Origin of the sequence: Kitasatospora sp. MBT66, from assembly GCF_000710405.2 — a bacterium.
GTDB classification, from domain to species: Bacteria; Actinomycetota; Actinomycetes; order Streptomycetales; family Streptomycetaceae; genus Kitasatospora; species Kitasatospora purpeofusca.
The window spans coordinates 220,391-275,253 of record NZ_JAIY01000011.1 but is presented as its reverse complement, the minus strand read 5'-3'; the positions used below and the strand labels follow the sequence as shown (position 1 = coordinate 275,253).

Here is a 54,863-nt window from a genome sequence, read left to right as displayed (position 1 = left end):
GCGGTAGCCGTCGGATGCCCGGTTCACCAGCCGGCCGGGGATGTACAGGACCTCCTGGCCTTGCGCGACGAGCAGGCTCAGCAGCAGGGCCGGCTCCCCACCGGTCATGTCGATCGCCCAGGTCACCCGATCGCCGCCGGCCAGGGCGAGAACATCGCCGATCAGCTGCAGCAGCTCGGGCTCGTCGTTGGCGACCCGCCGCGACAGCAGGGTCTTGCCCTCGGTGTCCAGGGCCAGGCCGTGGTGGTGGCCCTTGCCGCTGTCGATCCCCGCCCATATCCGGCTCATCATGCTCCTGACGTGCGTGTTCGTGCTGTTCGTACCACGGACGACCTCGCCGGCATTGCTCTACTCAGCGACTTGCTCGCACTTCCTAATCGGCGGCCGAGTCGTCGTGGGGCACCGGGCGGCAAAGCGACGCAAGCCACGAAACGGCAGCCGCCTGATAGCCACACCCAGCACCCCTGGGCGACCCAACCTTACGAATGGCTCGATCAACCCGGCTCAGAAGGTAGAGCCGCCTGACCGGGCACGCCCGCACCCCCGTCGGAGCGCCCGGCCGGTCCGCACCGGCCGGGTGCCGCCCGGCGGATCCTGGCAGGTCACGCCGCAGTACGCTGGGGCGATGCTGCTCCCCACCGCCCCGCGCGTCCGCCTGCGGTCCGCCGTCGAACCGTACATCGACACGCCGTTCGGCCCGCTGGCCTTCGCCACGACGATCGGGAGCACCGTCCTTCCGCAGCTGCCCGACGAACTGTTCGAGCTGCCGGGCGACCGCACGCTGGCCCGCTGGGTGACACCCGGGGCCACCGTCGAGCTGCTGACGACCCCGTACGATCCCGAGCTCGACCCCGACACCTGGGGACCGCTGACCGGCTGCCGCGCGGCGGTGTGGCGGATCGACGCGACCGCGCCGCTCGGGCGGGTGCGGTTCGCGGCGGAGCTTCCGGCGCGGCTTCCGGAGGGTGTCGAAGCGGGGTGGGACGGCGGGCAGGCGCTGGCCGCTGTCACGTTGGAGGACGACACGACCCGGCTCACCGTGGGAGGCAACGACGAGGAGGCGATCTGCGGGGCCGCCCTCGTGGGAGAGGCGCCCCGGCGATGGGCGGCGTTGAGCGACGAGGTGTACGACCGTTCGTTCAGCACCTGGGGTGTGGACTTCGGCCACCACCACGGCATGACCTGGACGCTGCCGCCACTGGAGGCCGGCGACCACTGCGAACTTCCCGTCGTGGCGGCCTGGGCCCCGGCCGCCGACGAGAGCGAGAACACCTGGTACGCCGTCATGCCGTCGCCGACGGTGCTGCTGCGTCGGGTCACGGCCGAGCTGGGGACGCGGGCCGACGCTTCGAACGCGGGCCGACCGGCCGTGGCGGCTTCGTCGAACCACCCGTGACAGAGTGGGCGGATGACCATGGACCGCGAGCACCCGGCCGATCTCCGCCCGGAACCCTGGCCGGGCACCGCCCCGGTCCACGAAGATCTCGTCGCGGCGAAGGCGCTCGTCTACGACCGCTGCGGATTCGCCTGCTCGCAGCCGGTCCCCGAGGCCGAGAGCGCCGAGTACGCCGCCCACGGGTTCACCCTCGACGGCCTCGCCGTCCGGTTCCGCGCCGCCAGGACGACCCCCACCAAGGCCGGCCAGTTCGTCACCGTCTGGAAGAGGTCCCCGGCCGGGCCCATCCAGCCCTTCGACGTGACGGACCCCGTCGATCTCTTTGTCATCAGCACCCGTGACGGCGACAACTTCGGTCAGTTCGTCTTTCCCAAGGACGCGCTCCGCCGGCACGGCGTCGTATCGGAGAACGGTTCGGGTGGGAAGCGGGCCTTTCGCATCTACCCGCCCTGGGTGGCCCCTACCAGCCGCCAGGCCGGCAGCACGCAAGCGTGGCAGCTGGGCTTCTTCCTGCACCTGAACCAGGACGGACCCGTCGACCTGGCCCGCGCCCAGGAGCTCTACCACCCGTAGGGACGGTGCCGGCATCGGCCGGCCGTCGCTCCACCCCCTGAGCGCCTACGACTGCTGATCGTTCGGAATGACTCGTCCGAAAGGGGGATCAAAGAGCGTTTCAACCTGGCAGATGCGTTGCGGCCACGCCGCCCGGCTCCACAGCCCCGCCGGGAGCGGCGGCGGCCACGTGCTCGATCCGACCGCGGCCCGCCGCGCCGCCCCGGCCGGGACCCACGGCGAGGGGTCGGCGGCGGGTGCTCAGTACAGCTTCTTCACCGCGGTGTTCAGGGTGTTCTTCCACGGGATCACCGGCGGATCGCCCCAGTAGCTCTGCCACAGGACCAGCGTCACCGTGTCGCCGTCGCGGCCCACGCCCCACAGGTAGTTGTAGTCGGGGCGCTCGGTGGCGTTGGAGTCGAAGGTGTGCATCCCCTGAAGGGTGGCGCCCTCCTCGACGTTGATCACCCCGTGGTCGAGGTAGGTCGCGGTCACGCCGGGCCGCTGCGGGGCGTGCGCGCAGGCGATGTAGTCCTGCCGGGCCTTGTCCGCGAAGGCGACGGCTTCGGCCTCCGTGTCGAAGACCGCCACCTTCTGCTGGGCGAACGCGGTCTCCGCGGTGGTGAAGTCCCGGTGCCACACATTGACTTCGGCCGGCTCGGCGGGCCAGCCCACCGGACAGTCGAAATCGGTGCCCCACCCCCGGGCGGTCGGGCTGGCGCGCCACGACTCGGTCTTCGGCAGGTCGGAGATGTACAGGGTCCCCGGCTGCGGCCGCCACTGGTCGGCAGCCGCCGCCCGGCCCGGAGCCGCCCCGGCCCCCAGGGCCCCGATCGCCAGTACCGCGGCCCCCATCGCGACCGCGCCCCCGCGCAGCCGTGCACGTACCCCCATGGCTTCCCTTCCTTCGTGCGCTTCGATCACCCCGTTCCGCCCCGGAGCGGGGCAGATTCCCTTCCACGGTAGGGTGCCAGCCCCCGTGCGGCATGGCCTTTCGGTCGGAATGACCGAGAAGTCCACCGCTGTTGACCGAGAACACGGCCAGTGGTAGGCCGCGACTTGTCGAGGATCTCGTCGGCGCTCTTCGTCCGGACAAACGGTCCGGGGTGCTCGTTCCAGTCGGTGAGCGGGCCGAGCCTCACGAGGAACCCCTTGAACTCCGCCGCCCGGTGGCGGCGGTGCAGGGAGCCGGTCGCCGGTGGCGACCTCGAGGGCGGCGAAGAGAGTGGTCGTGCCGGCCCGGACGTAGTCGTGGCTGTGGCGTTCGGGAACACCGGGCACCGGGTCGTCACACAGGCCGTCCGGACCCCGCTCGACGAACCGGCGCCGCCGGGTGCGGACCGTGTCCGGAGCGACCCGCAGCCGGCGGGACACCTCCATGGTCGAGTGGCCCTCGGCGCACTCCAGCACGATCCGCGACCGCTGGACCAGAGCCTGAGCTGTCGTGCGGCGACGCAACCAGCCCTGCAATACAGCCCGCTGGGCATCAGTGACCGACAACGGCGGAATCCTCGGCGGAACCCTCGGACCCGCGCGACTCGTGCCCGACTGACGATGAATCTCCGACTCAGGTCACTAGCGGTCGGGGGCGGCGTCCTCGATGGCGGCGAGCAGGAGTGCGTGGACGGTGGCGGCCGCCTCCTGGGTGGCCGGGTCGGGGTCCGTGAGCTGGGGGGTGATCAGTTCGGCGGCCGCGGCGAGGAGGGGGACCGGCACGGTGGCCTCGCGCAGGTGGAGGAGCTGGGAGGCGGCGCGCTCGCCGGGGGTGGCGCGGGTGCGGGCGTCCGGGATCAGGGAGGTGAGGCCCCGGGGGAGGGGCGGGGTGCTGGTCACGCGGTCCATTCTTCCGCGTCCGGGGCGCCGGCGATCACCACGACCGGTCGGCGGGTCCCCCTCCTCGTGCTTCCCCCGGGGCGCGGATCAGGCCGGATCGGTGGACGGCTCCTTCCGTACGGGGTTCGGCGGGTCGGCCGGGGTCGGCCGGCCGAGGGCGAGCATCGCCTCGGCGACCGCGTCCGCCGCGTCGTCGGGGATCCCGATGGCGGCGTGTTCGAGCACGAGGAGCCGTGCGCCGGGGATCTCGCGGGCCAGGGCTTCGCCGTTGCCGAGGGGGAAGAGCGGGTCGTGGCGGCCGTGGACGACGAGTGCGGGGAGGTCGACCGTGGGCAGGCGTTCGCGCCAGCGGGGTCGGCAGTCGAGCCGGGCGAACACGGTGCCCAGCTGGTTGGCCAGCTGGACCGGGGGCGCGGTGCCGGGGGTGCGGTCCCAGATGCGCGCGGCCCGCTCGCGCGCGGTGGCGGGGTCGTCGCCGCGGATGCTCGCGCCGGTGGCGGCGTACTCCGCGACCGCCTCACGGTCGGTCCAGTCCGGCATTGGTCTGGCGAACAACAGCCCCATGGTCGCCTGCTCGTGGTCGGGGAGGTCCTTGTCGGGCGGGCCGGGGGCGACGGGGCGGGTGCCGGCCAGGGTGAGGGCGGAGAACGCGTCGGCGTGGTCGAGAGCCGCGACCTGGGCGACCATCCCGCCGACGCCGGTACCCGCGAGGTGTGCGGGCGCACCGCCCAGTACGCGGGCCAGGGCGGCGGCGTCGGCGGCGAGGTCGCGCAGGGTGTAGGCGGGCGCCTGCGGGTCCACCGTCGCCGACTCCCCGCTGTCGCGCAGGTCGTAGCGCACCACCCGGCGCCCGCCGGCGGCGAGGCGTTCGCAGAGCGCGTCGGGCCAGGAGAGCATGGTCGGCCCGCCCGCGAGCAGGACGAGCGGTGCGTCGTGGTCGCCGAAGGACTCGATGCCCAGGACGGTGCCGCGGACGGCGACGGTGGCCATCTCGGCTCACCGGCCGCCGCTGCCGCTGCCGCCGCTGCCGTTGCCGCTGCCGCTGCCGTCGGCACTGTCGCGGCCGAGGCCGCGGTCCGGCGCACTCATGTCGCCGGTCGCGGGGGTGCCGTCGGTGCGGGCGTAGCGCAGGTACACGGTGCCCTCCGGACCGGCGGTCGGCGGTTCGAGGAGGGCGAGGTTCGTGGGCACGGCGCCGCCGTCGAAGACCTTCTTCCCGACGCCGAGCACGATCGGGTGCACCCACAGGTCGAGGCGGTCGAAGAGCCTCTCCCGCAGCAGCGTCTGCACCAGGTCCAGGCTGCCGACGACCTTCACGTTCTCGTGCCGGTCGCGGATCTCGCGGACGGCGGCGGCCAGGTCCGGCCCGAGCTGCGTGGAGCCGTCCCAGGGGAGCTCCGGCTTGCCGCGCGAGGCCACGTACTTCGGGACGCGGTTGAACAGCTCGGCGATCTCGCCGTCCTTCTGGTGGGGCCAGTACGCGGCGAAGATGTCGTACGTCCGCCGGCCGAGCAGCAGGGCGTCCGTGCCCTCGTACGCGGCGAGGATCTGCGCCCCGGTGACCTCGTTCAGCAGGGGCGCCTGCCAGCCCCCGAACGGGAACCCCGCCGGGTCCTCGTCCGGTCCGCCGGGTGCCTGCGCGACGAGGTCGAGGGTGGCGAACAGTTCGATCTGGACGATTCCCATGTCTCTACTCCCGGGGTGCGTGGTTGTCCCTTCGAGATGTAGACCGGCCGGGGCCGGAAAACTCATCGCCACGCCGGTACCCGTTTTTCCGGACCCGCCGGCCGGGGGCCGTGCGCGGTGGCCCCCGGCGCGCGGTCGCGGTGTCAGGCCGCGACCGGTGCGGCGTCGAACCGGCGGGCCAGGTAGTCGAACCAGGTCCGGTGGAAGGCGGTGGCCAGCCGCGATTCGGGGGCGATGAGGTCGAACGCGTGGTAGGCGCCGGGGTAGAGGTGGAGCTCGACCGGGACGCCCTGGGCGCGCAGCCGGGTCGCGTAGTCGAGGTCCTCGTCCCGGAAGCAGTCGAGGTCGCCGACGGTGATGAACGTGGGCGGCAGGTCTGCGAGGTCGGCGGCGCGGGCGGGGGCCGCGTACGGGCAGACGTCCTCGGTGCCTGCGCGGTCGCCCAGGATCGCCTGCCAGGCCAGCAGGTTGGTCGAGCGGTCCCAGATCCCGATGTCGGTGATCTCGTGACTCGACGCGGTCCGGTTGCGGTCGTCGAGCATGGGATACGTCAGGGACTGGAACAGCGGTGCCACGCCGCCGCGGTCGCGGACCAGCAGGGCCGTGGCCGCCGCGATCCCGCCGCCGCCGCTCTGGCCGGCGATGCCGATGCGGGTGCCGTCCAGCCCCAGGGCGTCCGCCTCCCGGCAGAGCCACTGGTAGGCGGTGAAGCCGTCCTCGGCGGCGCCGGGGGCGGGCGTCTCCGGGGCGAGCCGGTAGTCGACCGCGGCGACGGCGCAGCCGAGGCTCGCCGCCAGCCTGGTGAGCCACGGCTCGTCCTGGGCGGCGAAGCCGAGCACCTGGCCGCCGCCGTGGAACCAGAGCAGTACCGGCAGCGGTCCGGTCGCGGTGGTGGGGCGCAGCAGGCGGACCGGCACCTGCACCTCGTGGTCGTCCGGGCCGTCTACCTGGCTCCGTCCGTCCGCTCGGCTCGCGAGGTGCTCCTCGACGGTGACCGACGGGTCGGCGGGCGAGCTGTCGGCGGCGGATTCGGCCTGGGCGCGGAAGGCCGCGCGCGTGGTGGCCAGGTCGGTGAGGTCGAACGCGCCGTTCGGGGTCATGGGGACCGCGTCGAGGGCCACGCTCAGCTCCCGGTCCATCAGCCGACGGGAATCGGGCTTGCAAGTACCGGGTGTGCGGCTGTCGGGCGTGCGGGCGTCAGGGATACGGGAATCAGCGATGCGCGAATCGGCCATGGTCGTGCCTGCTTTCGGGGAGGGGGTACTTCGGGGGAGACGGATCAGGCGCGGAACGAGTCGATGACGACGACACCGGTGGGCCCGTACGTCTCCAGGGACTCCAGGACCTCGCTCGCCTCGTGGAGGCCGACGGTGCGCGAGACGATCCGGCCGGGGCTGAGCCGGCCGGCGGCGATCATGTTCAACATGGTGCCGAAGCGCTGGCCCTGCATGCCGAAGGCGCTCTGGAACTCCAGCTCCTTGACCATCATGACGTCGATCGGCAGGGCGACGTCGCCCTGCTCCGCGGCGGTGGTGTGCCCGAGCTGGAGGTGGCGGCCGCGGGTGCGCAGGGACAGCACCGAGTTGCGGCAGGCGGCGGCGATGCCCACGGCGTCGACCGACACATGGGCGCCGCCGCCGGTCAGGGTCTTCACGGCCTCGACGGGGTCGGTGGCGGCGGCGTTCACGGTGTGGACCGCGCCGAGCGCGCGGGCGGCGTCCAGCTTGTCGTCCGTGATGTCGATCGCGATGACGTTGGCGCCCGTCGCCGCGGCGATCTCCACCGTCGACAGACCCGTGCCGCCTCCGGCGCCGTAGACCGCGACCCACTCGCCGCCGCGGACCCGCGCCTGGTCGACGACCCCGTGGAAGGCCGTCATGTACCGGCAGGCCAGCGCGGCGACGTCGGTGAAGCCCACGCCCTCGGGCACCTCGACCAGGTTGACGTCGGCGAAGCGGACCATGACGTACTCGGCGAAGGCGCCCCAGTAGGAGACCCCGGGCACCAGGGAGTCCACGTGCTCGCAGACGTGCTGGTTGCCGCTGCGGCAGAACTCGCAGGAGCCCTCGCCGGGGTTCATCGGGAAGATGACGCGGGCGCCCTCCTTCCACCCCCGAACGTCGCGGCCGACCTCCACCACGGTGCCGGCGAACTCGTGTCCGAGCACGAACGGGGCCTCGACCCGCGGTCCGCCGGTCCAGAACTGCCCGGCCCACAGGGCCCAGTCGGTCCGGCAGATGCCGTTCGCCCCGACCCGCACGATCGCCCCGTCCGGCGGGCAGACGGGGTCGGGCACGTCCTGGAGGACGAGCGGGCGGTGGAGTTCCTCGATGACTGCGGCGCGCATGGCGCGGCCTCCTCGTGCTGCGGGGTGAAGACGCGTGGAGCAGGGAGCCGTCACGCGAAGTCCACCGGTTCAAGTGGTGGACCTGGAAGCTAGCCGCTTGTTCGGAACGATGTCAACCGCATAGAGTGGTGGACATGAAGGGTGACCTGAAGGACGAAGCACCGGTCGGCGCGGACGGTGCGGACACGGGCAGTACCGGCGGTACGGGAGGTACGGGCGGCACGGGCATTGCGGACGGAACCCGGGAGGGACGTCAGCGCGCCAAGGCCGACTTCCGCTTCGACGACGCGCGGCTGTGCTTCGCCTTCGCCGGCACCCTGGCCGACCGCGGCACCGGCACGCCCTTCGAACGGCTGGCCCGGCCCGAGGACTTGAGCCGCTGGGCGGTGGAGAGCGGCTGCACCGCGGCCGCACCGTCCTGCACCGCGGCCGACCTGGAGCGGGCCCGACACCTCCGCGAGGCGATCCACCGCACCGGCCGGGCTCTGGCGGACGCCGTCCCGCCCGCCCCGGAGGACATCGCGCTGGTCAACCGCGCCGCCGCCGAGCCGCCCTCGACACCCGAACTGGCCCCCGACGCCACCACCGTGCGCTGGCGCGGCGAGGGGATCGCAGCGGTACTGTCCATGGTCGCCCGGGACTTGATCGCGCTCTGCGCCTCGGAGCACCGCGCCCACGTCCGCCTCTGCGGGAACCCCGACTGCGGAGTCCCCTTCGTCGACACCTCCCGCGCGAGCGCCCGCCGCTGGTGCTCGATGAAGACCTGCGGCGCCCTCGCCAAGAAGCGCGCCTACCGCGCGAGGAAGCAGACACCGGAGCGTTGAGGCGGTCCCGGCGCCCCGGTGGTCACCGGGCGCCGGCGCGGCTCTGCCCGATGTGGTACTCGACGGAACCGCACAGGCCCAGCGCGTCCTGCGGATCGTCGGCCCGGTGCCCGAACCGGCGGATCAGCACCACCGAGTCGAGGGTGATCTCTGCGCGGGCCAGCACGAACAGCAGGGTGAGCAGGGCGGCGCGGGCGTTGCCGTCGTCGAACGGGTGGAAGAAGCAGACGTCGAGATGGGCCCGGGCCGCCCTCGCGGCCAGGGAGAGCCGGCCGTCGGCCGCCTGCGCCAGGCAGGCGTCGAGCCGGGCGCGGGTGTCGGGGCCGATGCCGTAGCGCTCGTCGCCGCCCTTGGCGAAGGCGGGGAGGGTGCGCAGCGGCGGCGGCCCGGGAGTGCCCAGGACGTGCTGCTGCCAGCCGCGCAGCAGCTCGACGTCGAGGACCGCTCCGCGTGCCGCGTCGGCCCGCACCAGCTCCAGTGCGGCGAGCAGGCCGGCGCCGCGAGCGGGGTCCACGACGGCGTCGAAGGAGCGGAAGTCCTCCGCGGCCCCGTCGCGGGCGGGAGTCACCGGTCCACCGTCGTCACTGCCGTCGTTCTCCGGCCACGGCACGCTGTTGCGCACGGCGATCCAGCGCTCCAGGTGGTCCGGGAGCGGGCCGGGGTCCGGCGGCGACCAGCGGGTGTCCTGCGGGCGCAGCGGGCCGACCAGTTTCTCGGCGATGTCCTCCGCCAGGACGGTGTCCGGCGAGGTCCAGCTCTCGAACCGGCCGCCGACCGCCTGCCGCACCATGCGCGCGGCCGGCTCGGGCGCGACGCCCCAGTAGCCGAGGAACCAGCCCAGGACCTGCAGGCAGTGCCGGTACCAGCCGCTCTCGGCGCCCGTGCGGTCGGCCACCCGCAGGATCAGGTTCCGGGCGGCGCGCTCCCACAGGATCCGGTCCGCCACCAGGGTCTCCGGATCCAGCGGGTAGGCCTCGAACCGCTCGGCGAGGTCCTCCAGCCACTCGCGCCACTCGCACAGTGCCGCGACGACCCGGTCGACGGTCTCCTCCGGCGTGGTGATCGAGTGCGAGCCGCAGCACCAGCCTCCGACCGGCCCCCCGTCGACGTCCCCCTCGCCGAGCGACCAGCGCCACCCCGCCGCCCACCGGCCGTAGTGCTGCACCAGCACGTGCGTCATGGCATCGGACCACGGCTTGGCCACGTCCCAGGCCCAGTTGACCCGGGTCGGATCGAAATCGGGGTCCAGTCGGGAGGGCACCTGCCGCGCCGGGCCGAGGGAGCGGACCACCCACGCCACCGAGGCGGGATCGAAGGGACGGTCGGCCGGGTCGACCTCGTCCCAGGTGAGCTCTGCGGGGTGGAATGTCTTCGACACCCGGTCAGCGTGCCACGCGGACCGGGTGTACGCGCAACGGCGTTTCCGCTCGGGGCCGTCCGGCTCGGGGCGGGTTCCTGGTGCGGCGCGGGCCGTCCTGGGCGGGGGTCAGTAGAGGATCCGACCCTGCAGCTCCGTCGGGTTGAAGGGGCCGCCGTGGCGGTAGAGGAACGAACCGGTGGGGGTGCGGTCGTACTCGTAGTAGATATACGGGTTCCAGCCGGTGGACACGATCTCTCCCGGGGTGGGCGAGGACGCGGGGAGGGCCTGCACGGTGAGCGTCACCGACCGGCTGTCGCCGGGGGCGATGGGGACGCGGGGGTGGAACTTGGCGGTCAGTCCCGAGACGGTGCAGTCGGCGACGTCGCCGCCGCAACCGGTGACCGTGATCCTGTTGGTGGTCGTGTTGAGGGGCCACAGGGGTTCGACGTACTCGTAGACGAACGAGATGTCCGTGGTCTCGGAGTTGGTCAGGGTCATCGTGATGGTGAAGGTCTCACCGGGTCGGATCGTGCTCCGGTCGGCGGAGTAGGTGTCCCAGCGTTCGGCGGCGGACGCCGGGGAGGTCGTCATGGCGGACCCAACTCCGAGGAGGAGGGCGATGGTTGTCGTGATTCTCTTCAGCCGCAAGGTCACCATGGTGGAGAGGGTACGAGTACCCGGGCTCTTTGTCTGCATGGCCACGACATCCGGCCGGGTGCAAACGTTCCCCCTCCGCCCGGAGGTCGGTCGGCCCGGCGCTGCGACAGGTGCCGGACGGGCAGTTCCGGGGCGCGGGACGGGCAGAACGGCGGGGCGGACGGGGCAGAGCGGTAGGTCGGACGGTGCCGGGAGACTCCGTCCGGCTGCGTCGCGGGGAGGCGTTCTCGCAGGTCGGGCAGGGTGGCGTCGGCTCCGGCGGGCCGGATCGCGAGTGCAGGTTGGTTTGGCGGGGCGGGGAAGCGGGCCGCAGTACTGTCCGGCGGGGTTCCGACGGCGCTGCCGGGCGACCCCGCTCATCCGTATTCCGTCCTCGGGGGATCTGCCATGTCGGCTCGCCGTACTCTGCTCGTTCCGGCCGCGCTCGTCGGCGTCCTCCTCGCCGTGAGCGGCTGCGGACCCGACGACCCCAGCGGCCCGGGACCGGCGCAGGCCGCGACCGGAACACCGGCGGCCGCCCCGACCGGCGGCCCGGCGAGTGCCCCGGTGAGTGCCCCGGCCACTGCTCCGAGCGGCGCCGCTACCGCCGCGACCACCGCGCCCGGTGCGGCCGCGCCGAAGGCCACGGCGCCCGCGGCGCCCACCGCGGCCGCGCCCGGAGGCGGAGGTGCCGACGATGCCTACGCCTACACCCACCCCTGTGACCCCAAGGACCTCACGCTGCGGGTGACCGCCCGCCCCGAGGCGCCGACCCAGCGGGTGATCGAGGTGCACAACCAGGGCGCGCACTCCTGCGGCCTGAGCTACTTCCCGCTGGTCACTGTGGGCGACTCGCACTCCGCCGACCGCGCCAAGGACATCAGGCCGCTGGTCCCGGGCGGGCTGGGCGGCCCGCCCGCCTACCCGGTCGGTGCCGGGCGGACGGCGTTCGCCGTGATCGACCTCAACCCCGGCGGCGGATCCGCCGCGTCCGCGGCCGGGGTCGACGAGCTGAACGTGGTGGCCGACGGCGACCACATGCCGGCCGCCGAGACCCGGAACTTCCCGCTCGGCCCCGGCGCGAAGGCCCGGGCGCCCAAGCTGGGCCTCTACCGGCCCACCGTCGCCGACGCGGTCGCGAGCGCCGCGACCGCGGACCAGCGGCAGGGGTAGCGGCAGGGGCGGCGGCCGCCGCGCTCAGCCGAGCCGAAGGGCCTTGACACCGGAGAGGAGCGGGACGAGCCGGAAGTTGCCGTCCCCGGCGCCGCAGGAGGGCTGGGTGTCGGGGGTGTTCGAGATGTTGGTCCCGGCCTTGAACCGCCCGTCCCTGCTCGGCGCGAAGGTGGTGAAGTGGTCGCGGAAGCCCTCGTAGTAGTACATGCACTGGTGCAGGTTCAGGTACCGGCCGGCGGTCAGGTCCAGCGGAGTGGCGCTCGACAGCAACGGGACGGGGTGGTCCGTGCCCCCGCCGCCGCAGAAGACCTCGGTGTCACGGGTGTTGGAGACGTTGGTCCCGGCGACGAACTTCACGTCGGTGGTCCCGACCACCGTGGTGAGGTGGTCCTGGTCGTAGTCGCTCCAGAAGACGCACTGGTGCAGATTGAGGTAGCGCCCGGTGGTCAGGTCGTAGCCCTCGGCGGCCGTGTAGACGCTGGGCTCGTAGGTCCCGTCGCCCGGTCCGCACACGGCCGCGGGGACGGGGGTGTCGGAGATGTCCGTGCCGGCGCTGAACCGGCCGTCCCGGCTGGGGACGAGGGTGGTCACGAGGTCGAAACTGTTCGGCAGGAACGGGCCGTGGTACACGCACTGGTGCAGGTTCAGGTACCGGCCCGCCGGCGGTGGCGGTGCGGCGGAGCTGTCGGCGGTGGCGGCGGGCACGGGGCCGGCCAGGGCGGCCACGGACACGGCGGCGGCCGCGAGGGCGGCGGGGCGTGGGAGCACGCGCATGGGGGACTCTCCTCGGTGCGGCGCGGCGGCTCGGGACGAGCGGCCGTCACGCACGAGGCTTCCCGCTGCCTCCGGAGGCCCCGGCTGCCGGGCGGGAACTTCACCTGAACGACCGGCCGCCCGTACGGGCCGCAGCACCCGGCGTTCTCCGCCGCGCTGCTCGCCGTGCTTCCGGCGCGCCCCCGGGCCGATCGTTCGTCCACGGGCCTATGGTGCTGGGTGCTCCCGCCCAGGCCCTCCCGGAGGACACCATGGCCGTTGCCGCGCTGGACCATTCGACGACTCGTTACTCCCTTCACCACGCCTACTGGATGGCGCGCGCGGCGGGCCTGGCGCCGCTGGAGCGCGAGGCCATCGAGGAACAGGCGCGGGCGTGGGGCTTCGAGGAGGTCAGACACTTCGAGTCCAAGCACGCCATGCCGTTCCCGATCGAGGACACCCAGGCCTACGTCATGGCCGGTGACCGCATGATCGTCGTCGGGTTCCGTTCTTCACGCACGTCGAGACACTGCGCTACTTCGACGCGGACGGCCGCCTCCACGAGTCCATGCCGCTCGTGGCAGGGCTCAAGGACCGGGCAAAGGGCTTCGTCACCGACCGGCCGGCCCCCGAGACGGACGCCATCAGGGACCACCACCTGCCCAACTACCTGGCCGCGTTCGAGAAGAGCCTCGCCGCAACCGGCTGAACGCCGAACGACGCCTCCGCCTCCCCGTCGGGCCCCGCCGTCACCTTCGCAGGCCTCTCCACCGTCGCCGCCGTCGCCGCAGTCGGTGTCCGGCGGGGGTCGCGTCCTCGGGTGGCCGGGACCTTCGGAATGGGGCGGTTTCGAGCAGGCCGGTGAGGTGCGCGCCCAGGCCGAGAGAGCCCACTGCGACAGCCGCCAGTCCGGCGTTGCGCGCGGTGGCGTCGGGAGGCCCGGGTGACGGGCCCAGGCGGGACCGGGCCGGTCCCGAGAGGTCCACCGTGACGACGGTCTGCTCGCCGGTACGCGGCATCCAGTCGCCCAACTCCACATTCCGGTACTCGCTGCCGTCGGCGAGGCGTACCTCGACGGTGGTGGAGGAGTGCTCGTCGCCCTCCCACACCTTGACGACCACGGCGGGGACGGTCGTGCCCCGGTCGTGGAGCGCCTGCTGGTCGGCCATCACCACGCAGCACTCCTCGAAGACCAGCCAGCCGGCCGCGAACACGAAGAGCGACGCCATGGACACCTTCCACCACGCGGGCCGGTACTGTGCGCCGGCCGCCAGCCCGAGAAGCAGGGCGGCGGCAGCCGCCAGCATGACGACGACCTCGACCACATAGAGGAACACCCAGTGGTAGACCACCCACATCGACAGCCACCCCAGGCCGGCGACCACGCCCGTCATGACCGCGCCGAGGCCCACCGCCGACGCGCCGCGCACCACAGCCCGGCCCAGCACCGGCACCCCGCGCCCGTCCGCCCCCGTCGCCACTCCCACCCCCGGTCCGCCGAACGCCGGCCCCTCGCACCAGCGTGCGGGGTCGGACCGCTCGGCGGCAAGGGCCGTGCCGCCGCGACCGGAGCAGGCCACCCGACCCGGCGTCCCGAACGCCAGGCGAACGTCAACCTGCCGTCATGGAGGTTCCGTTCCCGGGCGCCGAGGATTGGGGGACAACGGCAGGGCGAGACCAGGGACCGTCCGGTACCCCTGCGTCCGACCGCCGGTTCCCAGCAGGTCGGACGCAGGACGAACCGGCCGACCGTACGGGGGTCCCAGCCCACGCGACCAGTGTGCTGGCAACGGTCGGCCGACGCCCGGGGCGCCCGGCCCTGGTCTGTGCCGTCGCGAACAGCCGTTCGCGACGGCACAGACCCTCGTCGTCCCGGTCCGCGCTGGCAGCCGCCCCCGTGACGGGACCGGTCAGGCCTGGAACCAGGTCTGCTCCTCCCTCCGGTGCACTCCCACTGGACCACAGCCGCCCGGAGTCATGGCCCGGCCACACACTCCGGGGCCGGGCCCGGCTCCTCATCCGTTACCGGGTGCGGTGACCCGACGGCTCCGCCGACCGCGTGTCACCGGATGCGCGATGCCGCCGTAGCTGGCTTCCTTGAATGGGGCGGAAGGCCGTGGGCCCCCGACCGGACGCCATAACCGGCGGCGTCCGTCGCCCGCCGCCCGCCGCCCGCCGTTCGATGTCCGACTGCGGAAGGTGAGTGCCGTGAACGCTGCTGACGACCGGGGGTCCGGCCAGGACGGCGCCGACCCGGCGGCGGAGCGGGAACCGAGTGTCGGTGCGGAGCCGTCGCGGCGGCCGGAGGCCGCGCCCTACCACCATCCGGCGGCGGGCTGGGGCGCGGCACGGAGCGTGACGGAGTTCCTGGTCCGTGAGCGGACCCTGCTGGACGGCCCGCGGGCGATCCTGCGGATGAACCACGAGAACGGCGGCTTCGACTGCCCGGGCTGCGCCTGGCCGGACGACACCAAGGGCCTGCACCTGGACATCTGCGAGAACGGCATCAAGCACGTCACCTGGGAGATGACCCGCAAGCGGGTCGGCCGGGAGTTCTTCGCCGCGCACACCGTCACCGAACTGTCGGAGTGGAGCGACTTCGCGCTGGAGGACCAGGGCCGCCTCACCGAGCCGATGGTGTACGACGAGGCCACGGACCGGTACGTGCCGATCGACTGGCAGCACGCCTTCGACCTGTTCGGGGAGAGCGTACGCGCCCTGGACGACCCGAACCGGGCCGCGTTCTACACCTCGGGGCGGCTCGGCAACGAGGCCACCTTCCTGTACCAGCTGATGGCCCGCGAGCTCGGCACCAACAACCTCCCCGACTGCTCGAACATGTGCCACGAGGCATCCGGCCGGGCCCTGCAGGCCGCCCTCGGCACCGGCAAGGGCACCGCCGACCTCAAGGACTGGGAGGCGGCGGACGCGCTGTTCATCCTGGGCGTCAACGCCGCGTCCAACGCGCCCCGGATGCTCACCGCGCTGGCCGACGCGACCCGTCGCGGCGCGCGGATCGTGCACGTCAACCCGCTGGTGGAGGCGGCCGCGACCCGCACCATCGTGCCGCACGAGTTCCTCGACATGGCCCTGTTCAAGGCGACGCCGACCAGCACCCTCAACCTCCAGGTCCGCATCGGCGGCGACATGGCCCTGCTGCGCGGCATCGCCAAGGCCGTCCTGGAGCAGTCCGCGCAGGACCCGAAAGCGCTGGACCAGCAGTTCGTCGACCGGCACACCACCGGCTTCGCCGCCTACCGCGACCTGTGCGAGCGGACGCCCTGGGAGGAGTTGGAGCGGCAGAGCGGCCTGAGCCGCGAGCAGATCCTGCACGCCGCCCGGATCTACCGGGAGGCGGACCGGTCCATCTTCTCCTGGTGCCTCGGCGTCACCCAGCACGAGCACGGTGTCGACGCGATCCGGGAGATCGTCAACGTCCTGCTGCTGCGGGGCAACATCGGCCGCGAGGGCGCCGGCCCGTCGCCGGTCCGCGGGCACTCCAACGTCCAGGGCAACCGCACCTGCGGCATCGACCACCGGCCCGCGCCCGGGTTCCTGGACCGCCTCTCCGCCGTCTGCGGCATCGACGCGCCGCGCGAGCACGGCAAGGACACGGTCGCGACCATCGAGGCGATGGCCCGCGGCGAGGTGAAGGTCTTCGTCGGCATGGGCGGCAACTTCGCCCTCGCCGCACCCGACACCGACTACACCTACCGCGCGCTGCGCCGCTGCGAGCTGACGGTCCACGTCTCCACCAAGCTGAACCGCAGCCACCTGGTGCACGGACGGCGGGCGCTGATCCTGCCGTGCCTGGGTCGCACCGAGCAGGACCACCAGCGCGGCGGCCTCCAGGCCACCTCGGTGGAGGACTCCATGAGCATGGTCCACCTCTCCGTCGGGATGAAGAAGAAGCCGGCCTCCCGCCACCTGCTCTCCGAGCCGGCCGTCATCGCCGGCCTCGCCCGGGCCGCGCTGCCGGACAGCGCCACCCCGTGGGAGTGGTACGTGGAGGACTACGACCGGATCCGCGACACCATGGCCGAGGTCCTGGACGGCTTCGAGGACTTCAACCGGCGGGTGCGGCTCCCGCTCGGCTTCCGGATCAAGCAGCCCGCCCGCGAACTCGTCTTCCTCACCCCGTCCGGCCTCGCCGAGTTCTCCACCGCCCCGCTCCCCGACGTCCTGCCCACGCCCGGCACGCTGGTGCTCGGCACCATGCGCTCGCACGACCAGTGGAACACCACCATCTACTCCGACAACGACCGCTACCGCGGCGTCAAGAACCTGCGCACGCTCATTTTCATGAACCCCGACGACATGCGCGCACGCCACCTCGCCGAGTTCGACCCGGTCGACATCACCGCCACCGCCCGCGACGGCTCCACCCGCTCCCTGCACGGCTACCTCGCCGTCCCCCACGACCTGCCCCGAGGCTGCGCGGCCGGCTACATGCCGGAGATGAACGTCCTGTGCGCGATCGGCGACTACTCCACCCAGAGCGACCAGCCGATCATGAAGCACCTCAACGTCACGGTGGTCCCCGCCGCCCAGGAGACCGCCCGCCGCCCGGAGTGACGCGCGGTCGAGGCTCTGTGGCCGGGTGCTGATGGCCACGGTCGGGTTGGGGTCACGCTGTGTCACAAGCACCCGCCATGCGCTCGTGTTCGTCCGTACGAGCGGGCCGGGAGGCAGGGGCATTGCATGTTCGCGATCGGTCCGGTTCGCCGGTCTTGTGATGTGATGTTATGTCTCGTTCTGGGGATGGTTGTTCCCCGGAACGCAGTGCAGGCACGGTGCCGGTGATCATGTGGTTGTCGACACCCATGAGAACCGAGCGAGACCGTGCCTGCCCGAACATCATCGCCCATGCCCGCCGGGCTGGGACACCTGACCCTCCAGAATCGCGCTGTCACCCGACAGGATGCCGCTGACCTGCGGCGCTTCCTGATCTGGGTGCCCGACCCACGCAGTCGGCGGGGGCGGCGGTATCCGATGCTCCCCCTGTTGTGCGCGGCAGCTTCGGCCGTGCTGGCCGGTGCCCGTTCCCTCATCGCGATCGGGGAGTGGACAACGGACGCCCCGCAGTCGGCCCTGGAGGTCCTCGACTTCCCGGCCGAGCCGCTCACCGGTGTCCATCCCGTCCCTCACCCGGCGACCGTCCGGCGCCTGCTCCAGCGGCTGGACGGCGACGCTCTGGACGCTTGCGGACTCCACTCCACTGGAGTCCGCTTCGGAATAGACTCCAGTGGAGTCCGGTTCGCTCCTGCAGAAGAGTCCATAGGGCCCCTCCTACGGAGTCTTCTCCACTCCGCAGAGGACTCCATAGGAGGGGTCAACCGATCCCGCTACACGCACTTGCGGATGGTCACCCGGCCACCGTTCTTGGTCATCTCACTGGAGTGCGGCGCGAGACAGAGCCCCGTCCACTGGTTGGCGAAGGTGTAGGTACCGCTGATCTTGGTCGGGTTGACCGACCAGAGCTGGTTGCCCGAGTCCCAGCGGGTCTCGCAGCCCCACCACATGAGCTGGGTGTTCTGGCCGGGCGGGGTGCCGTTGTTGTAGGGGACTGTGAGGCAGTAGCCGTTGTTGTTGCGGATGGTGAAATAGCCGTTGCTCGCCTTGACGGCGTTCCATTTCTGCGCGGCCCCGCCGTCGCAGGTGCGCTGCACCACGAGCCCGCCGTTGGGGACGGTGGGGCCGATGGCCAGGCACTTGCCGCTCAGCAGGTTCTTGTAGGGAGCCTTGCCGCCGGCCGACCACATGTCGTAGGTCTTGGTGGTCGGCGGGTCCTGCCCGCAGATGTCCCTCAGCTCCGTGTCGGTCATCTTGCGGCTCTGATACAACCAGGCGAAGGACCGGCTGGTGTCCGGCACCCGGACGACCGCGTTCTTGACGAGCTCGTTCTTGTTGCCGTCGTAGCGGGCATCGATGTCGACGACCGCCTCGATCAGCGGCTCCCTGACCTCGATCCAGCCGACGCTGCCCAGGGGGACCGTGGCGGTGTGCGTGTGGGTGTCGCTGGTGCTCCAGGTCCAGCTCCAACCGAGCTTGGGCCCGACGGAGGCCTCCCAGTCACCGAACTTCTTCTTCCCGCCGATGTCGAGGCCGAAGGAGAAGCTGGTGGAGGAGCTCTTGGTTCCGGCGACGCTCACGCTGCCGCTACTGGTGCAGCCGTAGGCGATGGGGCTCTTCCCACTGCCGAGCTTGTCGGGCATGGTGGCCTCGCCCCATACCTGCTTGCTGCTTTTGAAGGTGAGGTAGCACTCGGGGTCCCAGTAGATGATGTCCCCGGCCTGCGTGGGCCTCGGGTCGGCGCAGTCCTCGGCTACCTGCGCGGGCGACTTGGCCGCCGCGAACGCCGTCGGGGTCAGCGGGAAGTAGCTCATTATCAAGGCGAGCAACACGATCGTCCTCTTCACGTTCTTCACGAGGCGCGAGCTTAGGGATCATGAATGGCCGCTGAGGGAACGCCGTATGTATCTCAGGGGCATTGCATGGTTGCGGTCTGTCCGGATTGATCACGTGAGGCCGAGGATTCGCAGGGGTCGGGTGTGGTCGCGGCCGGTGTGGCGGAGGGCAGCGGCGATGTTGGTGTGGCCGATCTGGTGGAAGATGCCGATGGCGAGGTTGCGCAGGCCGGCCATGGTGCGGGGCAGGTGGCCGGTGCGGACTTTGGAGTCGTCCTCGCGGAAGGTCCGGTCTCGGACGTGGTGCAGGAGGTTCTCGATGCCCCAGTGGCCCCTGATCCAGGTGGCGAGCTGGACGGCGGTGGCGTCGTAGGTGTCCAGGCCAGTGATCAGGTAGACCCGTTCGATGGTGAGCTTCCCGGTCGAGCGGTCGCGGCGCCATCGGACGATCTGGATCGCCTGGCGGGCGCCGGGATAGGGGGAGCATCGGATACCGCCGCCCCCGCCGACTGCGTGGGTCGGGCACCCAGATCAGGAAGCGCCGCAGGTCAGCGGCATCCTGTCGGGTGACAGCGCGATTCTGGAGGGTCAGGTGTCCCAGCCCGGCGGGCATGGGCGATGATGTTCGGGCAGGCACGGTCTCGCTCGGTTCTCATGGGTCTCGACAACCACATGATCACCGGCACGGTGCCTGCACTGCGTTCCGGGGAGCAACCATCCCCAGAACGAGACATGACATCACATCACAAGACCGGCGAACCGGACCGATCGCGAACATGCAATGCCCCTGGGGTCCCTCGGGTCATCCAGTCCCGAGGGATCCCTTTTGCATAGTAGATTATTTGTTTGCAAATCGGTGTGAACCTGGCTCTGCAGGAGCCTTAGTCGAGGGCGAGTCAGGACGCGCGTGGCCTGAGGGCGCGAGGTGCGGCGACGAGCGTGAAGCCATCGAGTTGGTCGACGGGTCTCGAATGTGCCGGGCGTCGAGGAGAACAGGCGAGGCTGACACCCAGTCATTCTCGCGGTAATGCGAGGACGGGTTCCAGGGCCACGGTCGCACTGTGTCATGGTGAAGAGTTCCAGGGGTTCTGAAGAAGAGAGGAAAGATGAAGGCTCGATTCAGTGGGGTGAAGCCGTGGGAAGCTCCGGGCGACTACTCCGATCTCGATCTCCCGGAGGGCGATTTCCTCGATCTCCACAATGACTTCGGTCTGCTTGGGGTCACCCTGGCCGGCCACCCGAAGGCGGTGCTGCGGCTGGAGTTCGGGCACCCGAGGCGTGGGCGTTTCGCCTTGGAGTTCCACGATGTCGGTGAGCTCGTCATGCAGCAGACCGTCGTGAGTTCCGACGGTTGGCGCGGTGAGCCCGAGGTCGATCCGGACGGGATCGACTCGATCACCTACTACGAGTACGGCGCCGAGCTGCCGCCGGTGTTCGAGGTCCAGTCCTCGTCGCTCCGGCTGAAGTTCCGGGCCTGGGAGGTAACGCTGCGCCCGCTTGCGGCATAGCGTCCTTGTGGTGGGCGGCAGTGAAGTTCAGCGCAGAGAGCAATGCTCCGAAGTAGGCCGATAGTGGACCGGAGTGCCACGGTCGAGCAGGTGGTGTACCCGTGCATCCTGGTGGACGATGACGACTGGTTGATCCCCTGTGCCGGGAGTGATGAGGTCCGGCAGGCGTCCGAGCCGGACTTTCTGAGCGACATCAGGGAAGCGTTCGACGCGGAAGGGAAGCCCTTGCGGCTTTTTGTCGTGGGTGGGAAGGGTGACGGTGTCGACTTCGAGGTGGCCGGACCGCCGCGGCCGGAGTTGCTCAGGCGATGCGTGGAGTCGTATTTCCACTCCTGGACCGATGCTGAGCCTCCGGCGTTCAGTGCTGACACGGTGAGCTACACCCTTGCCGTTGCGCAGACGGCGGCGAGGGTCCCGGTCAGGAAGAAGAAGAGACGGGATCCGAAGGCGTAGCGGCCCTCGCAGGCAGGGGGGTGCGGATTGGCGGGAGGGGATCAGTGGCGCATCATCGCGGCATGATCTCTTGGATTCGCCGTCGGCGCCGTGACAAGCAGCGGGCCCGGGAAGCTTCGTGGGTGAAGGAGCGGGTGGTGCTGACGGCGGACTCCGCCGGGTACCTGGCCGTGGTCTTCGAGCCGATGGGGGCGGTCTACGAGATCCAGCCGGGGGAGGGTCTGGTCATCGTGTTCGAGGGGCCGGCGACCCATCCCGGTGGTGTGGAGCACCGGGCGGACTATGTCTCGGTCTCGCCGGGTCTTGTGGGGCGCATGAGCGCGTTCGACTCGGCGGGGGACGAGATCGACCTCGAAACCGCGGTGCCTCTCTAGAGCGGGAGGCCCGGTCAGGTGCGGCGGGTGACGGCGACGCCGGCCAGGCAGAGGGCGCCGCCGGCCAGGGTCAACAGGGCTGGGGTTTCGCCGAGGAGGAGCCAGGCCATGGCGACGACGAGGGCGGGGACGGAGTAGGTGGTGGCGCCCATGCGGGCGGCGGTGGTGCGGGAGAGCGCGTAGGCCCAGGCGGTGAAGGCCAGGGCGGTGGGGAACAGGCCGAGGTAGACGACGTTGAGGGTGGCGGACACGGGTGCGGCGGAGAGGTCCGACAGCAGCTGGGGGGTGAAGGGCAGGCAGGCGACCGCGCCGATCAGGCAGCCGAAGGTCGTCACCTGGAGCGCGGTGCCGTGGCGCAGGGCCGGCTTCTGGGCCACCACGCCCGCCGCGTAGGTCACGGCCGCGAGCACGCACAGGCCGATGCCGAGCAGTGAACTGCTGTCGCCGCCCGACATGGAGAGGCCCACCACGACCACGCCGGTCAGGGAGACGGCCATCCCGGCGAGCAGCTTGGACGGGAGGCCCTCGCGCAGCAGCCAGCCGCCCAGCAGGGCGATCAGGACGGGTCCGATGCCGACCAGCATCGCCGCCGTGCCCGCGTCGACCTCCTTCTCGCCCCAGTTCAGGGCGACCATGTAGAGGCCGAACCAGAGCAGGCCCGAGACGGCGATGCCGGGCCAGGCGGCTCGTGGGGGCAGGCCCTCCCGGCGGTAGGCCAGCAGGCCGAGCAGGGCGACCGTTCCCACCAGCAGGCGGCCGAGGGCCAGCGATCCGGGCCCGAAGTGCTCGCTCGCGCTCCGGATCGCCACGAACGCGGATGCCCACAGCACCACCGCCGTCGAGGCCGCCGCCAGTGCCTTGCCGTCCCTCGGGACCACGCCCGCCGCTGAGATGCTCATGCGGGAGAACCTATGGTGTCGAGGTTTCGGTCCGCACCGAAATAACGGCCTCAGCCGCGGTCGAGGACGACGTCGGCGACCAGGCGGGCCACCGCCTCGGGCTGCTCCACCATCACCATGTGCCCGCTGTCGGGGACCTCCACCAGGGTGACGGAGGGGCAGGCTTCGAGGGCGGCGCGCTCGGTGTCGGTGAGCCCCACTTCGTCCCGGTCGCCGCGCACCACCCAGGCGCGGGCACCGGACTCGCACAGCCGGGGCACCAGTTGGCCGTGGCGGTCCAGGTAGGCGAAGTACTCGGCGATGGCGCGGTTGCAGAACGCCGGGGAGTTCCGCTTCAGATCGGCGACGAGTTCCTCCCGGCGCCGTTCCGGGAAGCCCTCGGACAGGACCTTCGGCGTCAGCCACAGCATGACCGGCCAGACCACGGCACCCAGCCCCGGCACCCGCCCGAGTGCCGTGGCGACCGCGAGCGCCTTGGACTCGTCCGGCCGCGAGAACGTGGGGGAGAGCAGCACCACCGGTCCGGAGAAGTGTCCGCCGGCCACCATCTCCAGCGCGATGTTGGCGCCGATGCTGTGGCCCACCACGGCCGTGCAGCCGTGCTCGGCCGCGAAGGTGCCGGTGATCGCCGCGTAGTTCTCGATCGACACGTCCACGGGCGCGATCGTGCCGGCGTGGCCGGGGACGGTCGCCGCGATCAGGCGGATCGGTGCGTCGGAGAGTGCGGCGGCGGCCGTCATGTCGGCGAAGAAGGCGGTTCCGCACATCCCGCCGGGCAGGAGCAGCACCCGGTGCGGGGCGTCGGGCGGTCCGGACTCCCGGACGTCCCAGGCATGGAACTGCGCGGCACCGACCATGGTTCGTCCCTCCGGGCTCGTACGACGACCCGCATTCTTGCGTGCCGCGCCGCGACGGTCGGTGACCTTGGGCCGGGCGTGGCATGTCGGCCGTGCGGTCACGGGTAGTGCGGCCGCGAGCAGTGCGAGGACGGGCAGTGCGAGGGCGGGCGGGAAATTCGGTTGCGCCGATCTTGGAAGTCGCTAAGCTCTGACTCGTTCGCGCCGCGGGGCTGCCCGTGGCGTGGGGACTGACGTGGAGAAGCAGAGGAGGTGCGTTTCGATGGTCGCCGCCGTCTCGCGGCGCGCCTTGGTGTGCGCGCCATACGCCTCTTCCTCTCGTCTTTCGCCCACCGGCTGACGACGCCTCGCAACTGGCGCATCGGTGGGCTGTTCCCCAGGAGCCACCACAGTGCGTGAGCGCTTTTCCAGCACCGACACCGATTCCTTCTCCCGTATCCGCGCCAAGGGCGCACCCCGTCGCGGCCGCCGGTCCGAGCGGTTCGACGACAACGAGCCCGAGGTCGTGTTCCGGTTCGACGACCACGGGGCCTATGCCGTCGCCGGTGACGAGTACGCCGACTTCGACGGCGGGCACGAGAACCACGAGAACTACGACGACGTCAGCTACAACGACGACAGCTACGACAGCTACGACGAGAACCCCGACGGCGGCCCGGCCGGGGGCGACCGCTGGTCGACCTGGGACCAGTCCACCCCCACCGAGAAGGGGCCCGAGCCGCGCCCTGCCTGGGTGGTGACCGAACTCGCGGCCGTGGACACCGAACTCGGGCTGGTGAAGACCGGCAAGGAGGCGGACGTGTTCCTCCTGGAGCGCGGGGTGCCGGGCACGGACCGCCGCACGCTGATGGCGGCCAAGCGCTACCGCGACTCCCAGCACCGGATGTTCCACCGCGACTCCGGGTACTTGGAGGGGCGTCGGCACAAGGAGTCCCGGATCGCCCGGGCGATGGCCAAGCGGACGGCGTTCGGCAAGGAGGCCATCGCCGCGCAGTGGGCCGGTGCCGAGTTCACCGCGCTGTGCCGGCTCTGGTCGGCCGGGGTGGCCGTCCCCTACCCGGTGCAGATCACGGGTACGGAGATCCTGATGGAGTTCGTCGGCGACGAGAGCGGCACCGCCGCGCCCCGGCTCGCGCAGCTGAGGGCGGAGGAGGTGGACGTCCAGGACCTGTGGGAGCAGCTCGGCCGGAGCCTGTCGCTGCTGGCCGGTGACGGGTACGCGCACGGGGACCTGTCGGCGTACAACATCCTGGTCCACGAGGGGCGGCTGGTGATCATCGATGTGCCGCAGATCGTGGACGTGGTGGCGAATCCGCGCGGGCGGGCGTTCCTGGAGCGGGACGTGCGCAACGTCGGCGCGTGGTTCGTCTCCCGGGGCCTGCCGGAGCACCGGGTCGGCGAGCTCGTCGGGGCGCTGGAGTTCGACGCGCGACTGGGGTGACGAGGACCTGGGGGAGGGGCCGGTCGGGCGGAGGGGCCGGTCGGGGCGACGGGGACACACCCCGTCGCCCCGACCGGCCACCCCCCGTCAGGCCTCGCGCTTCCAGAGCCCCCGCCCGGCCAGGATCGGCAGCACGTTCTCCCCGACCCAGTACGCCTCCTCCAGGTGCGGGGCGCCGGAGAGGATGAACTCGTCCACGCCCAGCCGGTGGTACTCCTCGATCCGGTCGGCCACCTCGTGGTGGTCCCCGACGAGGGCGGTGCCCGCGCCGCCGCGCACCAGGCCGATCCCGGCCCACAGGTTGGGCGAGACCTCCAGCCGGTCGGTCGAGCCGCCGTGCAGCAGGCGCATCCGCCGCTGGCCCTCGGACTCGCTGCGGGCCAGCGCCGCCTGGGTCTCGGCGATCCGCGCCGGGTCCATGCCGGCGAGCAGGCGGTCGGCCTCCGCCCACGCGGCCTGCGCGGTGTCGCGGGTGATGACGTGCAGCCGGATGCCGAACCGCGGCGTGCGGCCGTGCCGGGCGGCGAGCTCGCGGACGTGCCGGATCTTCTCGGCGACCATGGCGGGCGGCTCGCCCCAGGTGAGGTAGACGTCGGCGTGCCGGGCGGCGACCTCGGCGGCCTCCGGCGAGGAGCCGCCGAAGTACACCTCGGGCACCGGTTCCGGCAGCCGGGTCAGCCGGGCGGCCTCCACCCTGAGGTGGGCGCCGCGGTGGTCGACCTGCTCGCCGCGCCAGAGCCGGCCGGTGATGGACAGGAACTCCCCGGTGCGGGCGTAGCGGCCGGCCTTGTCGAGGAAGTCCCCGTACGCGCGCTGCTCGGCGGACTCGCCGCCGGTGACGACGTTGAGCAGCAGCCGGCCGCCCGACTGGTTCTGGTAGCTGGTGGCCATCTGGGCGGCCAGCGTCGGGCTGAGCTGACCGGGCCGGAAGGCCACCAGGTACTTCAGCCGCTCGGTCTCCCGGGTGAGCATCGCGGTGGACAGCCAGGCATCCTCGCACCAGGCGCCGGTCGGCGTCAGTGCCCCGGTGAAGCCGAGCTGTTCCGCACTGCGTGCGATCTGGCCGAGGTAGGCGATGCTCGGCGGGCGGTCGGTGCCGGCGGTGCCGGGTGTCGAGCCGTGGCCGCCGCCGACGACGTGCCGGCTGTCCCCGGTGGTCGGCAGGAACCAGTGGGCGGTCAGCGTCATGGCGGCTCAGCCCTCCCGGACCGGGGTGAACCCGCCGTAGCCGCCGTCGTGGTGGACCAGCGGCGGGCGGTCGGTGGTGTCGACGGCCAGGACCTCGCCGACGACCAGCAGGTGGTCGCCGACCGGCTGGAGCAGGAACGGGCGGGCCGTGAGCCGGGCGGCGGCGCCCGCGAGGACGGGCGTGCCGTACGGGCCGGTGTGCCAGTCCGTACCGGCGAAGCGGTCGATCCCGCTGCGGGCGAAGCGGTTCGCGAGCTCCCGCTGGTCGTCGCGCAGGATGTGCACGGTGAAGGCCTCGGCCTCCCGTACCGCTGGCGCGGCCGAGGCGGTGGTCGACAGGTAGAAGGACACCAGGGCGGGGTCCAGGCTCACCGAGGTGAACGAGGTGGCGGTGAAGCCGACCGGGCCGGCGGGCCCGGCCGCGGTGATCACCGTGACGCCGGCCGCGTGCCGGCGCAGGGCGCGGCGGAGCAGGTCGGCGCCGTGGGCTCCGGCGAGCGCGGACGGCTGGGTGAGTGCGGACGGCTGGGCAGGCGCGGTCGGCTGGGCGAGGACGGGTCGTTCGTCGAGGGTGGTCATACGGGGTTTCCTTCCGGGGCGTGCGGGTCGGGGGTGCGTCCGCCCGCGTCGGCGGTGACGATCTGGGCGGGCAGGTGCGGGCCGCCCCGCAGGCGTTCCAGCCACTGGACGACGGCGGCGGCGACGCTGCGGTGGGCGGCGTCGTTGAGCGCGTCGTGCCGCCCGTCGGCGACCAGGACGAGATCGGCGGCGAGGCGCTCGGCGAACCGCCGCGCGGTGGCGGGCGGCGAGACCGGGTCGGCGGACCCGTGCACCACGAGCACCGGCACCTCGAAGACCGGCACGCCGTCGGCGGCCGCCTCCTCGGCCGCCCGGGCGAGGTCGGCGGGGACGTCCTCGGCGAGTGCGCCGGGCCGGAAGTCCGGATCGGCGGCCAGCAGGCCCCGGTGCGCCGGGCAGGACGTCCGGGCACCGAGCTCGTCCGTCCAGGCCTCGGCGGTGTCCGAGGCTTCGGGCGCGGCCACTGTGACGGGCAGGCCGACGAGCAGCAGCCCGTCGGGGGCGGCCTGTCGGGCGGCGGCCAGCGCGAGCAGGGCGCCGGTGTCCGAGCCGGCCAGCACCACGGGAGCGCCGGGCGGTGCGGTTTCGCGGGCCTCGGCGACCGGACCGGCCAGGTCCACCCCGTCCAGCGGGACGGACCCCGCGGCCGGCACCCCCGGGACGACCACGCGGTAGCCGTCGAAGGCCAGCCGCCGGCCGAAGCGGGCGTACACACCCGGGTGCTCGCCCCGGCCGGGCAGCAGCAGGACGGTGCCGCGCACGGTGACCTCGGCGGCGGGCTCCCAGACGGCGGAGGACGGCCCGGTCAGTGGCACGGGGGAAGCGGCGGTGGTGGTCATCGGGCCGCACCGGACACCGCGACGGCGGCCTGCCTGGCCTCGGATGCGCGAGCCGCGTCGGATTCCCGCGCCGCCAGGGCGTCCCGACGGGCGACCTCCTGGCGCACCAGCGGGATGAGCTCCTTGCCGTAGTCGAGCGCATCGTCCAGCGGGTCGTAGCCGCGGATCAGCAGCGTGGTCGCGCCGAGGTCGACGTAGTCCAGCAGCGCCTGGGCGACCGTCTCCGGCGTGCCGACCAGGGCGGTCGAGTTCCCGGCGGCGCCGGTCGCCGCGGCCGGGGCCGTCCACAGCGCGCGGTCGTGCCGGTCGCCCTTGGCGGCGGCGGCCAGCAGGCGCTGGGAGCCGACGTTCTGCGGCGCGGCCCCGGGGCCGGTCGGCAGGATCGGGCGGCGTCCGCCGAAGACGTCGTTGCGCTCCTTGATGGTGGCCAGGATGCGGTGGGCGCGCTCCCAGGCCTCCTCCTCGGTGCGGCCGAGGATCGGACGGAAGGACACGCTGATGCCCTGGACGTCGGTGCGCCCGGCGGCGGTGGCGGCGGCGCGGACGGAGGCGATCTGCTGGGCGGTCTCGGCGAGCGGCTCGCCCCACAGCGCGAAGGTGTCGGCGTGCTTGCCGCCGACCCGGTAGGCGGCCTCGGAGGAGCCGCCGAAGAACAGCGGGATGCGCGGCCGCTGGACCGGCAGCACCTCGGACTTGAAGTCGGCGAGGCGGTAGTACGGGCCCTCGTGGTCGAACGGCTCCTCGGCGGTCCAGGCCTTGGTGAGCACGGTCAGGTAGTCGTCGGTGCGGGCGTAGCGCTCGTCCTTGGTGAGGTAGTCGCCGTCGCGGCGCTGCTCGGCGTCGTGGCCGCCGGTGATGATGTGGACGGCGACCCGGCCGCCGGAGAACTGGTCCAGGGTCGCGAAGGTGCGGGCGGCGACGGTGGGCGCGATGAAGCCGGGGCGGTGCGCGATCAGCAGGCCCAGCCGCTCGGTGTTCGCGGCGGCGAACGCGGCGACCTGGTTGGGGTCGGGGCTGGCCGAGGAGTGGGCGATCAGGATGCGGTCGAAGCCGGCCTCCTCGTGGGCCCGGGCGAACCGGCGGGTGTAGTCGGGGTCGACCACCGGGCCGTGCGCGGGGCGGGTCTCGGAGACGTCGTGGGTGGAGATCATGCCGATGAACTCGACGGGCATGGTGGTCTGCCTTTCTTGGCAAGGGGCTCGGCAAGGGTCTTGACGAGGGGGATCGGGAGGATCGGGAGGGGCGTCGCGGGCGGGGCGGGCCCGGTGGAGAAGGGGAAGGCGGGAGCCGGTCAGGCGACCGGCGGGCGGTGCAGGGCGGCCCGGCCCCGGGCGAGCAGGACGGTGTCGTCCTGCGGGGTGTGCACCCGGGCGCACAGCACGTCGCGCAGGTGCCGCTGGAGCGGGTGGTGCCGGGTCAGGCCGTGGTTGCCGACCAGGGCGACGGCCCGCTGGACGGATTCCACGGCGGCGCGGGTGCCGAGCAGCTTCGCCCCGGGCGCCTCGTCGACGGCCGTCGGCTCGCCCGCGTCGACGGCCGCGGCCAGGGCGGCCACCAGCCGCTCGGCGCCGCCGAGTTCGACGTCGATCAGGCCGAGTTCGCTCTGGAAGCGGGGCAGGCTGGCCAGGGGCGCGCCCAGGGCGCTCGGGGTCCGCTCGTGCAGGAAGGCGGTGAGCCAGGACTGCGCGGCACGGGCGACGCCCAGGTAGAGGGCGGCCAGGCCGAGCGAGTTCCAGGCGGCGCCGACCTGGTCCCGGCCGCCCTCCGGGGAGGGGGCGGCGAGGCGTGCGGTGTGGTCGAGCGGGACTCGTACGGCGTCCAGCAGTACGTCGTCGCTGCGGCTGGCCCGCAGGCCGAGGTGGTCCCAGGTCGGCTCGACGGTGATGCCGGGCAGGTCGCCGCGGACCAGGAACGAGCCGACCCGGGGTTCGGGTTCCTCGGTGCGGGCCCACACCAGCAGCCAGCGCAGCGCGGGCGCGCCGGTGGAGAAGATCTTGCGTCCGGTCAGCTCCCACTCGTCGCCGCGCCGTACGGCCACCGTCGCCGGCAGCCCGCCCCGCACGGGGGTGCCGAGCTCCGGCTCCACCCGGACGTGGTTGACCAGGGTGGGACGCTCGGCCGACTCGGCGAGCAGCTGCGCCAGCGGACCGGCCGGCCAGTGGGCCTCGCGCGCCTCGGCAGCGTGGACGAACAGGGTCATCGCGGTGACCAGGGCGACCGCCGGGTCGCCCGCACCGAGCGCGCGCAGGATCCGGACGGTGTCGGCGAGCCCGCGGCCGGGGCCGCCGTGCCGTTCGGCGACGGTCGCGGTGAGCAGACCGGCCCGGTGCACGAGCGCGATGCCCCCGGTGGGGAAGGTGGCGTCCCGGTCGTGCTCGGCGGCCCGCTCCGCGAGGGCGGCGGTCAGGGCGGGCAGCCCGTCGAGGTCGGGCGGTGGGAGAGCGGGTCGGGCGGGGGCCGTCGGCGGGGGTGCGGGTCGGGCGGTCGGTGCCGGTGTCATCGGGGTTGCTCCGAAAGAGAGGTGGCGTTGTCCGGGTGGAGCCGGGCCCGCCAGTCCGGGCTGTGGTGGCAGGCGGCGGCGTGCGCCTCCGGACCGGTGGCGGGGACCGCGAGGCCCGGCCCGAGCTCCGGGACCGCCGCGCAGGCCGCGTCCGCGAACGGGCACCGGTGCGCGAACCCGCAGCCCCCGCCCGGGACGGCGGCCCCGGCCGGCGCCCGCAGCAGCCGCAGAACCGTCCGCCGTGCGGGGTCCGGTCCCGGTGCCGAGGCGGCCAGCAGCGCGCTGTACGGGTGCAGCGGCCGGTCCAGCACCGCCTCCGCCGGGCCCTGCTCGACGATCCGGCCCCGGTAGAGCACGGCGATCCGGTCGGCGATCCCGGCCAGCGAGTCGAGGTCGTGCGAGATCACCACGACGGCCAGGCCCAGTTCGTGGCGGAGCCGGTCCAGCAGGCGCAGCACGTGGTTGCGGTTGGAGGCGTCCAGGGCGCTGACCGGTTCGTCGGCCAGCAGCAGCCGGGGCCGTCCGACGATCGCCCGGGCCAGGGCGACCCGCTGGCGCTGGCCGCCCGACAGCGCGCCGGGGGTGCGGGAGGCCAGCGCGGCGTCCAGGCCTACCCGGTCGAGCGCCTCCCGCACCCTCGGCCCGCGCTCGGCGCGGGGGACGCCGGCCACGGCGAGCGGTTCGCCGACGAGGCGGGCCACCGTCAGATCGGGGTCGAGGGAGCGCAGCGGGTCCTGGAACATGTACTGGACGGTCCCGGAACGCCGCGCCGTCCGCAGCGAGCGGCCGCGCAGGGTGGCGCGGTCCGCGCCGTCGACCGTGATCCGGCCGCCGGTGACGGGGGCGAGCCCGGCCACGGCCCGGGCGAGCGTCGTCTTCCCGGATCCGGTCTCGCCGATGAGGCCCAGGATCTCCCCGGAGCGTGCCTCCAGGTCGACACCGCCGAGCACGGTGGTGCGGCCGTAGCGGACCTCCAGGCGCTCGATCCGCAGGGCGGGGGAGCCGACGGCGGGCGTCGGCCCGTCCGTGATCGCCGAGGCGATGGCGGTGATGCTCATACCGGGACCTCCGTTCGTTCCGGGACGTCCGTCCGTTCGCGGACGCCGCTGAGGGTCAGTTCGGCGCTGCGCAGGCAGCGCACGGCCCGGGGGCCGCTCCCGCTGTCCGTGTCGGTCCCGGGGACGGGGACGGGCGTGAGCGGGACGGCCTGCTCGGCGCAGGCGGCGGTGGCGTACTCGCAGCGCGGGGCGAAGCGGCAGCCGGCCCCGGCGGTGCCGGGCTCGGGCGGCCGGCCGGGGATGACGGCCAGCTCCCGGCGGTCGCGGCGGCCCAGGGAGGCGACCCGCAGCAGCGCCTCGGTGTACGGGTGGGCCGGGGCGGCGACCACCTCGGCGGTCGGGCCCTCCTCGACGACCTCGCCCGCGTAGAGCACGAGGACCCGGTCGCACACCTCGGCGACCACCGCCAGGTCGTGGCTGACCAGCAGCAGGGCCAGCCCGTGCCGGTCGCGCAGCCCGCCCAGCAGGTCCAGCACCTCGGCCTGGACGACCGTGTCCAGCGCGGTGGTGGCCTCGTCGGCGACCAGCAGCTGCGGGTCGCCGGAGATCGCGACCGCGATCAGGACCCGCTGGAGCATGCCGCCGGAGAGTTCGTGCGGGTAGCTGTCGTGGACCCGCTCCGGGTCGTGCAGGCCGACGGCCTCGAAGAGTTCCACCGCCCGTCGGCGGGCCAGGGCCCGGCTGAGTCCGCGCCGGCGCAGTGGCTCGCCGAGCTGGCGTCCGACGGTGAGGCTGGGGTTGAGGTACGAGCCCGGGTCCTGGAAGACGGCGCCGATCCGGGTGCCGCGCACCTGCTGCCACTGGCGGTCGGTCAGGCCGACGAGATCCGTGTCGTCGCTGTCGTCGCTGTCGTCCGCCGTGCCGCCGAGGACGATCCGTCCGGCGGAGACGGCGACCCCGGGTGCCGGCAGGCCGAGCACCGAGCGGCAGGTGAGCGTCTTGCCGCTGCCGGACTCGCCGACCAGTCCGACGGCCTCGCCGGGGAGAAGGTCGAACGAGACGTCGCGGACGGCCTCGGTGCGGCCGTGGCCGACGGTCACGTGCAGCCCCTCGACCCGCAGGGCGGCGGCGCGATCGGCGGACGCGGGACGGTCGGGACCGGGCTCAGGCGGGGTGGGGGACATGGTCGTGCTCCTTCCGGTCCGGCACGGACGGGGCGGGCCCGGTCGAGTCCGCGCCCGGCGCGGACGGCACGCCCTGCACGGACGGCACGCCCCGCACGGACGGGCCGCTCTGCCCAGACGGGCCGCCCTGCACGGACGGCCCACCCGACGCGGCACGCCTCCCCGCGACCCGGCGGGCGCGGGCGGTGGCCGGAGCGGCGCCCGTCCGGTCGCTGTCGGCGAGGACGTCGGCCAGCAGGTTCAGCGCCCCGACGGTGAGCATGATCAGCACAGCGGGCGGGATCGGCGCCCACGGCTGCTGGGCGAGGAAGCCGAGGTCGCTGGCGAGCATGCCGCCCCAGGTCGGGGCGGGCGGCTGCACGCCGATCCCTAGGAAGGTGAGGGAGGAGACCGTGAGCAGACCGGTGGCCAGCGCGTGCGCGGTGGTGACGGCGACGGTCGGCAGTACCTTGCGCCAGATGTGCACCCGCAGGATCCAGGACCGGGAGGCGCCCATCAGCTCGGCGGCCTCGACGTACTGGGCGCGGTCCAGGCCGAGCGCGGCGGCCCGGGTGACGCGGAAGAACAGCGGCGCGAGCAGGACGCCGAGCGCCAGCATCGCCTGGTGCAGCCCGTTGCCGAGCAGGCCGACGGCGGCGATCGCGAAGAGCGTGAACGGCAGCGTCATCAGGGAGTCCACGGCGCGCAGGGCCAGCCAGGACCCGGCCGGGCCGAACCGTACGGACAGCAGTCCGGGGACGACCCCGAGCAGGGCGGCGACGGCCACCGCCTCGACGGCGGCGAGCACGGAGAGCCCGGTGCCGGCCAGCAGTCGGCTCAGCACGTCGCGGCCCAGGTAGTCGGTGCCCAGCAGGTGGTCCGCCGAGGGCCCGCCCAGGATGTGGGCGGTGTCCTGGGCGAGCGGGTCCGCCGGGGCGATCCGTCCGCCGAGCAGGGCGAGCAGCAGGACGAGGGCCAGGACGGCCAGCGCCGCGCGGGCGACGGGCACCCGCAGCGAGGCGCGCAGCGTGTTCACCTGTTCCCTCCCACAGCCAGTGCCGGCCCGGTCCGCTTCGTCGCGCGCCCCTCCGGCCGAGGCCCGCGCCGGGCGACCGGGTTGAGGGCGAACAGCACGGCGTCGACGGCCAGATTGGCGACGAGCACCACCGCGACGGTGACCAGCAGGGTGCCCTGGATCACCGGCACGTCGTGCTGCTCGGCCGCCCGGAGCGAGAGTTGGGCGATCCCCGGCAGGTTGAAGATCCGCTCGGTGACCACGGCGCCGCCGATGAGCACCGGCACGCTCATGCCGAGCACGGTGAAGGCCGGACCGGCCGCGTTCCGCAGCGCGTGGCCGAACAGCACCCGGCGTCCGGACAGTCCGCGCATCAGGGCGCCGGTCGCGTAGTTCCGGCGCAGCTCCGCGACCAGCGACGTCCGCAGTTGGCGGGCGATGCCGGCGGCGGCGTCCAGGCTGAGGGCGAGGGCCGGCAGCAGGGCGAACCGCAGCCACTCGCCCGGCTGTTGGGAGAACGGCACATACCCGCCGGAGGGCAGCAGCCGCAGCTGGACGGCGACCAGGGTGATCAGGCCGATCGCGATCACGAAGGCGGGCAGGGTGCCGAGGAGGGTGCAGACGGCGGTGACCGCGCGGTCCAGCCGGCCGCCGTTGCTCAGTGCCGCCGCGACACCGGCCGCGCCGCCCAGGAGGACGGCGAGCAGCAGGGCGAGGCCGGCGATGGAGAGGTCGACCGGGAGCGCGGTGGTGATCGAGTCGGCGACCGGCACGGTGGTGAACCAGGAGGTCCCGAGGTCGCCGCCGACCGCGTCGAGCAGCCAGTCGCCGTACTGCGCGGCCAGCGGCCGGTCCAGGCCGAACTCGTGGTCCAGCCGGGCGATGTCGGCCGCGGTGGCGGTCTCGCCGAGGACGGCGGCGGCCGGGTTGGCGTCCGAGACGGCGCCGAGGCCGAAGGTGAGCAGCGAGGAGAGCAGGAAGACGGTGACCGTGCTCCCGAGCACCCGCCCCAGCGGGCGCGGGGCGCGCGCCGCCCGGCGGGCGAGGGGCCCCGCGCGCCAGGCGCCCGCGCGGGGCAGGACGGCGCTCACGACGCGGTCACCCCCTCGAACCGCTGCACCGCCGTGAAGGCCGGGATCGGCGAGACGGACTTCCGCCGGGCCAGCAGCCGGGGGACGCTGTAGAGGAAGGTGTTGGGCATCGTGCGCACCGCGAGCGCGGTCGCCGCCCGGAGCGCCTTCGGGTACTCCGGCGAGTCCAGCGGGGTGCGCGAGACCTGCTCGACGGCGGCGGCCAGCTCCGGCGGGGTGCGCCGGCCCGGGTTCATCAGGCCCTGCTCGCCGAAGAGCACCTGGAAGGCCTGCGCGGCGGAGTCGCGGCCCGCGAACTGGTCGGTGAACAGGGCCTTGGCGTGCTGGATGTAGACGATCTGGGTGGCCTGCGCCGCCGGGACCACGTCGATGGTGGCCCGGATGCCGACCTCCTTCAGCTGCGCCTGGAGCTGCTCGGGCAGTCCCTGCGCGGCCGTGGTGGTCAGGGTGAGGTCGACGCCGTCGGGGTGGCCGGCCTCGGTGAGCAGCGCGCGCGCCTTCGCCGGGTCGTACCGGTAGAGGTCGGCCGAGGCGGGGTCGTAACCGACGTAACCCTTGGGGAACGGCTGGTGGTTGACCTCGCCGTAGCCGAACAGCTGGGTCTTGAGCAGGGCCTCCCGGTCGATCGCGAACTTGAGCGCCTCGACCACCTTGGGGTTGTCGAACGGCGTCTTCTCGATGTTGACGTCCAGCACCGCCACCACCAGGGACGGGATCACCTGGACCTCCAGGCCCGCCGCCTTGGCCGCGGCGACCTGGCTGCCCGGGATCTGGGCCACGTCGAACTGTCCGGACTGGAGCCCGGCGACCACGGTGGCGGCGTCCGGCAGCGGATAGAGCTCGAAGTTCTCCAGCTTGATGGCGGTCGCGTCCCAGTAGGCGGGGTTGCGCCGCAGCACGGCCTTGGCGTTCTGGGTGTAGGAGGTGAGGGTGAACGGCCCGGCGCCGGCCGGGCGGGTGGCCAGCCCGGCGGCGTCCGACTCGAAGGCCTTCGGGTTGACGACCATGCCGGTCTTGCCGGCCAGCAGGTTGGGTATCTGGTAGTCGGGCCGGGAGAGTTCGAGCAGCACGGTCTGCGCGTCGGGGGCGGACACCTCGCGGACGCTGGTGAGCTGCGGGGCGACCAGGGACTTGGCTTCGGTGCGGCCGCGGTCCAGGCTCTTCTTGACAGCCGAGGCGTCCAGCGGGGTGCCGTCGGAGAAGGTCAGCCCGGGGCGCAGGGTGAAGGTGACCGAGGTGCCGTCGGCGCTGAACTTCCAGGCCGAGGCCAGGGCCGGTACGGCGGTGCCCTGTTCGTCGAGCTTGGTGAGGCCCGCGTAGACCAGCGACAGGGAGTGGACGTCCCAGCCCGCCGAGGAGAACACCGGGTCCCACGAAGTCGGCAGCGCCCAGCCCCACTTGAGGGTGCCGCCGGCGGTGGACCCGCCCGTCCCGGCCTGCCCGGGGTCGCCGCACGCGGCGAGGGCGAACGAGGCGCCGAGGCCCAGGCCGAGGCCGAGCAGGGAACGTCTGCCGAGCAGCGGGCGGTCGCTGGAGGAGCTGGTCATGACGGTCAGTCACCTTTCGGAGGGTGCGCGGCAGTTCCGGCTGCGGGCACGGCGCGGGAACGGGTACGGTCGCGGGCCGGAGCGCGGGATCGGGGCAGGGCGGTGGGTGGAGCGACGGCGCGCGGGGAGGCGGCGCCGGGAAGGCACGGTGGGCGGCGCGGACGGGCCGACGGGCGGCGCCGAGGGCCGGGAGCGCGTGGGAGACGCAGGGGGGTGGCGGTCGGCCGGGGGAGAGGGCCGGTCGGCCGGGAACCCGGGGCCCGGGCGCCGGGTTCAGGGCCCGAAGCGCCGGGGGTCAGGGTTCGTACGAGCGGTTCGCCCGGGCGGGCCGGGGCTCGGCGGCGTCTTGGCCGCCAGGTCCGGACGCGGTCAACAACAGTGGGTGCTGCTGGTGCGTCGGTGACTCGTCCAGCGGCGCACCGGGAGGGGGTGCGTGGAGGTCATGGACTCATCCTGGCCAGGTCAGCGGCCTGCTGTCAATGGACACCAAAAGGTGTCTCTTTGCTTCGGGGGGTGCCGCAACACGCCCTCAATGTGCCGTTCACGCGGCACCGTTGCGACGTCCACGGAGCGCCGTTGCGGCGGCGGGATCCGGCCGCCGCGCCGAGCGCGGGGCGGCGCCGTGTGACGTCTTCGTCCCGTTCGGCGGCGCGGGCCCTCGGTCGGTGGCGGGGAGGTCAGCGGGCGGCGGGGGAGCGGTGGGCCGCCACGACGGCCGGGCCGGAACGCTCCTGCGGGTGGAGGACGACGTCCCCGTTCGCGGTCGGCACGCGCCGGGCGCCGGCCGGCAGCCCTCCGGTCGCTCCGGCCAGCTCGGGACCGGTCAGGCTCCGGTACCGCTCCAACAGCTCCTCGGCGGTGGGGACGCGGTCCGCCGGCGGCAGCGGCGCGGGGGAGACCGCGGCCAGCGCGCTCCGGTACTCGTCCGGGCTCCGCCACCCCGGCACCACCCGGCGCCCGCCCGGCCCGGTGAACACCACGGTCGGCAGCGCGTACCGGTGGCCGCCGTCCTCGGTCTCCTTCGCCGCTCCCGGGTGGGGTCCGTCCCCGCGCAGTCCGATCACCTCCGGCAGCGGCCGCCGGGCCTCGGCACGGTCGCGCAGCACCCGCTCGCGGACGGCCGCGGAGGCCAGGTCGGCCCGCAGCCGCGGCTCGTCGAGGCCGGGTACCCCGGCCACCGCCGCGAGCACCCGCTCGGGGGTGTCGGCCGGCTCGCCGAGGACGAACACGCTCTCCCGCAGCCGGCGCAGCACCCGGTCGGCGACCAGCGGACCCTGCGCCTCGGCGGCGGCCGCCGCCAGCGAGGACGGCCAGCTGCTCGCCGCCACCCAGCCCAGCCGGGCGGCCCTCGGCGCGCCCGCGTGGTCGGTGATCCGCTGGACGTACCCGGCGTACCAGGCCGTCTCGGCGGCCGGGTCCGGCGCGGGCTCCTCGTCCTCGTCGAACAGGACCCCGAAGACCCTGCGGTGCCGGCAGCGGCCCTCCGCCTCGCGCAGCAGCGCCCGCAGTCTCGGCTCGGCCGCCCAGGACCACGGGCACATCGGGTCGGTGTACTCCACGACCTCGACCTCGACACCGACCGCGACGGTAGCGACCTCGCCCGCAGTGGCCGCGGCCGTGCCCCAGGCTTCGACCCCGGCTTCGCCCTCGTCCCCGCTCACGCGGTCGCCACCCGGACGCCGGAACGCACCAGTTGGGCCACCGTCGTGCCCGAGAGGATCTCCACGGCGCGCTCCTCGACGCTGCGCCAGACCGACGGCAGTCCGCGCGCGGGGCCTGGGTAGTCGAGTCCGGCCAGCGGCTCGCCGCGCAGCGTGATCACCTCGCCGTCCACCGCGCGCACCACGTCCAGCAGGGTGATCTCCTCGGCCGTCCGGCCGAGCCAGTAGCCGCCCTCGCAGCCGCGCTGGCTGCGGACCAGCCCGGCCCGCCGCAGTTCGCCCACCACGGACTTGAGGAACCGGAACGGGATGCCCTGGGAGGCGGCGATGGCCTCGCAGGTGAGTGGGCGCGACGTGTCGCAGGCGAGCTCGACCAGAGCCCGGGCGGCGTAGTCGGCCTTGGCGGATATGTGCATGCACCCGAGTATCCCCCGGGCGGAGCGGTGCTCAAGTCCCTTGTCCGCCAAGGGCGGGCCCGGTCGGCGGGAAAAGACACCTCTTGACATCCTTTTGCCGCCGGGCCTAGCGTCCGGTGACATCCCGGGGCGTGGGGCGCGGCCGGGAGAGGCACGGGAGACGCCGGGAGGCACCGGGAGGCACCGGGAGACGCCGCCCCCTACTGTCCTGCCGCCCAACTGCCCGCCCGACCCAGGAGCACCATGTCCGCCGAACGCCACTCCCACTCCCATTCCCACCCCCGCACCCCCGCGCCCGCCGCCGAGGACGCGGCCGTCGTCACCGAGGCCGGCACCGGCTTCCACCCGCACCTGCACGCCACGGACGCCCCCGCCGACACCGCCCTGCGGGCCCGGCTGCACCACATCCGCGCGGGTGAACTCGACGACGGCACCGCCCAGACCGGCGGGATGCGGCGCTTCGCCGCGATCAGCGGACGGACGGTCGGCTCGGAGAAACTCTGGATGGGCCAGACCCACGTCGCCCCCGCGACCGCCTCCTCCGACCACCACCACGGCGAGTCCGAGACCGCGATCCACGTGGTCAGCGGACACCCCGAGTTCGTCTTCGTCGACGACTCGTCCGGCACGCCCGAGGAGATCCGCCTGCGCACGGGCCCGGGCGACTACATCTTCGTCCCGCCGTTCGTCCCGCACCGGGAGGAGAACCCGGACCCGCACCAGGAGGCGGTGGTCGTCATCGCCCGCAGCACCCAGGAAGCCATCGTGGTCAACCTCCCCGGCCTCTACGCGCTCGGCGACGGCGGCTGACCCCGCCCGGCCCCGTTCCTCACCGGTCGGCGGGCCGGTCCGCCCAGACCCGGGCCAGACAGCGCCGCTCTCCCGGACCGGCGTGATCGACGAACCCGGTCCGCCCGTGCAGGACGGCCGTGTTGTCCAGGAACAGGAGGTCGCCCCGCCGCAACGGGACGCGCAGCACCGTCCCGGGGTCGGTGAGCACCCCGTGGAGGGTGTCCAGCGCCGCCTGCCGGCCCGGCGGGAACGGCCGGCCGGCCTCCTGCTGGCCGCGCTCGATCCAGTAGCGGTTGTACTGGACGTGCAGGCCGTGGCGGCGCTGCCGGAAGACCGGGGAGACGCGGTCGAAGTCCGGTCCGCGCCCGAAGTGGAAGTCCTGGTACAGGTGGTGCAGCGCGGACGGGTCCTGCTCCGCGAGCCGGTCGTGGACGGCGCGGGCGCTGACCAGCAGCGACTCACCACCGGTCCGGGCGGGGCGGATGCACAGCAGGCCCAGCAGCCACGGCGACTCGGGGCCGTACGAGCGGTCGGTGTGCGGGTCGAGCGTCCTGGCGTCCCCCTCCCGCTGCCTGGCACGGTCGGCGGCCGAGAACTCGACCGCCGGCGCGGTCTCGGCGGTGAGCAGGTCGTCCGCCGCCGGGCCCGCCGGGAGCGGCACCACCGTGCCCAGCCGCGCCGCGAAGCGCCGGCACAGCTCGGCGCACTCCGGATCGCCGAGCCCGTCCAGCTCCAGGCCGCGCACCAGGGCCAGCCCCGGCCCGTGGCGCAGGGCGTGGGCGACGCGGGAGACGCTGCCGACCGGATCGGCCGTGCCGTCCGGTCCGCCCGGCGGCCACGGAACGACCCAGTCCTGCTCGTCCAGCGTGTCGGGGGTCCAGGCCCGGGGCCCCGGCCCCTCGGCACGTCCCGTCATCGGTGCTCCCCTTCCCCGCCGGGTGGCGCGCGCGGTCCGAGCGGGCTGCCGTCCGGACAGCCAGGCCGTGTCCACCAGCCGCACGAGCGGGAGTCCCGAGACGTTCTTCCCCGCCCCCCCGAGGCGAAAACCCCGCCCCGACTGTCGCCGGGCGGTCCTTGCGGACCACGTACGGGATTTTGAGACCACGAGCAGCCCATGGCAGGCTCATGCCGCATGATCGACGAATTCGCGAAGGACAACCTTCACGGGCGACTGCGGCGCGACCGCAAGGCGCTGCTCTGGAAACTCGACGGCCTGTCCGAGTACGACGCCCGCCGACCCCTGGTGGCGACCGGGACCAACCTCCTCGGTTTGGTCAAACATGTGGCCACCGTCGAGGCCAGGTACTTCGGCGAGGTCTTCGACCGCCCTTCCCCGGAACCGTTGCCCCGGTGGCAGGACCACAGCGGCAGCGACCTGTGGGCGACCGAGGACGAGACGCTCGATCAGATCATCGGGTTCTACCGGCGCACCTGGGAACACTCGGACGCGACGATCAACGAGCTGACCCTCGACGCCCCCGGCCACGTGCCGTGGTGGCCCGAGCCCGGTCCCAACACGAACCTGTTCGCAGTCCTGGTCCATGTCCTCGGCGAGAGCAACCGGCACGCCGGCCACGCCGACATCCTGCGCGAGGGCCTCGACGGCCGGACCGGGGTGCGCCCCGAACACGAGAAGCAGATCGACGAGGACGCCCGTGCGGCCCACTGGGCGAAGCTCGAGCAGCTCGCCAGGTCGGCCGCACCGGTGGAGGCTTAGAAGTTGCCTCATGCCCTGATCACACCCTGGGCAGTCCGATCAGGTGCCGACGGTCACCACCACAGGACAGCAGGTCCGTCCTGCGTCGCCCGGTCCGGCCTCGTAGGGTGTGCCCTGTGAACGAGCGGTACGAATGGCGGGTGGCGCCAGATCCCGGCCGGGCCGTCCAACCGACCTGCGACCATTTCGACGGCCTGCACGAGGTGCCCGCGAACGCGGCCCCCGGCTGCGAGGACTGCCTGCGGGAGGGGCGCACCTGGGTGAACCTGCTGGCCTGTCTGAGCTGCGGGCACATCGGCTGCTGCGACAGCTCCCCGGGCCAGCACGCCTACCACCACGCCCGCGCCCACCACGCCCACCACCTCGCCCGCTCGCTCCGGCCGGGCGAGGACTGGGCCTGGTGCTACACCGACGAGGTCTACCTGCGCCCCGCGCGCCCGGCGTGACCGCGGCGGTGGGTCCGGAAGATCAGTCCGAGTCGCCGCGGCGTACGTAGGTGCGGATCCGGTAGCGCACACCGGACGCCGAGGTCTGCGGTCCGCCGTCCTCGGCCACCGTCCAGGCGGGGCCGACGGCGGGGGCGTAGGTGTCGCCCGGCACCGACAGGTCGACCTCGGTGACCGAAAGGGTCGCGGCCCGGTCGATGACCTGGCGGTAGAGCTGCCCGCCGCCGATCACCCACGTCTCGGCCGCGGTACCCGTCCCGGGTTCCGCGGCCGCGAGCTCCAGCGCCTCGTCGAGGGATCCGGCACGGTCCGCGCCGTCCGCCGACCACTGCGGATTGCGGGTCACCACGATGTTCCGCCGCCCGGGCAGTGGGCGGAACCGCGGCGGGAGCGACTCCCAGGTGCGGCGGCCCATCACCACGGGGCGCCCGAGGGTGGTCGCCTTGAAATGCGCGAGGTCCTCGGGCAGGTGCCACGGCATCGTGTTGTCCGCGCCGATCACACCGTCCGGCGTCTGGGCCCAGATCAGTCCGATCCTCATACCGCGACCGGTGCCTTGATGGCGGGGTGGTGCTTGTAGTCCACCATCTCCACGTCGCCGAACGCGTAGTCGAACAGCGAGTCGGCCTGCCGCAGCCGCAGCTCGGGGAAGTCGAACGGCGTCCGCGAGAGCTGCTCGGTCACCTGCTCCACGTGGTTGTCGTAGATGTGGCAGTCACCGCCGGTCCAGATGAAGTCCCCGGGCTCCAGGCCCACCTGCTGCGCGACCATGTGGGTGAGCAGCGCGTAACTGGCGATGTTGAACGGGACCCCGAGGAACAGGTCCGCGCTGCGCTGGTAGAGCTGGCAGGAGAGCCGGCCGTCGGCCACGTAGAACTGGAACAGGGCGTGGCACGGGGCGAGCGCCATGGCGTCCAGCTCACCCACGTTCCAGGCCGACACGATCATGCGGCGCGAGTCCGGATCGTTGCGCAGCGTGTCGAGGACCTGGCTGATCTGGTCGATGTGCCGCCCGTCGGGGGTGGGCCAGCTGCGCCACTGGACGCCGTAGACGGGGCCGAGGTCGCCCTCGTGGTCGGCCCACTCGTCCCAGATGGTGACGCCGTGCTCACGCAGCCACTTCACATTGGACTCGCCGCGCAGGAACCACAGCAGCTCGTACACCACGGACTTCAGATGCACCTTCTTGGTGGTGACCAGCGGAAACCCCTGCGAGAGGTCGTAGCGCAGCTGGTGTCCGAACACGCTCCGGGTACCGGTGCCCGTCCGGTCGGCCTTGGCCGTCCCGGCGGTGAGCGTGTGCTTCAACAGGTCTTCGTACTGGGTGTCCACCACGAGGGGAAAGTGTACGTGCCCGCTCGGTCTGCCTTGATCCGCGGCGGGTCAGACGATCGGCCGTGGCTCGTCGCCGCCCGCCGCGTCCGGCGGGTCGAGCAGCCAGGTCACCGGTCGGGCGGGGTCCGGGTCGTAACGGCAGGAGGCGCCGGTGTGGACCGTGTCGCGCAGCAGCCCGGCGAGCGTGCTGTCCCGCGCGGCGACGCGGTCGAGCGCGGACACGACGGCCTTGCGCACGGCGACCCTGGCGCGTTCGTCGGTGGAGCTGAAGCGGCGCGGCCTGCCGCCGAGACCGGTGGCCGCGCGCAGCTCGTGGAGCAGTGCTTCGCGTTCCAGCCGCAGCCGGTCGGTCCGGCCCCGGTCGGCCCAGGAAGCGGCGTCGTCCAGTTCGGCGTCGATGTCCCGCAGCCGGGCCCGGTAGGCGGCCAGGGCCTGCCGGTCGGCGATCTCCGCGGTCTCGGAGTCGACGACGGCGCCCATGACGGCGGTGCCGGCCCGGCCCGGGGCCGCCGCGGACAGTTCGAGCGCGCTCACCTCGACGCCGGGCCGGCCGAGCAGCGTGCGCAGGTGGTCCAGGCCCCTCAGACGGGGGAGCAGGAACGCCGAGCCCTCGTCGCCGACGAGCCAGCCGGACTCGTCGGCGGGGTGCAGATGGACGGTACGGGCCCGGGGCGCCGGTGTCGGAGCGGGTACGGCGAGCCGGTTCAGCCACCAGGTGGCGCCGATCCGCCGGTAGGCGGCCGCTGCGGCGCGGCGCGCGTCGGCCGCGCCGGGGAGGGCCAGGGCGGTCCCCACGAGGTGGAGGTAGTCGTCGACCACGCCGTGGAAGGTGACCGCGCCGCCGTTGAGCACGGCCCGGCCGGCGAACGGCGCCAGCAGGCGGGCGCCGTCGTCGGCGAGCTCGTCGCAGCGCAGCGCCGCCGCGACCTCGGTGAGGCAGGCGACGGTGAGCAGGAAGTCGACGTCACGCGTCACCGTCCCGAAGCCCGTACCGGCGAGCCGGTCGAGCAGCTGCCGCGCCCGCCCCTCCGCACCGGCGGCCAGCCAGAGCACGGAAGCCTCGGCCGACACGGACGGTACGCCCTCGGCGGCCCCGAACTCCTCGAAGGCCGCTGCCTCCCGGCGCAGCGCCCCGGTGTCCCCCGCGCGGCGGGCACGGGCGGCGCGGAGGTCGTGGACGACCGCCTCCAGGTCGGGTTCGGCGGCCCGGGCACCGAGCTCGCGGGTCCGGGCGAGGAGCCGGTCGGCCAGCTCGGTGTCGCCCTGGACGAGGGCGAGCGCGGCACGGCGCGAGGCGGCGAAGAAGGCGTGGCGCGGCCGCCCGGACTCCTCGGCGAGCGTGTCGAGCGCCCGCAGCTGGCGTTGCACGGCGACGAGGTCCAGGCACTCCCAGGCCGTGGTCAGCTGCCACAGGTGGCCGGTCAGCCGCGCCTCGGGATCCGTGAGGTGGGCCGTGGTGTCGGCCAGCCGGGCGGAGAGCGCGAGGCGCTCGGCGAAGTCGTCGGGCCCCCAGTGCGCGACCAGCGCGGCGTCCAGCGCCTCGGCGAGGACCTCGGGGTCGTCGAGGCCGTCCGCCAGGGCCACCGCCTCCTGGGCGAAGGCCGTCGCCCGGCGCGCGTTGCCGCCGTACACCCAGGCCCGGGCCAGGGCGGCGGCCAGCCGGCAGCGGCTCACCGGGGTGACGGCGGCCGCGTACGCCTCGTGGATCAGCGCCGGGACCCGCCCCGGATGGACGCCGAAGCGCTGGCCGGACGGAAGGTCGAGCGCGGCCGCGGCCATCAGCTCGGCGTCGCCCGTCTCCCGCGCCCGCTCGTAGGCCGCCGGCAGACCGCTCCGGGCCGCCGCCGGCGCCGGTTCGGCCTCCATACGCCGATCGTACGGCGGGAGCGTCGGCGGGCGCCGTTCGCGGTGTTCAGGCGCGCAGCAGCTCGACGCTCCGGGCGTGCTCGGCCACCCGGGCGCGGTCCCAGTCGCCGGTGCAGTAGACCGACAGCTCGCGGATCGATCCGTCCCGGACGTCGGCACGGAACAGCTCCCGGCAGTACCAGGGCTGCCCGTCCTGCTCCCACCGCTCCTCGACCTCCAGGACGAAGCCCGTCGTGGTGGCGTCGAACCGCGACCGCGGGACCCGGCCGGGGGCGGGGTGCCCGGCGCGCCGCAGGGCGAGCACGTCGTCGACGCCCCGGGCCTGCAGCCGCCAGCGGGGCATCGTGAAGTCGCAGAAGACGTCGGACGCGAACAGGCCGGCAGGCGGGACGCCGGTCTCCAGGAAGGCGACGAAGTCCTCGGCCAGGTCCCGTGCCCGGGCGGCGGTACCGGCGGTACCGGCGGTACCGGTGGTGCCGGCGGTGACGGGTGCCGTGCTCATCGCGCGCCTCCCTCGGCGGGGAAGGTCTCGAAGGAGACCGTCCAGTCGTCCAGTTCGACGTACCGGCCCTGGACCACCGGTGCGTCGACGAGCAGCGGAGCCTCGTCCTTGCGGGTGCGCGGCATGATGACCTCCGGTTTCTCGAAGCGGTCACCCCGAAGGCGTGAGATCCCGCCGTCACAATGTGACCTCACCGACGTGCCTGGCACGCCGGTGGGCCCGGCACGGCGGGCGGCCCACCGGGCCGACGCCGGGTCGCATTCGCGAATTCCGGGACGCCGCGGCCACCCATGGTGCTACCCTGCATACAGGCGATGCTGGAAGCCCACCCCTCGGGGTGCGGGAACCAGGCGCCACTGCACAGCCGAGCCCCTTGTCGTGGCCGGCCAGGACACCGGCATATCGAAGCAGCTCCAACGCTCCGTTCCCGGCACATCCGCAGCAGCTGAGAGCGCTCGCCCCGGGCATTCTCCGGGCGCACCCGCGCCGACGCGACAGCGACCGCCGACGCCACCCGCACCGACCGTTCCACGGTCGTGCCGAGGCCGATTCGCCCGCCGTCCCGCGTACCCCGACCGGATTCCGGCCGAACCGCGGTCCCGCTCCGCGCACCTGACCGGCCGCTCACGGCCGCCGAGCCACCGCACCCTCCGCACCACATTCTTCGCACCACACCCTTACACCCCACAGGAGTACCTGCTCGTGACGACCACCACCGAACCGACCACCACCACGCCGCTGGACGGCCTGCTGAAGGCCGACCTGCACCAACTCGCCTCCGCGCTGGGCATCCAGGGCGCCGCCCGCCTGCGCAAGAGCGAACTCGTCGAGGTGATCACCTCCACGCGCTCCACCGTCCGCCCGCCGGCCGAAGTGGCCCGGCCCGCACAGCCGGCGCGCGCCCGCTCCGACGGACCGGCGCAGCCGGACACCGCCGCCGCGAGCGACCTCCTTCCCGTCGCCGGAGTGCTGGACATCCGCGAGGGCAACGCCGTGCTGCGGACCTCCGGTTACCTCCCCGGTCCCACCGACGTGCACCTGCCCGCCGGCCAGGTGCGCGCACTCGGCCTGCGGACCGGCGATGTCCTGACCGGCGCGGTCCGCCCCGGCGTCAACCGCTCCGGCGAGGCCCGCTCCGGCGCCACCCGTCCCCGCGCGGGCGCCGCCCGCCCGCAGCTGGCCCGGGTCGACACGGTCAACGGCAACCCCGCCGAGGAGTCCCGGCCCCGCCCGGCGTTCCACGAACTGACCCCGCTGTACCCGCACCGGCAGCTGCGCCTGGAGACCGAGAGCGACCCGCGGCAGCTGACGGGCCGTGTCATCGATCTGGTGGCGCCGATCGGCAAGGGTCAGCGCGGCCTGATCGTCGCGCCGCCGAAGGCGGGCAAGACCCTCGTCCTGCAGTCGATCGCGGAGGCGATCGCCCGCAACCACCCCGAGGCGCACCTGATGGTCGTCCTGGTCGACGAGCGCCCGGAGGAGGTCACCGACATGCGCCGCTCGGTCAAGGGCGAGGTCATCGCCTCCACCTTCGACCGGCCCGCCCGCGAGCACATCGCGCTGGCCGAACTCGCCATCGAGCGGGCCAAGCGCCTGGTCGAACTCGGCCACGACGTGGTCGTCCTGCTCGACTCCCTCACCCGCCTCGCCCGCGCCCACAACGCCACCGCCCCCGCCAACGGGCGGACCCTCAGCGGCGGCCTCGACGCGAGCGTCCTGCAGCACCCGAAGCGGCTCTTCGGCGCGGCGCGCAGCATCGAGAACGGCGGCTCGCTGACCATCCTGGCCACCGCCCTCGTCGACACCGGCTCCCGGATGGACGACCTGATCTTCGAAGAGTTCAAGAGCACCGGCAACATGGAGCTCCGCCTCGACCGCCGCCTCGCCGACCGGCGCGTCTTCCCGGCCGTCGACGTCAGGGCCTCCGGCACCCGCCGCGAGGAACTCCTCCTCGGCCCCGCCCGCACCCCCGCCACCTGGGCGCTGCGCCGGGCCCTGGGCGGCCTCGACACCCAGCAGGCCACCGAACTCCTCCTGGACCGCGTGAAGCGCACCCGCGGCAACGCCGACCTCCTGCGCCAGGTGGTCACCAACTCCCCGTCCCACCAGGTCTGATCCGGAGCACGGCCGCTTTCCGCCGCCGCCCGCTCCGGTCCGCCGAGTCGGGTCCTGGACGGATCTTCATCACCGTGTCACTGCGCCGCGGCTGTACGGGTACCCTGCCGGAATGCCGTACGAGCTCAACGCCGTCATCGGACCTTTCGACCTGCTCAGGAGCCGGACCGCCGGGATCCGGGAAGCAGTGGTCGCCCCGCTCCGGCAGTCCATGGGGCTGGTGCCCGTCACCGAGGAACTCCTTGCGGAACTGACCGGCCCACCCACCGGCCTGGACGGCACCGGGCCCGAGTGCCGACCCCTCGGGGCGCTGTTCCCGGCCTTCGGACGCATCCCGAGCCGGACGTCGAGCGGGACCTTGGACGGCTGGGCCCCGGAGAGGTCGATCGCCCACGTGGAGGCCGACTTCCACGGCGGACACGGACACCAGGCCGCGGTCGTGTACGGTCCCGGGGCGAAGGTGTGGGGGCCGGTCCGCGACGCGGACTTCACCGGTCCACGGGAGGAGTGGCCGATCAATGCCGCGCTCGCGCTGCTCGGTGTCGTTCCGGACGGTGCGGGCGGTGCGGAGGAAGCGGACCACCAGGACCTGTTCCTGGCGGTGGGGCTCGGCCGGGAACAGGACACGGCCGGTTGGCACTCGCTCGGCCTGAGCGCACGCCGGGCGGCGAACTACGAGGAGTGGTACGAGGAACAGGCGGCGGAGACCGCCAGAACCGCGCGTGCCGCTGCGGAGTTCGAGCGACTTCGGCCGCTCCCGGACGTCGCGGCAGCGCTGAACGGCAAGGAGATCATGGACCTGCTGGGCCTGCCACCGGGGCCGCAGATCGGCGCGGCAACGCGCCACCTGCAGGACCTTCATCTCGAACGCGGCCCGCTGGCAAGGGAGGAGGCCGTGACTCTGCTGCGGGACTGGGCCCTGGGCCAGGTGGTCGCCGATTCCCCGTCCCGCCGGACCTGAACGCAGAGAGCCGGTCGGCGGTCGGCGAAACCCGGGTGACTCCGACCGGACTCCGGTCGAAACTGACGCCATGACTCGTTCCGCACCGGCGCGACTGCTCCGACCGCGTGCGCTGAAGCCCGGGGACCTCGTGGTCATCGCCTCGCTGTCCGGTCCGTTGCCCGCCGCCCACGAGCCCAACATCGAGCGGACGGTGGCCGTGTTCGAGCGGATGGGATTCCGGGTGCGCCGGGCGCCGCTGCTCGAAGCAGGGCGCCGCCACTGGTGGAGCGCGGCCACCCCGGCGGAGATCGCGGGGGAGCTCAACGGTCTGCTGCGCGATCCCGAGGTGCGCGCGATCGTCGCGAGTGACGGCGGCCAGACGGTGTTCGGCTACCTCGACCTGATCGACATCGGGGCGATCAGGGCCGACCCCAAGCCGATCCTCGGCTACAGCGACATCTCGCTGCTGCACCTGGCGCTCCACGCGCGCACGGGTCTTGTCGGGTTCCACGCCGACATGGCCGTCCCCGGCTTCGGCGGGCACTGGCAGTCCGCCCCGGCGGCGCGTCGGGCCGAACTCGAAGCCCTCTACTTCAGGTTGCTGACCGGCACCGAGGAGGTCGGTGCGCTGCCAACGAGCCCGTTGTGGGAGTGCTGGCGCCCCGGCCGGGCCGAGGGCCCGCTGATCGGCGGGGCGATCAACCGCATCGTGCTGGCGCAGGCGACGCCTTTCGCGCTGCCGCTCGAACGCTTCGACGGCGCCGTGCTCTTCTGGGAGGAGATGGGCGGCCTGGCATCGTACGTGTGGAGCTACCTCCAGGTGATGCGGCACTCCGGCATCCTCGACCGGATCGCCGGCATGGTCGTCGGCGTCCCGCGCGAGATCGGCGGACTCGAACCCGGAGCGTCCCCTACCCTGCCCGAAATCGTGCTCGACGCCCTCGGCGACCGTGACATCCCGGTCCTGGGCAACGTCGAGTTCGGTCACGCCGGCCCCAACCTGCCATTGCCGCTGGGCATCCGCGTCGGCCTCGACGCGCAGCGCCGGACGTTGTCGCTGCTCGAACCGGCGGTGGCGCCGCACACGACGGCGTGACCGGGTGAAATCGTTCGAGAAGCATTCGTCGTCGTGCGAGCATGGGCCGCATGACGACGAACCGAGGCCGTGCCGCGTAGACGGCCGGCGGTCCTCCGAACCAGCCCCCCGCCGCACCGGACAGGGGCTTCGAGGCCCGTGATCGACGGTGTCTCCTCGCGGGCGCTCCTCGAGGTCGACCGCCTCGAACGCACCCGGAACTACCTGCAGCCGGGGGACGTCACCGCTGCCGTGCGTGTATGGAGGGAGCACGTCCACCGCTCCGAGCGCCAGCTGCGGCACGACTACGAGTGGGGCAACGTGCACTGGTACTGCTGCGGCAACCCCTTGGAGGCTCGCGCTCTCCTCGAAACGGCGATGAATGTGATGTCGCCCCGGGCGGCCCGCGAACTCCGGGAGATCATCGACAAGCTCGACGCCGTCCACCGCATCCCCCTGCCGCCGTACGGCAGCGACGCAGGTTGAACCACAGGCCGAGGCCGACCACGGTGCCGTGAAGCCACGAAGGGGCTGAGGCGTGCTGACCACCGCGCACCCGCCGTAGGTGCCTCCGGAGAGTCCGGAGGGCCCCACGGAGGGCTTTCGATGTCCCGAACTGTCCGCACGACTCCCGACCGACTCCGCGTCCGGAAGGGTGCAGGGGAGTCCATGTCCCTGTACGACCTGCGTTACTCGCACGCGGAGCTGGCCCGGGCCGCCCGTGAGGGGCGCCGCCCTGCCCCGGCGAGGACGCTGCGCCGGACCACCACCTGGCAGTGGATCATGCTTCACTGCAGGGGAGACTCGTTCTCCGTCGAGATCGCCACGGCCGAGGGCCGCGCCCGGCTCCGGGGTCGGCTCGCCGCCCAGCGGATCTGCGGACTCCACCGCGCCGGCCACGAGGTCGAGGGCGAGGACATGGCGCCGGTCCGTCACCGTCATGGTGTGCTCTGGAACGCCTGACAGCGGGGCGGAACCCCAGGACGGACCCGAACGGTGGGCCTCCTGCCGCGCCGGGTCCTGCCTGGCCGGTACCCCCGGCCAGGCGCCGGGGCGTTCCCCGGGCCCGCCGTCCGGCCGAGGGCGCGCCGGGTGTCGGTCCGGGCGTCGGTGCGGAGGTTGGTCAGCGGGTGTGCCGGGTGGTGGGTTCGGGCCGGTCGTGGGGCGGGACCGAGCGGGCCTCGACGGCCTTCACCGTGTTCCTCAGCGCCTTCGCCAGCACACCCTTGCCCACACTGCCCAGGAGCAGGCCGGTGAGGCGTCCCCGGAGGTTCTTGCCTTCGCGCACCACCACGGCGTCCAGCCGCGTCGTGCCGTCCGGCAGGGGCGTGAAGGTGTACGTGTGCCCGGAGGCGCCGCCCCAGATGTTGGAGTCGACGGTGGTCATCACCACCCGGTGCGGGTCGGACCAGTCGTAGTGCAGCCGCTCCCAGATACCGCCCGAGCCCTCGGTGACGTCGGCGCGGTCGGTGCCCCTCGTGTGGACCTTCAGGTACTCGTCCGCGCTGTTGCCGAACAGTTCCCGGCGGCCCGGACCGAAGTCGGTGAGGCAGGCCACGAACTGTTCCGGTGTCGCGTGCGTCCGCTCGGTGAGGTGGATGGTGGCCACGGTGTGTTCTCGTGCTCCTCGGGTCGGGGCGGGTCGATTCGGACCGCGTCGATTCGGGCCGGGTCGGACCGGTGATTGCTGGACCCAGGTTGCCGGGCGGCGCCCTCCCGTCGAGCCCGTGTCGCACCCTGGTCCACCTGCCCCGGGGCCCTGGCCGGGGACCCGGGGGACACGGGCCAGGGTCCCCACCAGGGTCCGTCCCTGGGGCGACGGGCCGGGTGCTCCCGGGATCGTTGTCGGCGGGTGCCGGGCGGCACCCGCCGATGCGAAGGAGCAGCAGATGACGGTGGATCTCAGGATCGAGGTCGTGGTCGTTCCGGTCTCGGACGTGGACCGGGCCAAGGCGTTCTGGACGCGGATCGGTTTCCGCGAGGACGTCGACTTCTCCGGTCCCGGGGGCTTCCGGGTCGTGCACCTGACGCCGCCCGGCTCGGCCGCGTCGATCGTCGTCGGCAGCGGCGTCACCGACGCGGAGCCGGGGTCGGAACGGGGCGTGCACCTGGTCGTGGACGACGTCGTGGCGGCCCGCGCCGAGCTCCTCGCCCGCGGCGTCGACGTCGGCGAGGTGTTCCACGACGCCGGCGGTGTCTTCCACCACGCCGGCACTGCCGGCCGGGTACCGGGGCCGCATCCGACCCGGCAGTCCTACGGCTCCTTCGCCACCTTCGCCGACCCGGACGGCAACACCTTCGTCCTCCAGGAGGTGACGGCCCGACGGCCGGGTCGGATCACCCAGGTGGTGTACCGCTCGGTGGCGGAGGTCGAGCAGGCGTTGCGCGACGCGGCGCTCGCCCACGGCGAGTACAAGGCGCGGCTCGGCCACCACGATCCGGACTGGCCGTCGTGGTACGCCGCGCACATGGCCCGTGCCGCCGGTCTGGGCGGTTGACACCCGGTGGCGGAGTCCGGTCACCGGGCCGGGCGCGCGGGATCCGATCGACGGCGGACGGCGGAGGAGACCGGTGCCGAAGGAGAAGGAGAACGAGAAGAAGGGCGCGGGTGCCCGGCCGGTGGAGCGGGAGCGTGCGCACGCCGAGCTCGCGGCGCTGGCGCGGAGCACGGCGGGTCGGGCCCTCGTGCTCCGCGGGGCCCCGGGCGTCGGCCGGACGTCCCTCCTGGGTCGCGCCGCCGCCGTGGCGGAGCGGGAGGGGCACCGCGTCGTGCGGGTCAGCGGGGTCGAGGCGGAGTCCGGGCTGCCCCACGCCGGACTGCACCAACTGCTCCATCCGCTGCTCGGCGAGGCCGCACGGTTGGACGAGGAGACCCGCGCCGTGTTCGACGCCGTCTTCGGCCGGGCCGAGGGCGACCGGCCCTCGGTCGTGCGACTGGGCATCGCGGTACTCCGGCTGCTGTCGCGGACGGCGGTGCGGCAGCCGCTGCTGCTGGTCGTGGACGACGGGCAGTGGCTGGACGACTCCAGCGCCGACGTCCTCGGCTTCGTGGGGCGGCGCCTGGCCGGCAGCCGGGTGCGGCTGCTGGTCGCGGTCCGGGCCGACGTGGCGTCACGGTTCGACACCGCCGCACTGCCCGGGTGGACCGTCGCCGTCCGCCGGGGCACCGTCCTCGCCGACGCGGACGCCACGTACCCGCCGGACCACGCCGCGGTGCCCGTCGCCGCCCCGTTGACCTGGCAGGAGCGCCGGGTCGCGGACCTGGCGGCCGGAGGCCTGACCAACAAGGAGATCGGCCGGCGCATGCACCTGTCGCCGCGCACCGTCGGCTCGCACCTCTACCGCGTCTTCCCGAAGCTGGGCATCACCAGCCGGGCGGCGCTGCGCGACGCCCTGAACCGGACCACGACCGTCGGGGCACACCAGCAGGTTCCAGTTCCTAGGAAGGATCGAACATGATCAACAGGCGTACGTTCTCCAAGGCGGTCGGTCTCGGCATGGGCGCCGCAGCCGTGCCCACCGGCGCCGTCGCCGCCGACCGCTCCGGACGCCCGGCCGCCCCGGCCGAGGTGCCGGTCCTGACCGAAGTACCCGCTCCGACCGAAGTACCCGCCCCGGCCCGCACGTTCGGCAGGCTGAAGCAGGTCCGCGCGGGTGTGCTCGACATCGGCTACGCCGAGGCGGGTCCGGCGCACGGCCCCGTGGCGGTCTGCCTGCACGGCTGGCCGTACGACATCCACAGCTACGTCGACATGGCCCCGCTGCTGGCCGAGGCCGGCTACCGGGTGATCGTCCCGTACCTGCGGGGCCACGGCACCACCACCTTCCGCTCGCCGACCGAGGTCCGCAACGCGCAGCAGTCCGCGGTCGCGCTCGACGTCGTCGCCCTGCTGGACGCGCTGGGGATCCGCAGGGCGGTCCTGGCCGGGTTCGACTGGGGCTCGCGGACGGCTGACATCGTCGCGGCGCTGTGGCCGGAGCGGGTCAGGGCCCTGGTGTCGGTGAGCGGGTACCTCGTCACCGACGTCCGGGCGCAGCAGAACCCCCTGCCGCCGAAGGCCGAGCACACCTGGTGGTACCAGTACTACTTCGCCACCGACCGCGGCCGCCGGGCCCTGGAGAACCCGCAGTACCGCCGCGAGCTGGCCCGGGCGGTCTGGGCGGAGGCCTCGCCGACCTGGGCGTTCGACGACGCGACCTTCGAACGCACCGCCGCCGCCTTCGACAACCCGGACTACGCCGCGATCGTCACCCACAACTACCGCTGGCGGCTGGGGCTGGCCGCTGGCGAACCCCGCTACGACCGCTACGAGCAACGGCTCGCGGACCGGCCCACCATCGGCGTGCCGACCATCACGCTGGACCCCGGGCTCGATCCCTTCCTGGCCTCCACCGACGGACTCGGGTACCGGAAGTTCTTCACCGGCGCGTACGAGCACCGGGTGCTCGACGGCGTCGGGCACAACGCACCCCAGGAGGCCCCGGCGGCGTTCGCGCGCGCCGTGCTGGACGCCGACCGGCTGTGACGGGACCTCGGACATGTGCCCACCCGTGAACAGCCCGGCGAGAGAACCCAATAACCGTCACGGCAAGCACCGTTGCGGTAATAGTGTCTCCGTACCTTGATCTTCGAATCTTCGAACGAATTCAAGAGCCCGGGCATTCACACGGAGGACACCATGACGGCAAGCGCATCCAGTTGGAGTTCGGACGCCGTGCTGCGGCGGCTGCGAGGCACGGGCGAGGGGCTGATCGGCTCGGACGGTCCCGGCGCGGCCGCCGACCGTGCGATGGGACGGGCCCTGACCGGCTTCCTGGACCGGATCGCCGGGCGCGGCTCGGGGCCGGCGGTGGACGGAATCGTCGCGCTGCCGTTCCTGGTGCACGGGACGCACTCCGGCGACCCGGCGCCGGCCGAGCCGGCGGCGGTGGCGCACGTGCTGTGGTGGGTCTCGGCGCGCTACGTGGACGACCTGTCCGACGCCGGGCCCCGGTCGTCCGCCGCGGCCGACACGGGCAGTGCGGACCAGGATCTGCTCGCCGTGATCGGGATCGCCTGCCACCTGGCGGCCGAGGTGCTCGACGAGGGATGCCGCGACGACCCGGAGCGGGCGCTGCGGCTGCGCCAGGAGCTGTCGCGCGCCTGGCACCGGGGGATAGCCGGGCAGCTCGTGGACCTCACGGCGACCGCGGCGACGGCGACCGCCGACGAGGTCATGGCCGGCTACCTGGGCAAGACCGGTGCCCCGTACGCCATGGCCGCGGCGATGGGCGCGGTGCTGGCCGGGTGCGACGGGGCGCGCGTGGACGCGTGGCGGGACTTCGGCGCGCGTTTCGGCGTGCTGCGGCAACTGGTCAACGACCAGCGGGACATCGCCTCGGGACGGTACGAGGACCTTCGCAACGGGACTGCCACCTTCATGGTGGTGCAGTACCTGCAGTCGCTGTCCGAGCCGGAGCGCACGGCGGCGGAGAAGCTGCTCGTCGGGTGCGCGGACTCCCCGGCGGCCCGGGAGGAGTTCGCGGCGCAGCTGACCGAGCCGAGCCGGCTGCGGGCGTTCGCGGCGGTGGTCAGGCCGCTGATCGACGGGCTGCACACGAGTATCGACGAGGCCGGCGGGGTGGGCGAGTACGTCGCTGGGCTGCACGGCCTGGTCGATCAGACGGTGAACCTGTACCCGGAGTACCTGCTGGGTGCCCGGGACCGATAGCCGGGACCGGGGCGGCTGTAGGACCTGCCGGGCCGGAGCGTGGTCACCGCCCGCCGGACAGCGCCCCGTCGAGCTCGCGGCGGGAGGCGATCCCCAGCCTGACGAAGACCTTGCGCAGGTGCCACTCGACCGTCCGGGGGCTGATGAACAACTGGGCCCCGATCTCCGCGTTCGAGTGCCCGGCGACCACGAGCCGGGCGATCTGGGTCTCCTGCGGCGTCAGGGCCGGTGCGTCGACGGCCCGGCGGCGGACGGTCTCGCCGGTGGCGAGCAGTTCCCGCCGGGCCCGCTCCGCGAACGCCTCCATGCCCATCGCCGTGGTGGCCCCGTGCGCCGTCCGCAGCTCGGTACGGGCCTCGGCCCGCCGGTTGCGGCGGCGCAGCCACTCGCCGTACAGGAGCCGGGTCCGGGCCTCGAACACCCGGAGCCCGCCCCGGTCGTAGTGCTCGATCGCGTCCCGGTAGCGGTCCTCGGCGTGCTCCTCGGGACCGGTCAGGGCGTCGGCGACCGCCGCCGCGCCGCGTGCCCAGGGGGTGCCGGCCAGGCTCCGGTCGGCCAGCCGCTCCCGTGCCTCGCGCGCCTGTGCCTGCGCGTCGGGGCCGCCGACGCGGGTCGCCGCCTCGACCAGTTCCAGGCAGGTCCAGTGGTGCACGGCGAGGTCCTGGTACTCCAGGCCCCGCTGTGCGGCGTCCAGCGCGAGCGGATAGTTGCCCAGGCCGTTGTGGAGCACCGCCCGCGCGTACGCGGCCACGGCGATCGACCGGCCCAGGCCGCGCCGCTCGCCCTCCCGTTCCAGTGTCTCCAGCGCCTCCAGGGCCGAGCGCTCCCGCCCCTGACAGGCACTGAGCAGTCCCGTCGCGGCCAG

The 54,863-nt window shown here is 73.4% G+C and carries 58 protein-coding genes and 3 pseudogenes (1 of these 61 cut by a window edge); 23 read left to right on the top strand and 38 right to left on the bottom strand.

Annotation, left to right across the window (positions count from 1 at the left end; all coding sequences use genetic code 11):
• Nucleotides 1–288, bottom strand: partial view of an IS110 family transposase gene (locus BI06_RS32025; RefSeq protein ID WP_043463675.1) — the beginning only. The gene continues 909 nt to the left of window position 1, outside the view; 288 of the gene's 1,197 nt are visible here — the first part of the coding sequence; it begins with the start codon at nt 286–288; its stop codon lies off the left edge, out of view.
• A gap of 337 nt (nt 289–625) precedes the next feature.
• Between BI06_RS32025 and BI06_RS32020 the strand changes: the two genes are divergently transcribed.
• Nucleotides 626–1,396, top strand: a complete 771-nt coding sequence (locus BI06_RS32020) for a hypothetical protein (protein ID WP_043474037.1) — start codon at nt 626–628, stop codon at nt 1,394–1,396.
• Nucleotides 1,397–1,414: 18 nt separating this feature from the next.
• Nucleotides 1,415–1,969, top strand: a complete 555-nt coding sequence (locus BI06_RS32015; RefSeq protein ID WP_030397240.1) for a MepB family protein — start codon at nt 1,415–1,417, stop codon at nt 1,967–1,969.
• Between the two features lie 240 nt (nt 1,970–2,209).
• On the opposite strand, the gene BI06_RS32010 is transcribed toward BI06_RS32015, so the two are convergent.
• From BI06_RS32010 to BI06_RS31985, 8 genes and pseudogenes are all read right to left on the bottom strand, one after another.
• On the bottom strand, nt 2,210–2,842 hold the full coding sequence (locus BI06_RS32010) for a hypothetical protein (RefSeq protein WP_051742374.1): 633 nt from the start codon (nt 2,840–2,842) through the stop codon (nt 2,210–2,212).
• A 248-nt stretch (nt 2,843–3,090) separates the two neighbouring features.
• A pseudogene (locus BI06_RS55640) lies at nt 3,091–3,229 on the bottom strand (IS630 family transposase); the annotation flags it as partial.
• Between the two features lie 51 nt (nt 3,230–3,280).
• Nucleotides 3,281–3,328, bottom strand: a pseudogene (locus tag BI06_RS55635) (hypothetical protein); the annotation flags it as partial.
• Nucleotides 3,329–3,523: 195 nt separating this feature from the next.
• Nucleotides 3,524–3,781, bottom strand: coding sequence for a hypothetical protein (locus BI06_RS32005; RefSeq protein WP_149030551.1), 258 nt, complete (start codon nt 3,779–3,781; stop codon nt 3,524–3,526).
• A gap of 87 nt (nt 3,782–3,868) precedes the next feature.
• Nucleotides 3,869–4,771 carry an alpha/beta fold hydrolase gene (locus tag BI06_RS32000; RefSeq protein WP_051742372.1) on the bottom strand — a complete coding sequence of 301 codons (903 nt, stop codon included), beginning with the start codon at nt 4,769–4,771 and terminating at the stop codon, nt 3,869–3,871.
• Between the two features lie 6 nt (nt 4,772–4,777).
• Nucleotides 4,778–5,467, bottom strand: a complete 690-nt coding sequence (locus tag BI06_RS31995; RefSeq protein WP_051742370.1) for a dihydrofolate reductase family protein — start codon at nt 5,465–5,467, stop codon at nt 4,778–4,780.
• 143 nt (nt 5,468–5,610) lie between these two features.
• Nucleotides 5,611–6,606 (bottom strand): alpha/beta hydrolase, encoded by a 996-nt coding sequence (locus BI06_RS31990; RefSeq protein WP_043474036.1) that lies wholly within the window; start codon nt 6,604–6,606, stop codon nt 5,611–5,613.
• Between the two features lie 140 nt (nt 6,607–6,746).
• Entirely contained in the window at nt 6,747–7,814 is a 1,068-nt protein-coding gene (locus BI06_RS31985; RefSeq protein WP_030397246.1) for an alcohol dehydrogenase catalytic domain-containing protein, read from the bottom strand.
• 134 nt (nt 7,815–7,948) lie between these two features.
• Between BI06_RS31985 and BI06_RS31980 the strand changes: the two genes are divergently transcribed.
• Complete coding sequence (locus BI06_RS31980; protein WP_149030550.1) at nt 7,949–8,638, top strand: ABATE domain-containing protein; 690 nt, start codon at nt 7,949–7,951, stop codon at nt 8,636–8,638.
• 22 nt (nt 8,639–8,660) lie between these two features.
• Here BI06_RS31980 and BI06_RS31975 read toward each other — a convergent pair whose 3' ends face one another.
• Both BI06_RS31975 and BI06_RS31970 read right to left on the bottom strand, forming a co-directional pair.
• Complete coding sequence (locus BI06_RS31975) at nt 8,661–10,016, bottom strand: Fic family protein (protein ID WP_043474035.1); 1,356 nt, start codon at nt 10,014–10,016, stop codon at nt 8,661–8,663.
• Nucleotides 10,017–10,124: 108 nt separating this feature from the next.
• Nucleotides 10,125–10,589 (bottom strand): hypothetical protein, encoded by a 465-nt coding sequence (locus BI06_RS31970; RefSeq protein WP_030397248.1) that lies wholly within the window; start codon nt 10,587–10,589, stop codon nt 10,125–10,127.
• 453 nt (nt 10,590–11,042) lie between these two features.
• Here BI06_RS31970 and BI06_RS31965 point away from each other — a divergent pair, with 453 nt between their 5' ends.
• Nucleotides 11,043–11,807, top strand: a complete 765-nt coding sequence (locus BI06_RS31965; RefSeq protein ID WP_043474034.1) for a DUF4232 domain-containing protein — start codon at nt 11,043–11,045, stop codon at nt 11,805–11,807.
• A 24-nt stretch (nt 11,808–11,831) separates the two neighbouring features.
• Here the strand turns inward: BI06_RS31965 and BI06_RS52595 are convergent, their stop codons facing one another.
• A complete protein-coding gene (locus BI06_RS52595; RefSeq protein ID WP_043474033.1) occupies nt 11,832–12,581 on the bottom strand; it encodes a hypothetical protein in 750 nt (249 codons plus the stop codon).
• A 556-nt stretch (nt 12,582–13,137) separates the two neighbouring features.
• Between BI06_RS52595 and BI06_RS55630 the strand changes: the two genes are divergently transcribed.
• A complete protein-coding gene (locus BI06_RS55630; RefSeq protein WP_341845514.1) occupies nt 13,138–13,269 on the top strand; it encodes a hypothetical protein in 132 nt (43 codons plus the stop codon).
• Nucleotides 13,270–13,309: 40 nt separating this feature from the next.
• Here BI06_RS55630 and BI06_RS31955 read toward each other — a convergent pair whose 3' ends face one another.
• Nucleotides 13,310–14,047: a hypothetical protein gene (locus BI06_RS31955; RefSeq protein WP_149030549.1), complete on the bottom strand. Its 738-nt coding sequence runs from the start codon at nt 14,045–14,047 to the stop codon at nt 13,310–13,312.
• 721 nt (nt 14,048–14,768) lie between these two features.
• On the opposite strand from BI06_RS31955, the gene BI06_RS31950 reads away from it, so the two are divergent.
• A complete protein-coding gene (locus BI06_RS31950) occupies nt 14,769–17,135 on the top strand; it encodes an FdhF/YdeP family oxidoreductase (protein ID WP_043474030.1) in 2,367 nt (788 codons plus the stop codon).
• Between the two features lie 291 nt (nt 17,136–17,426).
• Nucleotides 17,427–18,005, top strand: a complete 579-nt coding sequence (locus BI06_RS47005; RefSeq protein ID WP_082558821.1) for a transposase family protein — start codon at nt 17,427–17,429, stop codon at nt 18,003–18,005.
• On the opposite strand, the gene BI06_RS31940 is transcribed toward BI06_RS47005, so the two are convergent.
• From BI06_RS31940 to BI06_RS54035, 3 genes and pseudogenes are all read right to left on the bottom strand, one after another.
• Nucleotides 17,906–18,988, bottom strand: coding sequence for an RICIN domain-containing protein (locus BI06_RS31940; RefSeq protein WP_149030548.1), 1,083 nt, complete (start codon nt 18,986–18,988; stop codon nt 17,906–17,908). The genes BI06_RS47005 and BI06_RS31940 overlap by 100 nt on opposite strands.
• Before the next feature lie 90 nt (nt 18,989–19,078).
• Complete coding sequence (locus BI06_RS54840) at nt 19,079–19,204, bottom strand: hypothetical protein (RefSeq protein ID WP_043474024.1); 126 nt, start codon at nt 19,202–19,204, stop codon at nt 19,079–19,081.
• 33 nt (nt 19,205–19,237) lie between these two features.
• Nucleotides 19,238–19,357, bottom strand: a pseudogene (locus BI06_RS54035) (ISAs1 family transposase); the annotation flags it as partial.
• 716 nt (nt 19,358–20,073) lie between these two features.
• Between BI06_RS54035 and BI06_RS31930 the strand changes: the two are divergent.
• The 3 genes from BI06_RS31930 (at nt 20,074) to BI06_RS31920 (ending at nt 21,302) form a co-directional block, all read left to right on the top strand.
• The gene (locus BI06_RS31930) at nt 20,074–20,475 is read left to right on the top strand and encodes a hypothetical protein (RefSeq protein ID WP_149030547.1); all 402 of its coding nucleotides are present in this window, start codon (nt 20,074–20,076) and stop codon (nt 20,473–20,475) included.
• 63 nt (nt 20,476–20,538) lie between these two features.
• The gene (locus BI06_RS31925) at nt 20,539–20,928 is read left to right on the top strand and encodes a hypothetical protein (protein WP_043474022.1); all 390 of its coding nucleotides are present in this window, start codon (nt 20,539–20,541) and stop codon (nt 20,926–20,928) included.
• A 62-nt stretch (nt 20,929–20,990) separates the two neighbouring features.
• Nucleotides 20,991–21,302: a hypothetical protein gene (locus BI06_RS31920; RefSeq protein WP_149030545.1), complete on the top strand. Its 312-nt coding sequence runs from the start codon at nt 20,991–20,993 to the stop codon at nt 21,300–21,302.
• Between the two features lie 14 nt (nt 21,303–21,316).
• On the opposite strand, the gene BI06_RS31915 is transcribed toward BI06_RS31920, so the two are convergent.
• Together BI06_RS31915 and BI06_RS31910 are read right to left on the bottom strand one after the other, a co-directional pair.
• On the bottom strand, nt 21,317–22,201 hold the full coding sequence (locus BI06_RS31915; RefSeq protein WP_030397258.1) for a DMT family transporter: 885 nt from the start codon (nt 22,199–22,201) through the stop codon (nt 21,317–21,319).
• Nucleotides 22,202–22,251: 50 nt separating this feature from the next.
• Nucleotides 22,252–23,058 carry an alpha/beta fold hydrolase gene (locus BI06_RS31910; protein WP_043474018.1) on the bottom strand — a complete coding sequence of 269 codons (807 nt, stop codon included), beginning with the start codon at nt 23,056–23,058 and terminating at the stop codon, nt 22,252–22,254.
• 391 nt (nt 23,059–23,449) lie between these two features.
• On the opposite strand from BI06_RS31910, the gene BI06_RS31905 reads away from it, so the two are divergent.
• Nucleotides 23,450–24,499, top strand: a complete 1,050-nt coding sequence (locus BI06_RS31905) for a serine protein kinase RIO (RefSeq protein WP_051742366.1) — start codon at nt 23,450–23,452, stop codon at nt 24,497–24,499.
• A gap of 87 nt (nt 24,500–24,586) precedes the next feature.
• Here BI06_RS31905 and BI06_RS31900 read toward each other — a convergent pair whose 3' ends face one another.
• The 12 genes from BI06_RS31900 to BI06_RS31845 form a co-directional block, all read right to left on the bottom strand.
• Nucleotides 24,587–25,687 (bottom strand): LLM class flavin-dependent oxidoreductase, encoded by a 1,101-nt coding sequence (locus BI06_RS31900; protein ID WP_043474017.1) that lies wholly within the window; start codon nt 25,685–25,687, stop codon nt 24,587–24,589.
• Nucleotides 25,688–25,693: 6 nt separating this feature from the next.
• Nucleotides 25,694–26,266 (bottom strand): flavin reductase family protein, encoded by a 573-nt coding sequence (locus tag BI06_RS31895; protein WP_043474016.1) that lies wholly within the window; start codon nt 26,264–26,266, stop codon nt 25,694–25,696.
• On the bottom strand, nt 26,263–27,105 hold the full coding sequence (locus BI06_RS31890; protein WP_051742364.1) for an alpha/beta hydrolase: 843 nt from the start codon (nt 27,103–27,105) through the stop codon (nt 26,263–26,265). The genes BI06_RS31895 and BI06_RS31890 overlap by 4 nt, the downstream gene beginning before the upstream one ends.
• The gene (locus BI06_RS31885) at nt 27,102–28,277 is read right to left on the bottom strand and encodes an LLM class flavin-dependent oxidoreductase (protein WP_043474014.1); all 1,176 of its coding nucleotides are present in this window, start codon (nt 28,275–28,277) and stop codon (nt 27,102–27,104) included. The genes BI06_RS31890 and BI06_RS31885 overlap by 4 nt, the downstream gene beginning before the upstream one ends.
• Before the next feature lie 119 nt (nt 28,278–28,396).
• Nucleotides 28,397–29,605 carry an acyl-CoA dehydrogenase family protein gene (locus BI06_RS31880; protein ID WP_043474010.1) on the bottom strand — a complete coding sequence of 403 codons (1,209 nt, stop codon included), beginning with the start codon at nt 29,603–29,605 and terminating at the stop codon, nt 28,397–28,399.
• Nucleotides 29,602–30,663, bottom strand: coding sequence for an ABC transporter ATP-binding protein (locus BI06_RS31875; protein WP_082558820.1), 1,062 nt, complete (start codon nt 30,661–30,663; stop codon nt 29,602–29,604). Before BI06_RS31875 ends, BI06_RS31880 begins: the two co-directional genes overlap by 4 nt.
• Complete coding sequence (locus BI06_RS31870) at nt 30,660–31,787, bottom strand: ABC transporter ATP-binding protein (RefSeq protein ID WP_051742362.1); 1,128 nt, start codon at nt 31,785–31,787, stop codon at nt 30,660–30,662. Before BI06_RS31870 ends, BI06_RS31875 begins: the two co-directional genes overlap by 4 nt.
• The gene (locus BI06_RS31865) at nt 31,768–32,802 is read right to left on the bottom strand and encodes an ABC transporter permease (RefSeq protein ID WP_043474008.1); all 1,035 of its coding nucleotides are present in this window, start codon (nt 32,800–32,802) and stop codon (nt 31,768–31,770) included. The genes BI06_RS31870 and BI06_RS31865 overlap by 20 nt, the downstream gene beginning before the upstream one ends.
• A complete protein-coding gene (locus tag BI06_RS31860; protein ID WP_043474007.1) occupies nt 32,799–33,872 on the bottom strand; it encodes an ABC transporter permease in 1,074 nt (357 codons plus the stop codon). The genes BI06_RS31865 and BI06_RS31860 overlap by 4 nt, the downstream gene beginning before the upstream one ends.
• A complete protein-coding gene (locus BI06_RS31855) occupies nt 33,869–35,419 on the bottom strand; it encodes an ABC transporter substrate-binding protein (RefSeq protein ID WP_043474004.1) in 1,551 nt (516 codons plus the stop codon). Before BI06_RS31855 ends, BI06_RS31860 begins: the two co-directional genes overlap by 4 nt.
• Nucleotides 35,420–36,096: 677 nt before the next feature.
• On the bottom strand, nt 36,097–37,080 hold the full coding sequence (locus BI06_RS31850; protein WP_369826273.1) for a DsbA family protein: 984 nt from the start codon (nt 37,078–37,080) through the stop codon (nt 36,097–36,099).
• Nucleotides 37,077–37,496, bottom strand: a complete 420-nt coding sequence (locus tag BI06_RS31845; RefSeq protein ID WP_030397272.1) for an Rrf2 family transcriptional regulator — start codon at nt 37,494–37,496, stop codon at nt 37,077–37,079. The genes BI06_RS31850 and BI06_RS31845 overlap by 4 nt, the downstream gene beginning before the upstream one ends.
• A gap of 243 nt (nt 37,497–37,739) precedes the next feature.
• Between BI06_RS31845 and BI06_RS31840 the strand changes: the two genes are divergently transcribed.
• Nucleotides 37,740–38,306, top strand: coding sequence for a cupin domain-containing protein (locus tag BI06_RS31840; RefSeq protein ID WP_082558819.1), 567 nt, complete (start codon nt 37,740–37,742; stop codon nt 38,304–38,306).
• A 19-nt stretch (nt 38,307–38,325) separates the two neighbouring features.
• Here the strand turns inward: BI06_RS31840 and BI06_RS31835 are convergent, their stop codons facing one another.
• Nucleotides 38,326–39,204: a TauD/TfdA family dioxygenase gene (locus BI06_RS31835; RefSeq protein ID WP_043474001.1), complete on the bottom strand. Its 879-nt coding sequence runs from the start codon at nt 39,202–39,204 to the stop codon at nt 38,326–38,328.
• 216 nt (nt 39,205–39,420) lie between these two features.
• Here BI06_RS31835 and BI06_RS31830 point away from each other — a divergent pair, with 216 nt between their 5' ends.
• On the top strand, nt 39,421–40,005 hold the full coding sequence (locus BI06_RS31830) for a DinB family protein (RefSeq protein ID WP_030397275.1): 585 nt from the start codon (nt 39,421–39,423) through the stop codon (nt 40,003–40,005).
• 116 nt (nt 40,006–40,121) lie between these two features.
• A complete protein-coding gene (locus BI06_RS31825) occupies nt 40,122–40,451 on the top strand; it encodes a UBP-type zinc finger domain-containing protein (protein ID WP_233290370.1) in 330 nt (109 codons plus the stop codon).
• Nucleotides 40,452–40,473: 22 nt separating this feature from the next.
• Here the strand turns inward: BI06_RS31825 and BI06_RS31820 are convergent, their stop codons facing one another.
• The 5 genes from BI06_RS31820 to BI06_RS54835 are packed head-to-tail and all read right to left on the bottom strand — an operon-like array spanning nt 40,474 to nt 44,279.
• Nucleotides 40,474–40,992, bottom strand: a complete 519-nt coding sequence (locus BI06_RS31820) for a dihydrofolate reductase (RefSeq protein ID WP_030397277.1) — start codon at nt 40,990–40,992, stop codon at nt 40,474–40,476.
• Entirely contained in the window at nt 40,989–41,786 is a 798-nt protein-coding gene (locus BI06_RS31815; RefSeq protein ID WP_030397278.1) for a thymidylate synthase, read from the bottom strand. Before BI06_RS31815 ends, BI06_RS31820 begins: the two co-directional genes overlap by 4 nt.
• Before the next feature lie 48 nt (nt 41,787–41,834).
• Nucleotides 41,835–43,652, bottom strand: coding sequence for a hypothetical protein (locus tag BI06_RS31810; protein WP_043473999.1), 1,818 nt, complete (start codon nt 43,650–43,652; stop codon nt 41,835–41,837).
• Nucleotides 43,653–43,698: 46 nt separating this feature from the next.
• Nucleotides 43,699–44,154: a hypothetical protein gene (locus BI06_RS31805; RefSeq protein ID WP_199523379.1), complete on the bottom strand. Its 456-nt coding sequence runs from the start codon at nt 44,152–44,154 to the stop codon at nt 43,699–43,701.
• Nucleotides 44,151–44,279, bottom strand: coding sequence for a hypothetical protein (locus BI06_RS54835; RefSeq protein WP_255360276.1), 129 nt, complete (start codon nt 44,277–44,279; stop codon nt 44,151–44,153). The genes BI06_RS31805 and BI06_RS54835 overlap by 4 nt, the downstream gene beginning before the upstream one ends.
• Here BI06_RS54835 and rho point away from each other — a divergent pair.
• From rho to BI06_RS31780, 5 genes are all read left to right on the top strand, one after another.
• The gene (gene rho, locus BI06_RS31800) at nt 44,278–46,269 is read left to right on the top strand and encodes a transcription termination factor Rho (RefSeq protein ID WP_082558835.1); all 1,992 of its coding nucleotides are present in this window, start codon (nt 44,278–44,280) and stop codon (nt 46,267–46,269) included. The two genes, BI06_RS54835 and rho, sit on opposite strands and share 2 nt — an antisense overlap.
• 112 nt (nt 46,270–46,381) lie before the next feature.
• Entirely contained in the window at nt 46,382–47,230 is an 849-nt protein-coding gene (locus BI06_RS31795) for a hypothetical protein (protein WP_233290369.1), read from the top strand.
• Nucleotides 47,231–47,300: 70 nt separating this feature from the next.
• Nucleotides 47,301–48,308: an LD-carboxypeptidase gene (locus BI06_RS31790; RefSeq protein WP_043473997.1), complete on the top strand. Its 1,008-nt coding sequence runs from the start codon at nt 47,301–47,303 to the stop codon at nt 48,306–48,308.
• A 138-nt stretch (nt 48,309–48,446) separates the two neighbouring features.
• The gene (locus tag BI06_RS31785; RefSeq protein WP_107113446.1) at nt 48,447–48,773 is read left to right on the top strand and encodes a hypothetical protein; all 327 of its coding nucleotides are present in this window, start codon (nt 48,447–48,449) and stop codon (nt 48,771–48,773) included.
• A 183-nt stretch (nt 48,774–48,956) separates the two neighbouring features.
• Nucleotides 48,957–49,250: a hypothetical protein gene (locus BI06_RS31780; RefSeq protein ID WP_037782026.1), complete on the top strand. Its 294-nt coding sequence runs from the start codon at nt 48,957–48,959 to the stop codon at nt 49,248–49,250.
• A gap of 160 nt (nt 49,251–49,410) precedes the next feature.
• Here the strand turns inward: BI06_RS31780 and BI06_RS31775 are convergent, their stop codons facing one another.
• Complete coding sequence (locus BI06_RS31775) at nt 49,411–49,896, bottom strand: SRPBCC family protein (protein ID WP_043473995.1); 486 nt, start codon at nt 49,894–49,896, stop codon at nt 49,411–49,413.
• Between the two features lie 280 nt (nt 49,897–50,176).
• Here BI06_RS31775 and BI06_RS31770 point away from each other — a divergent pair, with 280 nt between their 5' ends.
• The 4 genes from BI06_RS31770 (at nt 50,177) to BI06_RS31755 (ending at nt 53,998) form a co-directional block, all read left to right on the top strand.
• Nucleotides 50,177–50,785 (top strand): VOC family protein, encoded by a 609-nt coding sequence (locus BI06_RS31770; protein ID WP_043473993.1) that lies wholly within the window; start codon nt 50,177–50,179, stop codon nt 50,783–50,785.
• Between the two features lie 73 nt (nt 50,786–50,858).
• A complete protein-coding gene (locus BI06_RS55625; RefSeq protein ID WP_043473990.1) occupies nt 50,859–51,746 on the top strand; it encodes an AAA family ATPase in 888 nt (295 codons plus the stop codon).
• Entirely contained in the window at nt 51,743–52,813 is a 1,071-nt protein-coding gene (locus tag BI06_RS31760) for an alpha/beta fold hydrolase (RefSeq protein WP_043473987.1), read from the top strand. The genes BI06_RS55625 and BI06_RS31760 overlap by 4 nt, the downstream gene beginning before the upstream one ends.
• 153 nt (nt 52,814–52,966) lie before the next feature.
• Nucleotides 52,967–53,998 carry a polyprenyl synthetase family protein gene (locus BI06_RS31755; RefSeq protein WP_082558818.1) on the top strand — a complete coding sequence of 344 codons (1,032 nt, stop codon included), beginning with the start codon at nt 52,967–52,969 and terminating at the stop codon, nt 53,996–53,998.
• Between the two features lie 43 nt (nt 53,999–54,041).
• On the opposite strand, the gene BI06_RS31750 is transcribed toward BI06_RS31755, so the two are convergent.
• Nucleotides 54,042–54,863, bottom strand: an 822-nt coding sequence (locus BI06_RS31750; RefSeq protein ID WP_043473986.1) for a helix-turn-helix transcriptional regulator, incomplete at its 5' end; no start/stop codon positions are given.

Bases quoted from the DNA above. Each gene is read 5' to 3' on its own strand.
- BI06_RS31890 (WP_051742364.1), bottom strand. From the start codon at position 27,105: ATGACCACCACCGCCGCTTCCCCCGTGCCACTGACCGGGCCGTCCTCC.
- BI06_RS31910 (WP_043474018.1), bottom strand. From the start codon at position 23,058: ATGGTCGGTGCCGCGCAGTTCCATGCCTGGGACGTCCGGGAGTCCGGA.
- BI06_RS31755 (WP_082558818.1), top strand. From the start codon at position 52,967: ATGACGGCAAGCGCATCCAGTTGGAGTTCGGACGCCGTGCTGCGGCGG.
- BI06_RS31895 (WP_043474016.1), bottom strand. From the start codon at position 26,266: ATGACCACCCTCGACGAACGACCCGTCCTCGCCCAGCCGACCGCGCCT.
- BI06_RS31970 (WP_030397248.1), bottom strand. From the start codon at position 10,589: ATGACGACCTCCCCGGCGTCCGCCGCCGAACGCTGGGACACCTACTCC.
- BI06_RS31845 (WP_030397272.1), bottom strand. From the start codon at position 37,496: ATGCACATATCCGCCAAGGCCGACTACGCCGCCCGGGCTCTGGTCGAG.
- BI06_RS31915 (WP_030397258.1), bottom strand. From the start codon at position 22,201: ATGAGCATCTCAGCGGCGGGCGTGGTCCCGAGGGACGGCAAGGCACTG.
- BI06_RS31995 (WP_051742370.1), bottom strand. From the start codon at position 5,467: ATGGGAATCGTCCAGATCGAACTGTTCGCCACCCTCGACCTCGTCGCG.
- BI06_RS54835 (WP_255360276.1), bottom strand. From the start codon at position 44,279: ATGCCGCGCACCCGCAAGGACGAGGCTCCGCTGCTCGTCGACGCACCG.
- BI06_RS31875 (WP_082558820.1), bottom strand. From the start codon at position 30,663: ATGAGCATCACCGCCATCGCCTCGGCGATCACGGACGGGCCGACGCCC.
- BI06_RS31920 (WP_149030545.1), top strand. From the start codon at position 20,991: ATGATCTCTTGGATTCGCCGTCGGCGCCGTGACAAGCAGCGGGCCCGG.
- BI06_RS31760 (WP_043473987.1), top strand. From the start codon at position 51,743: ATGATCAACAGGCGTACGTTCTCCAAGGCGGTCGGTCTCGGCATGGGC.
- BI06_RS32000 (WP_051742372.1), bottom strand. From the start codon at position 4,771: ATGGCCACCGTCGCCGTCCGCGGCACCGTCCTGGGCATCGAGTCCTTC.
- BI06_RS31870 (WP_051742362.1), bottom strand. From the start codon at position 31,787: ATGTCCCCCACCCCGCCTGAGCCCGGTCCCGACCGTCCCGCGTCCGCC.
- BI06_RS32015 (WP_030397240.1), top strand. From the start codon at position 1,415: ATGGACCGCGAGCACCCGGCCGATCTCCGCCCGGAACCCTGGCCGGGC.
- BI06_RS52595 (WP_043474033.1), bottom strand. From the start codon at position 12,581: ATGCGCGTGCTCCCACGCCCCGCCGCCCTCGCGGCCGCCGCCGTGTCC.
- BI06_RS47005 (WP_082558821.1), top strand. From the start codon at position 17,427: ATGCCCGCCGGGCTGGGACACCTGACCCTCCAGAATCGCGCTGTCACC.
- BI06_RS31770 (WP_043473993.1), top strand. From the start codon at position 50,177: ATGACGGTGGATCTCAGGATCGAGGTCGTGGTCGTTCCGGTCTCGGAC.
- BI06_RS32020 (WP_043474037.1), top strand. From the start codon at position 626: ATGCTGCTCCCCACCGCCCCGCGCGTCCGCCTGCGGTCCGCCGTCGAA.
- BI06_RS31965 (WP_043474034.1), top strand. From the start codon at position 11,043: ATGTCGGCTCGCCGTACTCTGCTCGTTCCGGCCGCGCTCGTCGGCGTC.
- BI06_RS31820 (WP_030397277.1), bottom strand. From the start codon at position 40,992: ATGAGGATCGGACTGATCTGGGCCCAGACGCCGGACGGTGTGATCGGC.
- BI06_RS31835 (WP_043474001.1), bottom strand. From the start codon at position 39,204: ATGACGGGACGTGCCGAGGGGCCGGGGCCCCGGGCCTGGACCCCCGAC.
- BI06_RS54840 (WP_043474024.1), bottom strand. From the start codon at position 19,204: ATGGCCGGCCTGCGCAACCTCGCCATCGGCATCTTCCACCAGATCGGC.
- BI06_RS31930 (WP_149030547.1), top strand. From the start codon at position 20,074: ATGAAGGCTCGATTCAGTGGGGTGAAGCCGTGGGAAGCTCCGGGCGAC.
- BI06_RS31840 (WP_082558819.1), top strand. From the start codon at position 37,740: ATGTCCGCCGAACGCCACTCCCACTCCCATTCCCACCCCCGCACCCCC.
- BI06_RS31805 (WP_199523379.1), bottom strand. From the start codon at position 44,154: ATGAGCACGGCACCCGTCACCGCCGGCACCACCGGTACCGCCGGTACC.
- BI06_RS31985 (WP_030397246.1), bottom strand. From the start codon at position 7,814: ATGCGCGCCGCAGTCATCGAGGAACTCCACCGCCCGCTCGTCCTCCAG.
- BI06_RS31980 (WP_149030550.1), top strand. From the start codon at position 7,949: ATGAAGGGTGACCTGAAGGACGAAGCACCGGTCGGCGCGGACGGTGCG.
- BI06_RS31990 (WP_043474036.1), bottom strand. From the start codon at position 6,606: ATGGACCGGGAGCTGAGCGTGGCCCTCGACGCGGTCCCCATGACCCCG.
- BI06_RS31880 (WP_043474010.1), bottom strand. From the start codon at position 29,605: ATGACACCGGCACCGACCGCCCGACCCGCACCCCCGCCGACGGCCCCC.
- BI06_RS31780 (WP_037782026.1), top strand. From the start codon at position 48,957: ATGTCCCTGTACGACCTGCGTTACTCGCACGCGGAGCTGGCCCGGGCC.
- BI06_RS31795 (WP_233290369.1), top strand. From the start codon at position 46,382: ATGCCGTACGAGCTCAACGCCGTCATCGGACCTTTCGACCTGCTCAGG.
- BI06_RS31900 (WP_043474017.1), bottom strand. From the start codon at position 25,687: ATGACGCTGACCGCCCACTGGTTCCTGCCGACCACCGGGGACAGCCGG.
- BI06_RS31790 (WP_043473997.1), top strand. From the start codon at position 47,301: ATGACTCGTTCCGCACCGGCGCGACTGCTCCGACCGCGTGCGCTGAAG.
- BI06_RS32010 (WP_051742374.1), bottom strand. From the start codon at position 2,842: ATGGGGGTACGTGCACGGCTGCGCGGGGGCGCGGTCGCGATGGGGGCC.
- BI06_RS31830 (WP_030397275.1), top strand. From the start codon at position 39,421: ATGATCGACGAATTCGCGAAGGACAACCTTCACGGGCGACTGCGGCGC.
- BI06_RS31855 (WP_043474004.1), bottom strand. From the start codon at position 35,419: ATGACCAGCTCCTCCAGCGACCGCCCGCTGCTCGGCAGACGTTCCCTG.
- BI06_RS31885 (WP_043474014.1), bottom strand. From the start codon at position 28,277: ATGCCCGTCGAGTTCATCGGCATGATCTCCACCCACGACGTCTCCGAG.
- BI06_RS31810 (WP_043473999.1), bottom strand. From the start codon at position 43,652: ATGGAGGCCGAACCGGCGCCGGCGGCGGCCCGGAGCGGTCTGCCGGCG.
- rho (WP_082558835.1), top strand. From the start codon at position 44,278: ATGATGACCTCCGGTTTCTCGAAGCGGTCACCCCGAAGGCGTGAGATC.